This window comes from Pseudomonas sp. ANT_J28, from assembly GCF_008370005.1.
Lineage (GTDB): Bacteria > Pseudomonadota > Gammaproteobacteria > Pseudomonadales > Pseudomonadaceae > Aquipseudomonas > Aquipseudomonas frigoris.
The window spans coordinates 111,226-168,250 of record NZ_VOBM01000008.1 but is presented as its reverse complement, the minus strand read 5'-3'; the positions used below and the strand labels follow the sequence as shown (position 1 = coordinate 168,250).

General features: G+C 59.8%; 53 protein-coding genes (2 of these 53 running past the window's edge). 32 read left to right on the top strand and 21 right to left on the bottom strand.

The genetic code is table 11. From position 1 onward, the window contains the following. A protein-coding gene (locus tag FQ187_RS07980; RefSeq protein WP_046046219.1) for a branched-chain amino acid ABC transporter substrate-binding protein crosses the window boundary here: on the bottom strand, nt 1-106 show its 5' portion. 1,022 nt of this gene lie to the left of the window's left edge; only the first 106 of its 1,128 coding nucleotides appear in the window; it begins with the start codon at nt 104-106; its stop codon lies beyond the left edge, outside the window. 338 nt (nt 107-444) lie between these two features. On the opposite strand from FQ187_RS07980, the gene FQ187_RS07975 reads away from it, so the two are divergent. Continuing rightward, complete coding sequence (locus FQ187_RS07975) at nt 445-750, top strand: DUF2288 domain-containing protein (RefSeq protein WP_149629049.1); 306 nt, start codon at nt 445-447, stop codon at nt 748-750. A gap of 320 nt (nt 751-1,070) precedes the next feature. Here FQ187_RS07975 and FQ187_RS07970 read toward each other — a convergent pair whose 3' ends face one another. Continuing rightward, on the bottom strand, nt 1,071-3,272 hold the full coding sequence (locus FQ187_RS07970) for a hypothetical protein (protein WP_134418812.1): 2,202 nt from the start codon (nt 3,270-3,272) through the stop codon (nt 1,071-1,073). A 197-nt stretch (nt 3,273-3,469) separates the two neighbouring features. On the opposite strand from FQ187_RS07970, the gene FQ187_RS07965 reads away from it, so the two are divergent. Then, nucleotides 3,470-4,366, top strand: a complete 897-nt coding sequence (locus FQ187_RS07965) for an NAD(P)-dependent oxidoreductase (RefSeq protein ID WP_149629048.1) — start codon at nt 3,470-3,472, stop codon at nt 4,364-4,366. On the opposite strand, the gene FQ187_RS07960 is transcribed toward FQ187_RS07965, so the two are convergent. Then, the gene (locus tag FQ187_RS07960) at nt 4,257-6,539 is read right to left on the bottom strand and encodes a bifunctional diguanylate cyclase/phosphodiesterase (RefSeq protein ID WP_149629047.1); all 2,283 of its coding nucleotides are present in this window, start codon (nt 6,537-6,539) and stop codon (nt 4,257-4,259) included. The genes FQ187_RS07965 and FQ187_RS07960 overlap by 110 nt on opposite strands. A gap of 287 nt (nt 6,540-6,826) precedes the next feature. On the opposite strand from FQ187_RS07960, the gene FQ187_RS07955 reads away from it, so the two are divergent. Continuing rightward, entirely contained in the window at nt 6,827-8,176 is a 1,350-nt protein-coding gene (locus tag FQ187_RS07955) for an MFS transporter (RefSeq protein ID WP_149629046.1), read from the top strand. 181 nt (nt 8,177-8,357) lie between these two features. Here the strand turns inward: FQ187_RS07955 and rapA are convergent, their stop codons facing one another. After that, the gene (rapA, locus tag FQ187_RS07945) at nt 8,358-11,204 is read right to left on the bottom strand and encodes an RNA polymerase-associated protein RapA (RefSeq protein ID WP_149629044.1); all 2,847 of its coding nucleotides are present in this window, start codon (nt 11,202-11,204) and stop codon (nt 8,358-8,360) included. 218 nt (nt 11,205-11,422) lie between these two features. Here rapA and FQ187_RS07940 point away from each other — a divergent pair, with 218 nt between their 5' ends. From FQ187_RS07940 to ccoM, 3 genes are all read left to right on the top strand, one after another. After that, nucleotides 11,423-11,764, top strand: a complete 342-nt coding sequence (locus FQ187_RS07940) for an aspartate-semialdehyde dehydrogenase (protein ID WP_149629043.1) — start codon at nt 11,423-11,425, stop codon at nt 11,762-11,764. A gap of 72 nt (nt 11,765-11,836) precedes the next feature. Next, nucleotides 11,837-11,998 (top strand): hypothetical protein, encoded by a 162-nt coding sequence (locus FQ187_RS29915; protein WP_095128014.1) that lies wholly within the window; start codon nt 11,837-11,839, stop codon nt 11,996-11,998. A 144-nt stretch (nt 11,999-12,142) separates the two neighbouring features. Beyond that, nucleotides 12,143-12,256 (top strand): cytochrome c oxidase subunit CcoM, encoded by a 114-nt coding sequence (ccoM, locus tag FQ187_RS30710; RefSeq protein WP_010462558.1) that lies wholly within the window; start codon nt 12,143-12,145, stop codon nt 12,254-12,256. A 145-nt stretch (nt 12,257-12,401) separates the two neighbouring features. Here ccoM and FQ187_RS07935 read toward each other — a convergent pair whose 3' ends face one another. The 3 genes from FQ187_RS07935 to FQ187_RS07925 all read right to left on the bottom strand — a co-directional run bounded on the left by FQ187_RS07935 (nt 12,402) and on the right by FQ187_RS07925 (nt 14,764). Next, nucleotides 12,402-13,877, bottom strand: a complete 1,476-nt coding sequence (locus tag FQ187_RS07935; RefSeq protein ID WP_149629042.1) for an inorganic phosphate transporter — start codon at nt 13,875-13,877, stop codon at nt 12,402-12,404. 375 nt (nt 13,878-14,252) lie between these two features. After that, nucleotides 14,253-14,453, bottom strand: coding sequence for a hypothetical protein (locus tag FQ187_RS07930; RefSeq protein ID WP_149629041.1), 201 nt, complete (start codon nt 14,451-14,453; stop codon nt 14,253-14,255). Between the two features lie 47 nt (nt 14,454-14,500). Next, nucleotides 14,501-14,764 carry a hypothetical protein gene (locus FQ187_RS07925; protein ID WP_149629040.1) on the bottom strand — a complete coding sequence of 88 codons (264 nt, stop codon included), beginning with the start codon at nt 14,762-14,764 and terminating at the stop codon, nt 14,501-14,503. Between the two features lie 355 nt (nt 14,765-15,119). Here FQ187_RS07925 and pcaR point away from each other — a divergent pair, with 355 nt between their 5' ends. The 11 genes from pcaR to pcaC all read left to right on the top strand — a co-directional run bounded on the left by pcaR (nt 15,120) and on the right by pcaC (nt 25,877). Next, nucleotides 15,120-15,962, top strand: coding sequence for a pca regulon transcriptional regulator PcaR (pcaR, locus tag FQ187_RS07920; protein WP_008147316.1), 843 nt, complete (start codon nt 15,120-15,122; stop codon nt 15,960-15,962). Nucleotides 15,963-16,090: 128 nt separating this feature from the next. Beyond that, nucleotides 16,091-17,437 (top strand): MFS transporter, encoded by a 1,347-nt coding sequence (locus FQ187_RS07915; protein ID WP_149629039.1) that lies wholly within the window; start codon nt 16,091-16,093, stop codon nt 17,435-17,437. Nucleotides 17,438-17,610: 173 nt separating this feature from the next. Further along, on the top strand, nt 17,611-18,468 hold the full coding sequence (locus tag FQ187_RS07910; protein ID WP_007947285.1) for a CoA transferase subunit A: 858 nt from the start codon (nt 17,611-17,613) through the stop codon (nt 18,466-18,468). Further along, nucleotides 18,468-19,247: a CoA-transferase subunit beta gene (locus FQ187_RS07905; RefSeq protein ID WP_149629038.1), complete on the top strand. Its 780-nt coding sequence runs from the start codon at nt 18,468-18,470 to the stop codon at nt 19,245-19,247. The genes FQ187_RS07910 and FQ187_RS07905 overlap by 1 nt, the downstream gene beginning before the upstream one ends. Continuing rightward, nucleotides 19,244-20,449: a 3-oxoadipyl-CoA thiolase gene (gene pcaF, locus FQ187_RS07900; RefSeq protein ID WP_178122688.1), complete on the top strand. Its 1,206-nt coding sequence runs from the start codon at nt 19,244-19,246 to the stop codon at nt 20,447-20,449. Before FQ187_RS07905 ends, pcaF begins: the two co-directional genes overlap by 4 nt. A 37-nt stretch (nt 20,450-20,486) precedes the next feature. Beyond that, complete coding sequence (gene pcaH, locus FQ187_RS07895) at nt 20,487-21,191, top strand: protocatechuate 3,4-dioxygenase subunit beta (protein WP_129441815.1); 705 nt, start codon at nt 20,487-20,489, stop codon at nt 21,189-21,191. Between the two features lies 1 nt (nt 21,192). Next, a complete protein-coding gene (gene pcaG, locus FQ187_RS07890) occupies nt 21,193-21,759 on the top strand; it encodes a protocatechuate 3,4-dioxygenase subunit alpha (RefSeq protein WP_149629036.1) in 567 nt (188 codons plus the stop codon). Nucleotides 21,760-21,953: 194 nt separating this feature from the next. Further along, the gene (locus FQ187_RS07885) at nt 21,954-23,261 is read left to right on the top strand and encodes an MFS family transporter (protein WP_149629035.1); all 1,308 of its coding nucleotides are present in this window, start codon (nt 21,954-21,956) and stop codon (nt 23,259-23,261) included. A gap of 45 nt (nt 23,262-23,306) precedes the next feature. Continuing rightward, on the top strand, nt 23,307-24,671 hold the full coding sequence (locus tag FQ187_RS07880) for a 3-carboxy-cis,cis-muconate cycloisomerase (RefSeq protein WP_149629034.1): 1,365 nt from the start codon (nt 23,307-23,309) through the stop codon (nt 24,669-24,671). Between the two features lie 11 nt (nt 24,672-24,682). Next, on the top strand, nt 24,683-25,474 hold the full coding sequence (gene pcaD, locus FQ187_RS07875) for a 3-oxoadipate enol-lactonase (protein ID WP_149629033.1): 792 nt from the start codon (nt 24,683-24,685) through the stop codon (nt 25,472-25,474). Nucleotides 25,475-25,484: 10 nt separating this feature from the next. Then, nucleotides 25,485-25,877 carry a 4-carboxymuconolactone decarboxylase gene (pcaC, locus tag FQ187_RS07870; RefSeq protein ID WP_033060940.1) on the top strand — a complete coding sequence of 131 codons (393 nt, stop codon included), beginning with the start codon at nt 25,485-25,487 and terminating at the stop codon, nt 25,875-25,877. A 69-nt stretch (nt 25,878-25,946) separates the two neighbouring features. Here the strand turns inward: pcaC and FQ187_RS07865 are convergent, their stop codons facing one another. The 4 genes from FQ187_RS07865 to emhA all read right to left on the bottom strand — a co-directional run bounded on the left by FQ187_RS07865 (nt 25,947) and on the right by emhA (nt 33,282). Further along, nucleotides 25,947-27,206, bottom strand: coding sequence for an OprD family porin (locus FQ187_RS07865; protein ID WP_149629032.1), 1,260 nt, complete (start codon nt 27,204-27,206; stop codon nt 25,947-25,949). Nucleotides 27,207-27,499: 293 nt separating this feature from the next. Further along, on the bottom strand, nt 27,500-28,960 hold the full coding sequence (gene emhC / locus FQ187_RS07860; protein ID WP_149629031.1) for an efflux RND transporter outer membrane subunit EmhC: 1,461 nt from the start codon (nt 28,958-28,960) through the stop codon (nt 27,500-27,502). Beyond that, nucleotides 28,957-32,121: an efflux RND transporter permease subunit EmhB gene (gene emhB / locus FQ187_RS07855; protein ID WP_149629030.1), complete on the bottom strand. Its 3,165-nt coding sequence runs from the start codon at nt 32,119-32,121 to the stop codon at nt 28,957-28,959. Before emhB ends, emhC begins: the two co-directional genes overlap by 4 nt. 3 nt (nt 32,122-32,124) lie before the next feature. Next, a complete protein-coding gene (gene emhA, locus FQ187_RS07850; RefSeq protein WP_149629029.1) occupies nt 32,125-33,282 on the bottom strand; it encodes an efflux RND transporter periplasmic adaptor subunit EmhA in 1,158 nt (385 codons plus the stop codon). A 265-nt stretch (nt 33,283-33,547) separates the two neighbouring features. On the opposite strand from emhA, the gene emhR reads away from it, so the two are divergent. Next, nucleotides 33,548-34,180: an efflux system transcriptional repressor EmhR gene (gene emhR / locus FQ187_RS07845; RefSeq protein WP_074874205.1), complete on the top strand. Its 633-nt coding sequence runs from the start codon at nt 33,548-33,550 to the stop codon at nt 34,178-34,180. A 152-nt stretch (nt 34,181-34,332) separates the two neighbouring features. Here emhR and FQ187_RS07840 read toward each other — a convergent pair whose 3' ends face one another. From FQ187_RS07840 to FQ187_RS07830, 3 genes are read right to left on the bottom strand one after another with little or no spacing between them, the layout of a single operon-like run. Next, a complete protein-coding gene (locus tag FQ187_RS07840) occupies nt 34,333-35,382 on the bottom strand; it encodes an alkene reductase (RefSeq protein WP_149629028.1) in 1,050 nt (349 codons plus the stop codon). 21 nt (nt 35,383-35,403) lie between these two features. After that, complete coding sequence (locus FQ187_RS07835; RefSeq protein WP_149629027.1) at nt 35,404-36,570, bottom strand: MFS transporter; 1,167 nt, start codon at nt 36,568-36,570, stop codon at nt 35,404-35,406. Nucleotides 36,571-36,594: 24 nt separating this feature from the next. Next, nucleotides 36,595-36,897 (bottom strand): helix-turn-helix transcriptional regulator, encoded by a 303-nt coding sequence (locus tag FQ187_RS07830; RefSeq protein ID WP_149629026.1) that lies wholly within the window; start codon nt 36,895-36,897, stop codon nt 36,595-36,597. A 155-nt stretch (nt 36,898-37,052) separates the two neighbouring features. Here FQ187_RS07830 and FQ187_RS07825 point away from each other — a divergent pair, with 155 nt between their 5' ends. Beyond that, complete coding sequence (locus tag FQ187_RS07825; RefSeq protein ID WP_149629025.1) at nt 37,053-37,631, top strand: ACP phosphodiesterase; 579 nt, start codon at nt 37,053-37,055, stop codon at nt 37,629-37,631. Between the two features lie 108 nt (nt 37,632-37,739). Here the strand turns inward: FQ187_RS07825 and FQ187_RS07815 are convergent, their stop codons facing one another. Beyond that, nucleotides 37,740-38,531 (bottom strand): 1-acyl-sn-glycerol-3-phosphate acyltransferase, encoded by a 792-nt coding sequence (locus tag FQ187_RS07815; RefSeq protein WP_149629024.1) that lies wholly within the window; start codon nt 38,529-38,531, stop codon nt 37,740-37,742. Continuing rightward, the gene (olsB, locus tag FQ187_RS07810; protein ID WP_149629023.1) at nt 38,531-39,286 is read right to left on the bottom strand and encodes an L-ornithine N(alpha)-acyltransferase; all 756 of its coding nucleotides are present in this window, start codon (nt 39,284-39,286) and stop codon (nt 38,531-38,533) included. The genes FQ187_RS07815 and olsB overlap by 1 nt, the downstream gene beginning before the upstream one ends. 154 nt (nt 39,287-39,440) lie before the next feature. Here olsB and FQ187_RS07805 point away from each other — a divergent pair, with 154 nt between their 5' ends. From FQ187_RS07805 to FQ187_RS07785, 5 genes are all read left to right on the top strand, one after another. Further along, on the top strand, nt 39,441-40,328 hold the full coding sequence (locus FQ187_RS07805; protein ID WP_149629022.1) for an acyl-CoA dehydrogenase family protein: 888 nt from the start codon (nt 39,441-39,443) through the stop codon (nt 40,326-40,328). A gap of 154 nt (nt 40,329-40,482) precedes the next feature. Further along, nucleotides 40,483-41,577, top strand: a complete 1,095-nt coding sequence (locus tag FQ187_RS07800) for a serine hydrolase (RefSeq protein ID WP_149629021.1) — start codon at nt 40,483-40,485, stop codon at nt 41,575-41,577. Then, nucleotides 41,574-41,903, top strand: coding sequence for an amidase (locus tag FQ187_RS07795; RefSeq protein WP_149629020.1), 330 nt, complete (start codon nt 41,574-41,576; stop codon nt 41,901-41,903). Before FQ187_RS07800 ends, FQ187_RS07795 begins: the two co-directional genes overlap by 4 nt. Before the next feature lie 237 nt (nt 41,904-42,140). Then, complete coding sequence (locus FQ187_RS07790; RefSeq protein WP_149629019.1) at nt 42,141-42,731, top strand: YceI family protein; 591 nt, start codon at nt 42,141-42,143, stop codon at nt 42,729-42,731. 1 nt (nt 42,732) lies between these two features. Beyond that, nucleotides 42,733-43,890, top strand: a complete 1,158-nt coding sequence (locus tag FQ187_RS07785) for a phosphatidylserine/phosphatidylglycerophosphate/cardiolipin synthase family protein (protein WP_149629018.1) — start codon at nt 42,733-42,735, stop codon at nt 43,888-43,890. 142 nt (nt 43,891-44,032) lie between these two features. Here FQ187_RS07785 and bglX read toward each other — a convergent pair whose 3' ends face one another. Next, nucleotides 44,033-46,324: a beta-glucosidase BglX gene (gene bglX, locus FQ187_RS07780; protein ID WP_149629017.1), complete on the bottom strand. Its 2,292-nt coding sequence runs from the start codon at nt 46,322-46,324 to the stop codon at nt 44,033-44,035. Between the two features lie 237 nt (nt 46,325-46,561). On the opposite strand from bglX, the gene FQ187_RS07775 reads away from it, so the two are divergent. The 4 genes from FQ187_RS07775 (at nt 46,562) to FQ187_RS07760 (ending at nt 49,944) form a co-directional block, all read left to right on the top strand. Continuing rightward, nucleotides 46,562-47,173, top strand: coding sequence for a LemA family protein (locus FQ187_RS07775; protein ID WP_149629016.1), 612 nt, complete (start codon nt 46,562-46,564; stop codon nt 47,171-47,173). A gap of 43 nt (nt 47,174-47,216) precedes the next feature. After that, a complete protein-coding gene (locus FQ187_RS07770) occupies nt 47,217-47,969 on the top strand; it encodes a YgcG family protein (RefSeq protein ID WP_149629015.1) in 753 nt (250 codons plus the stop codon). Nucleotides 47,970-48,012: 43 nt separating this feature from the next. Then, entirely contained in the window at nt 48,013-48,630 is a 618-nt protein-coding gene (locus FQ187_RS07765; RefSeq protein ID WP_149629014.1) for a TPM domain-containing protein, read from the top strand. A 96-nt stretch (nt 48,631-48,726) separates the two neighbouring features. Next, entirely contained in the window at nt 48,727-49,944 is a 1,218-nt protein-coding gene (locus tag FQ187_RS07760) for an SAM-dependent methyltransferase (RefSeq protein WP_149629013.1), read from the top strand. On the opposite strand, the gene FQ187_RS07755 is transcribed toward FQ187_RS07760, so the two are convergent. Next, the gene (locus FQ187_RS07755) at nt 49,932-50,843 is read right to left on the bottom strand and encodes a DMT family transporter (RefSeq protein WP_149629012.1); all 912 of its coding nucleotides are present in this window, start codon (nt 50,841-50,843) and stop codon (nt 49,932-49,934) included. The genes FQ187_RS07760 and FQ187_RS07755 overlap by 13 nt on opposite strands. Nucleotides 50,844-51,126: 283 nt before the next feature. Here FQ187_RS07755 and FQ187_RS07750 point away from each other — a divergent pair, with 283 nt between their 5' ends. From FQ187_RS07750 to FQ187_RS07740, 3 genes are read left to right on the top strand one after another with little or no spacing between them, the layout of a single operon-like run. Further along, nucleotides 51,127-51,708 carry a DJ-1/PfpI family protein gene (locus FQ187_RS07750; protein ID WP_008152949.1) on the top strand — a complete coding sequence of 194 codons (582 nt, stop codon included), beginning with the start codon at nt 51,127-51,129 and terminating at the stop codon, nt 51,706-51,708. 14 nt (nt 51,709-51,722) lie between these two features. Next, complete coding sequence (locus FQ187_RS07745; RefSeq protein WP_008025707.1) at nt 51,723-52,028, top strand: ribbon-helix-helix domain-containing protein; 306 nt, start codon at nt 51,723-51,725, stop codon at nt 52,026-52,028. 57 nt (nt 52,029-52,085) lie between these two features. Then, nucleotides 52,086-52,430, top strand: a complete 345-nt coding sequence (locus tag FQ187_RS07740) for a YegP family protein (RefSeq protein ID WP_149629011.1) — start codon at nt 52,086-52,088, stop codon at nt 52,428-52,430. Nucleotides 52,431-52,517: 87 nt separating this feature from the next. Here FQ187_RS07740 and FQ187_RS07735 read toward each other — a convergent pair whose 3' ends face one another. After that, entirely contained in the window at nt 52,518-53,537 is a 1,020-nt protein-coding gene (locus FQ187_RS07735) for a DUF4917 family protein (RefSeq protein WP_149629010.1), read from the bottom strand. A 156-nt stretch (nt 53,538-53,693) separates the two neighbouring features. Between FQ187_RS07735 and yiaY the strand changes: the two genes are divergently transcribed. Then, entirely contained in the window at nt 53,694-54,842 is a 1,149-nt protein-coding gene (yiaY, locus tag FQ187_RS07730) for an L-threonine dehydrogenase (protein ID WP_149629009.1), read from the top strand. Here yiaY and FQ187_RS07725 read toward each other — a convergent pair. Then, entirely contained in the window at nt 54,839-56,005 is a 1,167-nt protein-coding gene (locus tag FQ187_RS07725; RefSeq protein ID WP_149629008.1) for an MFS transporter, read from the bottom strand. The two genes, yiaY and FQ187_RS07725, sit on opposite strands and share 4 nt — an antisense overlap. Before the next feature lie 21 nt (nt 56,006-56,026). Continuing rightward, nucleotides 56,027-57,025: the 3' portion of an aminotransferase class I/II-fold pyridoxal phosphate-dependent enzyme gene (locus FQ187_RS07720; protein WP_149629007.1), read on the bottom strand. Its footprint extends 237 nt past the window's final position; 999 of the gene's 1,236 nt are visible here — the last part of the coding sequence; the start codon falls outside the window, past its right edge; its stop codon occupies nt 56,027-56,029.

Here is a 57,025-nt window from a genome sequence, read left to right as displayed (position 1 = left end):
CGGCGATGCCGATCTTGATGGTGTCAGCTGCGAACGAATGGCTGGCAACCCCGGCCAGAACCATAGCGGCAAACAGTTTGGAAATCTGCTTAGTAGCCTTAGTCATAGTGCTCCACTCTTACTGTTGTAGTTTTTATAGTCCTGGCGCCGTAGCAGCAGAACCGGGTCAGATATCTTCGATATCCTCCGGAAAATGCCCCCGGCAACTGTACCGGTACAGTGTAGAGCGCCAATTGTTAGCCTGGGAAGCCGGCGCCAGGGGGCAAAACCTGAGGGTGTCGCTTTTTTGAAAGAAAAAGACAGAATGGCGGCGGGGGTTATAGCTGAAATATCAGCAATCCTTGGCTTTCCTGCTGTTTTCAATCGGTAACTCAATTGCATCCGGGTTTTTCTGCCAGACCACCAACGTTATGATGACGTCGATTTCTTTTCCGGACAGGACCCATGACTCAAGAACCTAGCACCCTCTATGCCAAGCTGCTTGGTGAAACCGCATCTATTACCTGGAAGGAGCTTGAGCCATTCTTCGCCAAGGGTGCCCTATTGTGGGTCGACCCTGGTCTGGATTTGATTGCTGCAGCGCAGGCAGTAGCGACCGACGAAGGCGAGAAAGTGGCTGCCTGGCTGGCCGCCGACAAGGTCGCCAAGCTGTCTGAAACGCGGGCGCTGGATCTTTTCGAACGCGATCCGCAGCTGTGGGCAGTGGTCGTTTCGCCGTGGATTCTGATCCAGGAAAGGGCGACGAGCTGAATGTGTGCACTCTATTGGTGCGCGACTTTTTCGGGCAAAAGTGTGTAGCCGAGTAGCGTGATGGCATGTTGCCGTAGAGAAAGGCCACAGAAGGGTCTTGGCGAGGGTGACGTAAACGTAACGGGAACAGTTTATTGAGCAGCCTGATGGCTGCTTAATTGTTTCTGAATGTTGGGATTGGTGTCGGATGTGAGACCGCTTTCGCGAGCAAGCCCGCTCCCACATTTTGACCGTATTTTTTCAGAAGGAATGCGATCAAATGTGGGAGCGGCGGTGCGACGATTCGACTTGCTCGCGAATGGCCGCGACGCGGTTTTGTGTCAGACCGAGAACGTCTTGCCAGTATGGTTATTCAGCGAAATAACCTTGGTCTTGCCAATCCGGTGACGATAAATCTCGCGCAAGTACTTGATCGCCTTCTTCACGCAATCCCGGGACAGACGAATGTCATTGATCGAGACGAACTTGTCTTTGTCGTTGATCAACTCGCGGTACTTCTTTTCGTACATCGGTTTGATTGCGTACCAGTTGGTGTCGAGGATCTTCGCCGGGTTCTCGAACTCATTCAGCAGCTCGTCGATCCGGTCTTCGTCGAACTCTTCATTAATGATGAAGTCCAGGATCGAGTTATCCAGAGTCTCGTCAAAGCGGTACGGGTTTTTGGCAAAGCAACGCTTGATGAAGGCCACGATCAGCGTCAGGAAATCGTCCGACAGGCACGGGCTCTTGGCGATCAGGGTGGTCAACGACAGGTTGGCCGAGGCGCCGATGACCAGCGCATAACGCTTGAGCGTGGTGTTCGGGAACAGGCTGTTAAGGTGAGTCTTCAACCGGTTCAGGTCCATGTAGGACAGCTTGTAGTCCTTCGGCAACGAAACAATCGAGACCACCGACGAGCAGTTCTTGAAGAAGTGCAGGTCGTGCAAGGCGGCTGCGTCATACCCCGAATTCTTGTACTGCTCCAGCGAGGCGCGATAGCGCTTGGATTCGATCGGCAACAGGCTGATGCCTTCGATCGCCTGGGTCACTTTGTTGAAGTGCGGCAAGTCGATGGAGCGGAAGAACAGATCGTCGATGTTCAGGCGCTGCGGCTCTTTCTCGAACACCTTGAATTTGTCGCTGCTCGGCGGCGGGGTTTCCGGCACCACGGACTCTGCGTAGGCAATCGCTACGGGGCCTGCCAGGCTCATGAACAGGTCGTTGGCGTCGAGGCGAATGGTTTCGCCAATGTCGATGCCGGCGCGGCGGAAATAGTTCTGGTCGTAGTCGGTGGTGACTGCCTGAGCCGTCAGAATGTTAAAGATCTGCTGTGAGATGTACTGGTTGGCGTGCTTTTCCATCGCGTTGACGTCGATGTTCTGGATGTTGCCGTCATCGCTTTCTTCGGCATAACGCATGATGTCGTTGGAGATCAGCATCATGGCGTTCCATGGGCGAATACGGCCCATGACACTGGCTTCGCTGCTGTCTTCGTTGGCGAAGTTGTAAGAGAAGTCCCACTCTTCCGACAGGTATTTACACAGCAGACGACCGGCGTTGATGTGCAGCGCTTCGGACATTTCGCTGCGGTGATCGGAAATATTCGGCAGCACGCAAATGCCGCTGGTGAAGATTGGCTCGAAGACGAAGGAATGACCGCTCTTACCGTCGTGCTCGTCCATCGGCTTGGTGTCGAACGTCTTGTTCATGTACGAGTGCTGCTGGGCCAGGCCGAATTCCGAGGCCATGCCCGAACCGGTACCGCCGCCGGCACTGAAGATCGAGAAATACAGGCGCGACTGGTTGGCCTTGATCCCGCAGCTGTCGATCAGGTACGAGTGAATCATCTTCCAGTCAGGGCTGGAGAAACGCTGGGTGTCCTTATTCAGGATGATCTTGGCCAGGTACTGACCGAGGATCGGCGCGTTACCGGCGCCACCGGCGTGGACTTCCGACAAGTCCATGATCTTCATTTTGCTGTAGTCGCGCAGGAAACCGCTTTTTTCGCCTTTGCGCGAGAAACGGATGCGGCCGGCGATGTCTTTGTCCAGGTCGCCGAGCATGACCAGCGGTTCTACCAGGAACACCGGTTTGGTGGCCTTGTTCGGCCCCAGGCGCAGGTTGTTGCGAATCCACTGTGCCGGGCTGTAGCCCTTTTCGGCGAAACGCTTGTCCGGCGACAGGCGATCTTCGTTGTTGAATTCGTTGAGGTAGAACTTGCGGGCGTTGTACACCAGCTCTGCGACGTCCAGCGCGATGTTCGAGCCGCAGCGGCCCAGGCCGATCAGGCATACGGACGGGAATTCCTGATCGCTGTGCTGTTCGCTGTCACCGTCCAGATGCGGTGGGCGCGGGAACACCATGTCGCGCAGGCCGTCGAGGTTATCGAGGATGCGGTCGGTATTGGTTTCGGTGAAGTACAGGTATTGCTGAGTCGATAACGGGCGCGATGGCGTCAATGGCTTCGACGGTGCAGGGCTGTTCGCCGCGGGGCTCAACGTCAGATCGGATATCGCAGTGGCCGGATTGTTTTTAGAAGTCATTGTGCGCCATGTACCTGGGCTGGTTGGTTGAGCGACACGATGTCGTCGAACCATCACGGATGGGATCTTGCGTCTTTTTTCAGCGCGTATTTGGCCCAAGCGTCAGGGCCTTGGCCTGAGCATCGCTCGGGGGAATCCTTTCCTAAGTCATGATGAATCGGCCAATATTCGATGATCTTTAATCAAAAGGAGGCCAGATGATGGCATCGTTACCTTCGCTCGGGTTTGCCGGGGTCGGCCTGATGGGCTTGCCAATGTGCCGGCGCTTGCTGGCAGCGGGTTATCCGCTGACGGTGTGGAATCGCAATCCAGCCAAGTGCGCGCCGCTGGTCGAGGCCGGTGCTCGACAAGTCGCCACGCCGGCTGAGCTGTGCCAGCACGCCGACGTGGTGATGTTGTGCCTGGCGGACACGTCGGTGGTTCGTGAAGTGGTGTTTGGCCCGGCCGGGGTTGCCGAGGGTGGGAAAAGCGGTCAATTGCTGGTGGATTTTTCCAGCCTGGAACCTACCGCGACGCGGGAAATGGCGACAGCGCTGGTCAGCCAAACCGGCATGAGCTGGCTGGATGCGCCGGTGTCCGGCGGAGTGGTTGGTGCCGAGGCTGGCAGCCTGGCGATCATGGTGGGCGGTGAAACGGCGGATCTTGAGCGCGTCAGGCCTGTGCTGTTGAGTCTCGGCCAGCGCGTGACCCACATGGGCGCCGTCGGAGCGGGGCAGGTGACCAAGGCCTGCAATCAGATGATCGTCGCCTGCAACGCGCTGGTTATCGCTGAAGTCGTGGCGTTGGCCGAGCGTTCCGGGGTCGACGCCCGTCTGATCTCCGAGGCTCTGGCAGGCGGGTTTGCCGATTCAAAGCCGTTGCAGATTCTTGCTCCGCAAATGGCCGAAAGCCATTTCGAACCGGTGAAATGGCATGTGCGCACGCTGCTCAAGGACCTCGACACCGCGGTGAAGTTTTCCCGTGAGCAAGGCTCGGCCACGCCGATCAGTGGACTGGCCGCACAATTGATGCGCCTGCATGGGAGCCAGGGATTCCTGGAAAAAGATCCGTCGACGCTAGTGCAGTTGTACCGCGAGCCAGACTCAAAGGGCTGACACTGTGCGGGTGCTTGCGCTGGTTGATTTCGCTCAGCACGGGACGCAATTCCGCGAGCGGTACTGGACGACTGAGCAAGTAGCCCTGCACGAAGTCGCAGCCGTTACGCTCCAGAAACTCGTATTGCTCAAGGGTTTCGACGCCTTCGGTCACCACCTGCAAATGCAGCGTGTGGGCCATGACGATGATCGCTTGAACGATTTCCATGTCCTGGGTGGCCTTGGGAATGTCCTGAATGAACGAGCGGTCGATCTTCAGCGTATTGAGTGGTAGGCGCTTGAGGTAGGCCAGAGAGGAATAACCGGTGCCGAAGTCGTCAATCGACAGCGAAACGCCGAGGGCGCGAATCTGGCGCAGCAACACCGCCGTGTTGGCGATGTTGCCCATCAACGCGTTCTCGGTCACTTCCAGTTCCAGCCGCTGCGGCGCCACTCCGGCGCGTCGCAGTGCGTGTTCGATTTCATCGGCCAATTCTTCGCGCGCCAGGTTCAGGGGCGAGCAGTTCACGGCGATGTGGAGTTCTTCGCAACCCTGACGCGACAACTCGCCCAGATCCTCACAGGCTTTGCGCAGGACCCAGTGGTCCAGTTCGGCGATCAGGCCGTTGGCCTCGGCGATGGCAATGAACCGGTCCGGTGCCAGCAGTCCGTGAACCGGATGTTGCCAGCGGATCAGCGCTTCAAGCTTGCTGACTTGGCCGGTTTTCAGGTCGTAGATCGGTTGGTAATAGAGCATCAGCCCGGTGTTTTCGCGCAGGGCGTGGCGTAGTTCTTCTTCCAGTTGCAGTTCCAGCGTTGCGCGGGTTTTCAGGTCTTCGCTGAAGAAGTTCAGGCCATTGCGTCCGCTGTCCTTGGACTGATACAGCGCCAGGTCAGCGTTTTTCAGCAACTCTTCACAGGTCTTGCCATCTTGCGGAAACAAGCTGATGCCGATACTGGTGGTCATGACCATGCGCCGCCCGGACAGCTCAATGGGCTCCTGCATTTTCAGCATGATGCGTTGGGCCATGTGCCGCGCTTCTTCACGATCGTGCAGGCCGATGAGGATGCAGAATTCGTCTCCGCCGAAACGCGCAACCACATCTTCGTGGCTGCGCACCGAACCCTTGATGTGGCTGGCCAATACTTTGAGCAATTCGTCGCCGGCATCATGGCCGAGGCTGTCGTTGATCCGCTTGAAATGGTCGATGTCCAGGAACAGCACCGCCAGCATGCCGCCTTCGTTGGTTTTCTCCATGAGCTTCTCGGCGAAGATCTGGTTGAAACCACGGCGGTTGATGAGGTTGGTCAGGGGGTCGTAGTGCGCCACCTGTTGTAACGACATCCTCGCCTGGTCCAGTTGACTGAGCAGGGCGTTGACCCGTTGCAGGTCGCGCTCCTTGTTTTGCAGCTTCTTGTCCGCCAGCGCCGCGCTGACGCTGCTGCCGATGATCAACAGCGTCATGACCGCCACCGTCAGACCCAGTTGCAGATGATTGTTTTCGCCGGGCAGCGGCTGGAGGCTGTCGGCGGGCAGCACCAGATTGAAGGCGGCCATGCCCGTGAAGTGCATGCTGATGATGCCTGCCCCAAGCACCAGACTGGCGCTGTATTTGAACAGTTGATGGAACAGACCGGTGCCGTCGCGCAGATGACTTGATATCAGCAGGGCTGCAAGGCTGGCACCGATGGCGATCACAATGGAGAGGGCGAATAGCGCTGGTTGGTAATAGGCCATCGCACTCGAACGCATGGCGGTCATGCCCACGTAATGCATGGTGGCAATGCCCAGGCCAATGCAGATCGAAGCCTGGAGATATTGCCAAAAACTCAGGCGGGGATGACTGAGAGCATGCATGGCCAGCCACGAGGCGAGCAGGGCGATCAACAGAGAAAGAAGGGTGATGGGCAATTCATATTGAATGTCGATCGGAGCCTGAAACGCTAGCATGCCAATGAAGTGCATGGCCCAGATCCCGCCCGCCAGGCAACCGGCACCGACCCAGCGCCAGAGCCGCTGCGAGGCGGGTTGTTCCGAGTGACCGACCCGTTCGGCCATGTCCAATGTGGCAAAGCTGCCGACACAGGCGACCAAATACGCCAGCAATATCAGAAAAGGGTCATGTGTGCAGTTGAGTATTACCTGGCCGCTCGCCATCGGCTCGGTAATGAAATGCAAACCAAGCCACTCCATAGCATGCCCCATTGTCATCCTGGCTGGCGCCATGAACGCTGGCGAATGCTTTGGAGTATAGAAGGCATGTTTAGAGTGCAAACGATAGTGGCAAGTTGGCCCTAACCATTTTGGAATGAGCGTTAGATCGTTTAGAAATAAATTTGCATCAACTGCGACATCTTCCATGGGCGGATATCAGCTTTACAAATAATGACAGACAGCTTTGGCGGGCCTGACTAGATTGCAGGTTCCGGGCTCGGATGCGCTGGCAGTGAAGCCCCAATAACAATAAAAGAGACGGACCCATGCAGAACTCGACCCAAGCGGCGAATGCCTGGCGCATTCTGTTCCTGCTGTTCCTGGCCAACCTGTTCAACTTCTTCGATCGCACCATTCCGGCCATCATCATCGAACCGATCCGCATGGAATGGCACCTCAGCGACTTTCAGCTGGGGATCATCGGTACCGCATTCACCCTCGTTTATGCCATTGCCGGCCTGCCTCTGGGACGGATGGCCGATACCGGTTCGCGCAGTAAATTGATGGGCTGGGGCCTGGCGGCGTGGAGCGGGCTGACAGCGGTCAACGGACTGGTGGGGAGTTTCTGGGCTTTCCTGATCGTGCGCATGGGCATCGGCATCGGTGAAGCCAGTTACGCACCGGCCGCCAACTCTCTGATCGGCGACCTGTTCCCGGCCCACCGTCGGGCGCGGGCGATGGGCATTTTCATGCTCGGCTTGCCACTGGGGTTGCTGTTGGCGTTCTTCACCATCGGCGCCATGGTCAAGGCGTTCGACAGCTGGCGCGCGCCGTTCTTTATCGCGGCAGTGCCGGGGCTGATCCTGGCGGTCTTCATGTTCTACATCAAAGAACCGAAACGCGGCGCCGCAGAGAGTGTGCAAGTCTCGCAGGAGCGCGTAGACCGGCCGATCCGTCGGGTGCTGGCGGTGCCGACTTTCCTGTGGCTGGTGATGGCGGGGCTGTGCTTCAACTTCGCCACGTATGCCTGCAACTCGTTTCTGGTGCCGATGCTGCAGCGCTATTTCCTGATGCCGTTACAGGAAGCGGCGGTGGCGACCGGGGTGATCGTCGGCGTGACCGGGTTGTTCGGCCTGACAGTGGGCGGTTGGGTCGCGGACAAGATTCACCAGCGGGTGGCCAATGGGCGACTGCTGTTTGCCGCGTTCAGCTTGATCATCTCGACGGTGTGCACGGCTTGGGCGCTGCATTCCGGGCGGATCGAGATCGGGGTATTTGTGGCGGTGTTCAGTGTGGGCTGGCTGTTTGCTTACAACTTCTACACCTGCGTTTACACCGCCATTCAGGACGTCGTCGAGCCGCGCTTGCGGGCTACGGCCATGGCGCTGTTCTTTGCCGGGTTGTATTTGCTGGGTGGTGGTTTGGGACCTGTGGTGGTGGGCGCATTGTCCGACCACTTTGCGCATACGGCGATGCTCTCGGCCGGTGCCGAGCAGATGACCGAGGCGTTCAAGGCTGTCGGCTTGCATGACGCGATGTATTTGATCCCGGTGGCGCTGTTTTTCACCATGGTGTTTCTGTTCCTGGCTTCGCGGTGTTTTGTGCGCGATGCCAAGCGGATGAAGGAAGGGTTGGTGGCGGTGGTTGAGCCTGTGGGGGCTGCGGTGACTGCATGATAGCCTTCGCGAGCAAGCCCGCTCCCACAGTTGACCGAGTTCTTTCAGGAGAAATGCGGTCGAATGTGGGAGCGGGCTTGCTCGCGAAGAGGCCATCAGCAGCACAGCAACAATCAAGCAGACAAAAAAAGGCCCGCATCACTGCGGGCCTTCTTTGTTTTAGCGGGGCAGAGCAGGGGACTTAGCCCGCCACCAACACCCGAATCGCTTCCAGTCGCAGCGCAGCCTTGTCGAGCATGGCAAGGCCTTGCTCGCGTTGTTTGCGCAGGGCAATCAGTTCGCTGTCGCGCACCGTCGGGTTGACCGCTTGCAACGCGGTCAGGCGCGCCAGTTCTTCGTCGGTGTCGGCGGCCAGACGACGTTGCGCCTCAGCCACACGCTCGGCGTGACGCGGGAAGATCTTCTCTTCGCCGGCGTTGATCCGTGGCGTCAGCTGATCGCGCTGGGCCTGGATGAACTTGTTGGCGCTGGCACGCGGCACGCTTTCCAGCTGATCGTTAAGGGTTTCGAACGACACACGGGCCGACAGGTCGTTGCCATTAGCATCGAGCAGGCAGCGCAGGGCGGCCGGTGGCAGGTAACGGCCCAGTTGCAGCGAGCGCGGGGCAACCACTTCGCTGACGTAGAGCAGTTCGAGCAACACGGTGCCAGGTTTCAGCGCCTTGTTCTTGATCAGCGCCACGGCGGTGTTGCCCATGGAACCGGACAAGACCAGGTCCATGCCGCCCTGAACCATCGGGTGTTCCCAGGTAATGAACTGCATGTCTTCGCGAGACAGCGCCTGATTGCGGTCGTAAGTGATGGTCACGCCTTCGTCGTCGCCCAGCGGGAAGCTGGCGTCGAGCATTTTTTCGCTCGGCTTGAGGATCAGCGCGTTTTCCGAGTGGTCTTCGCTGTCGATGCCGAACGCGTCGAACAAGGTTTCCATGTAGATCGGCAGGGCGAACTGATCGTCTTGCTCAAGGATGTCCTCGACCAGTGCATCACCTTCGCCAGCGCCGCCGGAATTGAGTTCCAGCAAGCGGTCGCGGCCGGTGTGCAGCTCGGCTTCCAGGCGTTCGCGCTCGGCGCGGGCTTCGTCGATCAGTGCTTGCCACTCGCCGTCGTCGGCATTTTCCAGCAGCGGCAGCAGGCGCGGGCCGAACTGATGCTGCAGGGCGTTGCCGGTCGGGCAGGTGTTGAGGAACGCGTTCAGCGCTTCGTGGTACCACTGGAACAGACGCTCTTGCGGGCTGGTTTCCAGGTACGGCACGTGCAGTTCGATGATGTGCTTCTGGCCGATCCGGTCCAGACGACCGATACGCTGCTCCAGCAGGTCCGGGTGCGAGGGCAGATCGAACAGCACCAGGTGGTGCGAGAACTGGAAGTTACGACCTTCACTGCCGATTTCCGAGCAGATCAGCACTTGCGCGCCAAATTCTTCGTCGGCGAAGTAGGCGGCGGCGCGGTCACGCTCGAGGATGTTCATGCCTTCGTGGAACACCGTGGCCGGGATGCCGGAACGCACGCGCAGGGCGTCTTCCAGGTCCATGGCGGTTTCGGCGTGGGCGCAGATCACCAGTACTTTGGTGCGCTTGAGCATCTTCAGCGTGTCGATCAGCCACTCGACGCGCGGGTCGAATTTCCACCAGCGTTCTTCTTCGTTGGCGTCCGGCTGAGCCTGGAAGCTGACTTCCGGGTACAGCTCGGCGTGATCACCCAATGGCAATTCGAGGTATTCGTCCGGGCACGGCAGCGGGTACGGATGCAGCTTGCGCTCCGGGAAGCCCTGAACGGCGGCGCGGGTGTTGCGGAACAGCACGCGGCCGGTGCCGTGGCGGTCGAGCAGTTCGCGGACCAGACGGGCGCTGGCCTCGATGTCGCCATCGTTGACAGCGGCCAGCAGCGCCTCGCCTTCGTTGCCGAGGAAACCGTGAATGGTCTTGTGCGCTTCAGGCGACAGGCGCCCCTTGTCCAGCAGCTCCTGAACGGCTTCGGCCACCGGGCGATAGTTTTCGCTCTCGGCGCGGAAGGCGTGCAGGTCATGGAAACGGTTCGGGTCGAGCAGGCGCAGACGCGCAAAGTGGCTGTCCTGACCCAGTTGCTCCGGGGTCGCTGTCAGCAGCAAAACGCCGGGAATGACTTCGGCCAGTTGTTCTACCAGCGAGTATTCCGGGCTGGCCTTGTCCTCATGCCACACCAGGTGGTGGGCTTCGTCGACAACCATCAGGTCCCAACCGGCGGCGAACAGTGCGTCCTGGGCCTTCTCGTCTTCCACCAGCCACTCGAGTGCAACCAGCGCGAGCTGGGTGTCTTCGAACGGGTTGGCGGCATCGCTTTCGATGAAGCGTTCTTCGTCGAACAGCGCGACTTGCAGGTTGAAGCGGCGGCGCATCTCCACCAGCCACTGGTGCTGCAGGTTCTCCGGAACCAGGATCAGCACGCGGTTGGCGCGGCCCGAGAGCAGTTGGCGATGGATCACCAGACCGGCTTCGATGGTTTTGCCCAGGCCCACTTCGTCTGCCAGCAAAACCCTCGGCGCAATGCGGTCGGCGACTTCACGGGCGATGTGCAACTGGTGCGCGATCGGTTGCGCACGCACGCCACCGAGGCCCCAAAGCGCGGACTGCAACTGGCGACTAGTGTGTTCCAGGGTGTTGTATCGCAGTGAGAACCAGGCCAGCGGGTCGATCTGCCCAGCGAACAAACGATCGCTGGCCAGACGGAACTGAATGAAGTTCGACAGTTGGGTTTCCGGCAGGGTAACCACTTCGTTATGCCCGTTGAGGCCGTGGTAAACCAGCAGGCCGTCGACGTCGTCGACTTCTTGTACGGTCAGTTTCCAGCCTTCGAAGTGAGTGATCGAGTCACCCGGCGAAAACCGCACGCGGGTAAGGGGCGCATTCCGTAGCGCGTACTGGCGAGTCTCGCCAGTGGCCGGGTAGAGCACGGTCAACAAGCGGCCGTCCTGTGCCAGAACGGTGCCTAAACCCAGCTCGGCTTCGCTGTCACTGATCCAGCGTTGCCCCGGTTGATACTGCTGCGCCATGCTGCCTGACTCCCACCTTGAAAAAGCGGGCTATCTTAACGGAATGAGGGCTTCAGGGCCAAAGGACTCTCATAAAAACTCGCAGTCTTACGTTAGTCCAACGATGCAGCGCTTGCAGGTCGGGGCACCTATTCGTGCCAAACGGGTCACAGTTTGCGACCGATGGCTCAAGTCGGCATCCCCGCAGCCGACAGCCTGCTGACAGGAGACTAATAATTATGCTGCCACCGATGCTCCCCTTGAGTGCCGTGCCAATCACCTCACAGCAGGATCCGATTCGTCAGCGGCCGGATATTCCCCCCGTGGTGCCGGTGCAGGAAAGTTCCAGCGAAAGCACCATCGACCTGCAACAGCGCGATCCGGAAGAGGCGGCGTTTCAGCTGCGCGAGGAACAGCGCCGCAAGCAAGAGCGGGAGCGACGCCGCCGTGAGGCGGATGAAGATCCCGAGGAACATCTGGCGGTGCCCGGTGACGAGCTTAATGCCGACAACACCGTGCCGGTCGCGCCGTTGATGGAAGATCAGCCGCGCCAAGGGTTGTGGGTCGATATCCAGATTTGAGGTTGCGGCTGGTCAGCGCTGCTGCCAGACCTCATTATTGCGACAAACCTGCCAAACGATGTACTGAGCACCATGAGCCAAGACGACAAACTGATCGACCTCAATGCCGAACGCGCCAAGCGGGTTCATGACCTTAATGAAAAGCGCCTGAACGAAGTGCGCCAAGCGTTCGAGCACGCCATGCCGTTGGGTAAAGCGAAGAAAAAACCGAAGAACAAACCGAAAAAGCGTTGAAACACCCTGCATCGGTTGATGCAGGTCAGTTATTTCCCCTCCTTTACGCCCAGTCTCGGGCGACATTGATCCCGGTCAATTTCTTCTCCTGTCTGATTGGTTAACTTAGCCTCATCGCAACAAGGCAAGTGCAGGAGGCCAGTCATGTTTTTCGACAACGTGGTGATCGCCGGAGTGCTGACAGTCGGCCTCATGGTTCTGTTTTTTGCAGGGTTTGGATTTTTTATCTGGAAGGATTCGCATAAGCGCAAACCGTAGGTCTTTCTGGAAGCAATGAGCACGCAAGGCATTTTGGGCAACTTCGGTTGCCCTTTTTTTTGTGTCTGAAAATCTATCTATACCGAAATGCCGGCAATAAAAAGGCGCGAACCTCACGGAACGCGCCTTTTTTAGCCGCGATACATCAGCTGCCCAGTGCCTTCGACGCCAGCCAGAACAGGCCGGCCGATAGGGCCACTGTGGCTGGAAGGGTCAGGACCCAGGCCAGCAGGATGGTTTTGACGGTGCCACCTTGCAGGCCGCTTTTATTGGCGACCATGGTGCCGGCCACGCCCGACGACAGGACGTGGGTGGTGGAAACCGGCAGGCTGAAGATGTTGGCCAGGCCGATCATGCATGCGGTGGTGATCTGTGCAGACATGCCTTGAGCGTAGGTCATGCCTTGCTTGCCGATCTTCTCGCCGATGGTCAGAACCACGCGTTTCCAGCCGACCATGGTGCCCAGGCCGAGTGCCAGAGCGACCGCCAGAATCACCCAGAACGGGGCATATTCTGTGGTGGTTGTCAGGTCTTTGCGCAGCTTGTCCAGGTCAGCCTTTTCACGGGCGTTGAGGCCAGGCAGCTTGCCGACTTTCTTCGCCGTGTCGTCCAGGCAGAGTAGATAACGACGCACTTCGATGCGGCTTTCAGACGGCAGCGAGTGGTAGTCGGCTACACCTTTAAGGGTGCCGAGCAGGGCGGTGATGGTCGGCTCGGTCTGTTGCGGGTTGCAACGGAACTTCTCCGGCAGATCGCCTTCCACGCTTTTGCCCAGGGCCAGGTACTCACCCAGCGTTTCGGCATTGCGCTTGTAGAACTGACTCAGGTGCAGGGTCGCATCGCGGGTCCGCTCGATCTGGTAAGTCGTGCTGCTCAGGTCGAGTACGAACTGCGCCGGCACTATACCGATCAGCACCAGCATGATCAGGCCGATGCCTTTCTGGCCATCGTTGGAGCCGTGCACGAAGCTCACGGCCATGGCCGAAATGACCAGCACCAGGCGGTTCCAGAACGGCGGGTGTTTCTTGTCGTCGATCTTGCGGCGCTGTTCCGGCGTCTTGTGCATCTTCGACAGTGGACGCCACCATTTAAGGCCGATCAATATCAGTGCGGCGACCAGGAAGCCCGCCATCGGCGAGAACACCAGGGAGGCACCGATATCGATCGCCTTCTGCCAGTTCACGCCATCGGCCAACGGAATGTCGTTGATCAGGGCGTTGGCCAGGCCGACACCGAGGATCGAACCGATCAGCGTGTGGGAGCTGGAGGCGGGGATACCGAAGTACCAGGTGCCCAGGTTCCAGGTAATGGCGGCGGCAAGCAACGAGAACACCATGGCCAGCCCGTGACCGGTGTTCACATTGATCAGCAGCTCTACCGGCAGCAGGTGGACGATGGCATACGCCACGCCCACACCGCCCAGCAGCACGCCGAGAAAGTTGAACACACCGGAAAAGAACACCGCCAGATGAGGCGGCATGGCTTTGGTGTAGATAACAGTGGCCACCGCGTTAGCGGTGTCATGAAAGCCGTTGATGAACTCGAAGGCGAGGACAAAGGCCAGGGCGAGCAAGAGGCTCACAAGCACCCAAGCATCTAGTCCGCTGAATAAATCGATCATGAAGGTTTTCTGACCCGGTCGTAAGGGGGCGCGATTATGCCAGAAAAGACTGCTAATCGATGCACTAGGTGCTCATCGGTAACATTCTTCAATGAATTAATTTGTGGCAGCACCCCAAGCCCCAGGTTTTTACTGGGTTTTGCAAGTCATTGAGTTTCTTTGAAAAGGCCGCAGCCACAAGGCGTCCTCTCGTAGGAGCAAGAGGTTTTAACGCTTGTGTGAAATATCTGAAAAGAGGGCCAGACATGCGCCATTTGCCTCATCCGGTGGGTGAGGTGGCCGCTGCCCGCTCGTAGCGGGCGCGAAAGGCATCATCGATACATCCCGTTTTTACCGGGTGCAGACGCAGACCCTTGAAAGGATTCAGGCGACGGCTTATGGCTCTTCGGCTTTGAGTTCCTTTTCCATTTTCTGCAATTCTTGAGTGAAAGCCTGATCCTGAACGGTGGCGCGTTTACGCCAGGGTTTGCGTTCCGGTTCGGGCTGAGCGGCGTAGGTGGTGACTTCCCCGCCGTAAACTTCCTTGTAACGTTGTTCCTTGCGCTCAAGTTCCGCGCGCAGTTCGTCTTTCGTCACAGTGCTACCTGATTGAGTTGAGATAAATTCTGGTGAAACGCGCTGCATCAAATGTATTTGACCACGCTCGCCGAAAGGACAAGACCCGCAAAGGGATCATTTTTCACGGCATTGCGATCAATTACTTCCATGTTGCAGGCGGCCACGGCACCAGAGATAAACAGCTGACGTAGCATCAGTTCCTGTTCCAGCGAACGCCTTGGCCAAGCATATGAAATAATGTCAGGCGCTTGCTGCGGGTAACGGCGATGGAACATCGCGCTACCGGTGGCGGAATCGGCAATTAAAAACCGGACACCACTGAATTGCATTATAGCGGTCGATTCGAAGAACACTATCGCCAAAGAGTTAAAAGTGGGTCTTGATGTGTGATTGTTTTGTTACTCGCAACTTGATACGGCTAACTAGGTCGTACGGCGGAACGACGTTACAGTGATGCCTTTCTGACGCCATTAAGTCGAACAAGTTAGGACAATTACATCGACCCTTCTAGTCTGCGTCAGAGCCAGTGTAAAAACAGGTGAAAGCCCGTTGAATAATCGGCTGGTCCGATTGCGATTATCGGTCGACGGTTCGATAATCGAACAGTCTTGGCTGTCCGGGGTTGTGTGAGGGACCGGCTGACGCTTGTAATAGCCGCTGAACCGTGTGGGAAAAGGACCTTATATGAACGATCAAATGCGCAATTCCTTCGCTTCAGTGGCGCCGCCGATCGTTGCCTCGCCCGCCAAGCGGATCCAGGCACTGACCGGTGACCCGGATTTCATGACATCCCTGGCCCGTGGCCTGGCCGTGGTGCAAGCGTTCCAGGAGCGCAAACGTCATCTCACCATCGCACAGATCAGTCACCGCACGGAAATTCCCCGCGCCGCTGTGCGACGTTGCCTGCACACGCTGATCAAACTCGGCTACGCCACCACCGACGGCCGCACGTATTCGCTGCTGCCAAAAGTACTTACGCTTGGCCATGCCTATGTGTCCTCGACGCCGCTGGCGGTTTCCGCTCAGCCCTACCTGGACCGCATGAGTGAGCAACTTCATGAAGCCTGCAACATGGCCACTCTGGAGGGCGATGACATCTTGTACATCGCTCGTTCGGCCACCACCCAGCGACTGATTTCCGTTGACCTGTCGGTGGGTGGACGTCTGCCGGCCTATTGCACCTCGATGGGGCGGATTCTTCTCGCGGCGCTGGACGATACGTCACTGCGCGAGTACCTCGACCATGCAGAGCTGCAAGCCAAGACCAGCCGAACCCTGCACACCCCCGAGGCGTTACTCGAATGCCTGCAAGAGGTGCGGCAGCAAGGCTGGTGCATCGTCGATCAGGAGCTGGAACAAGGCCTGCGCTCGATTGCCGTTCCGGTGTACGACGCTTCCGGCCAAGTGGTCGCGGCGCTAAATGTCAGTACCCACGCCGGCCGAGTCAGCCGCAACGAGCTGGAACAACGTTTCCTGCCCGGCCTTCTGAGCGCGAGTCGCGACCTCAGCGCGCAACTCTTCGCCTAAGCTGTTCGATAAACGCACAGAGTCGCGTTTATCGAATTGACGCTCTTTCCCCAAGATCACTAATGTCGCGGCAGCGCCAGCCTTGGCTGGCTCCCGTCCGACTGCGTTCTTTGCGTGGAATAAAAATAATGAACCAGCCCCAGTCTGCTGTAGGAAACTGCCTCGACGTGCAGTCCTTCATCAATGCTCAACCCATTTCGCGCTACCAATGGCGAGTGGTGATCCTGTGTTTCCTGATTGTTTTCCTCGATGGCCTCGACACGGCGGCCATGGGCTTCATCGCGCCCGCCCTGTCTCAGGATTGGGGCATCGACCGCGCCAGTCTCGGCCCGGTGATGAGCGCGGCGTTGATCGGCATGGTCTTCGGCGCACTGGGTTCTGGCCCATTGGCCGACCGCTTCGGGCGAAAAGTCGTACTGGTAGGCGCGGTGCTGTTGTTCGGCGCGTTCAGCCTGGCTTCGGCTTACAGCACCAACGTCGATCAGCTGCTGGTACTGCGTTTCCTCACCGGCCTGGGCCTTGGCGCCGGCATGCCGAACGCCACGACGCTGTTGTCCGAATACACCCCGGAGCGCAAAAAATCCCTGCTGGTGACCAGCATGTTCTGCGGTTTCAACCTCGGCATGGCCGGTGGCGGTTTCATCTCCGCCAAACTGATTCCAGCCTTTGGTTGGCACAGTCTGCTGCTGATCGGCGGGATTTTGCCGCTGATCCTCGCCGTCGTATTGCTGTTCTGGCTGCCGGAATCGGCGCGTTACCTCGTCGTCCGCAATCGCGGGACTGACAAAGTGCGCAAGACCCTGGCGCCCATCGATCCAATCGTCGTCGCCCAGGCTTCCAGCTTCAGCGTGCCGGAACAGAAAAACGTGAAGGCCCGCAACGTGTTCGCAGTGATCTTCTCCGGCACTTACAGCACCGGCACCTTGTTGCTGTGGCTGACCTACTTCATGGGGCTGGTGATCGTTTATCTGCTGACCAGTTGGCTGCCGACGCTGATGCGTGACAGCGGCGCGAGCATGGAGCAGGCGGCATTCATTGGTGCGTTGTTCCAGTTTGGCGGGGTATTGAGTGCGGTGGGCGTGGGCTGGGCGATGGACCGGTTCAATCCGCACAAGGTTATCGGCATTTTCTATCTATTCGCCGGGGTATTTGCCTACGCGGTAGGGCACAGCCTGGGCAACATCACGCTATTGGCGACGTTGGTGCTGGTGGCCGGGATGTGCGTCAACGGCGCGCAATCGGCGATGCCTTCACTGGCGGCGCGGTTTTATCCGACGCAGGGGCGGGCGACCGGGGTGTCGTGGATGCTCGGGATTGGCCGCTTTGGCGCGATCCTTGGTGCTTGGATGGGCGCAACCCTACTGGGCCTGGGCTGGAACTTCGAGCAGGTGCTGACCGCGCTGGTGATTCCAGCGGCATTGGCGACCACGGCAGTGGTGATCAAGGGCATGGTCAGCCATGCGGATGCGACTTGAGTCCAGGGTTCTGGTGATCGGTAGCCAGACAACAATCTGTTCGATAAACGAACACTCAGTCGATTATCGGATTGTTTGGCGTTTTTCAGGGGCTTACTCTTCATTCATTCCGGCGCTGCGCATCGCGCCTTTTTCTTCCACTGTCGGTTCATAACAAAACGGGAGCCTGCCCCATGGCTGAAATCCTTTCGCTGCACGACGCGGTGAAGCAATTCGTTAACGACGGCGATACGGTCGCGCTCGAAGGCTTCACACACCTGATCCCTACGGCGGCGGGTCACGAAATCATTCGCCAGGGCAAGAAAGACCTGACCCTGGTGCGGATGACGCCTGACCTGATCTACGACCAGTTGATCGGCGCCGGTTGTGCTCGCAAGCTGATTTTCTCCTGGGGCGGTAACCCGGGTGTCGGTTCGCTGCATCGCCTGCGTGACGCCGTCGAGAAGCAGTGGCCGCACGCGCTGGAAATCGAAGAGCACAGCCACGCCGACCTGGCCAATGCCTACGTCGCTGGCGCTTCCGGCCTACCGTTCGCGGTGCTGCGTGCCTACGCCGGCTCCGACCTGCCAAAGGTCAACCCGCTGATCAAGACGGTCACCTGCCCATTCACTGGCGAAGTGCTCGCGGCCGTGCCTTCGGTGCGCCCGGACATCACCGTGATTCACGCGCAGAAAGCTGACCGCAAAGGCAACGTTTTGCTCTGGGGCATTCTCGGCGTGCAGAAAGAAGCCGCACTGGCCGCCAAGCGCTGCATCGTTACCGTCGAGGAAATCGTCGACGACCTCAATGCACCGATGAACTCCTGCGTTCTGCCGACCTGGGCGTTAAGCGCGGTCTGCCACGTTCCCGGCGGTGCGCATCCGTCTTACGCTCACGGCTACAACGAACGTGATAACCGTTTCTACCAGGCTTGGGACCCGATTGCCCGCGACCGTGAAACCTTCACCGCGTGGATCAACGAGTACATCCACGGCTGCGCTGACTTCAGCGAGTTCCAGGCCAAACTGGCCGCTGCTTCGGAGGCCAAGTAATGACTTACACCACCAATGAAATGATGACCGTCGCCGCTGCCCGCCGTCTGAAAAACGGTTCGGTGTGCTTCGTGGGCATCGGCCTGCCGTCGAAAGCCGCCAACCTGGCGCGTCTGACTTCCTCGCCGGATGTAGTCCTTATCTATGAATCGGGTCCGATCGGTGCCAAGCCGAGCGTACTGCCGCTGTCGATCGGTGACGGTGAGCTGGCGGAAACCGCTGACACCGTCGTCCCGACCGGTGAGATTTTTCGCTATTGGTTGCAAGGCGGGCGCATCGACGTCGGTTTCCTCGGCGCCGCGCAAGTCGACCGCTTCGGCAATATCAACACCACCGTGGTGGGCGACTACCATCAGCCGAAAGTTCGCCTGCCGGGTGCTGGCGGTGCGCCGGAGATCGCTGGCTCGGCGAAAAGCGTGCTGATCATCCTCAAGCAGTCGGCGCGTTCCTTTGTCGACAAACTCGACTTCATTACCTCGGTCGGCCATGGCGAGGGCGGTGATTCGCGCAAGCGTCTCGGCCTGCCGGGCGCCGGTCCGGTCGGCATCATCACTGACTTGTGCATCATGGAGCCGGAAGCGGATACCCATGAATTCGTGGTCACCGCGCTGCACCCAGGGGTGACCCGTGAACAAGTGGTCGCCGCAACCGGTTGGGCGATTCGCTTCGCCGAGCATGTTGAAAACACTGCTGAGCCGACCGAGGTTGAACTGAAGGCGCTCAGGGATCTGGAAGCCCGCACCGCAGCCGCCCACGGCCAAGCACCCGGAGAAGCCTGATGCGTGACGTTTATATCTGCGATGCAATTCGCACCCCCATCGGCCGTTTCGGCGGTGGCCTGTCGGCGGTTCGCGCCGACGACCTGGCCGCCGTACCGATCAAGGCACTGATGGAGCGCAACCCTTCGGTGGACTGGAACGCAGTGGACGAGGTGTTCCTCGGCTGCGCCAACCAGGCCGGAGAAGACAACCGCAACGTGGCGCGCATGGCGCTGTTGCTGGCGGGCCTGCCGGAAACCATTCCGGGCGTGACCCTCAATCGCCTCTGCGCCTCGGGTATGGATGCCATCGGCACTGCATTTCGGGCGATCGCCAGTGGCGAGATGGAGCTGGCGATTGCCGGCGGCGTCGAGTCAATGTCCCGCGCACCGTTCGTGATGGGCAAGGCTGATGCGGCGTTTTCGCGCAACATGAAGCTGGAAGACACCACCATCGGCTGGCGTTTCATCAACCCGCTGATGAAAGCCCAATACGGCGTGGATGCGATGCCGCAGACCGCCGACAACGTGGCTGATGATTACGAAATTTCCCGCGAGGATCAGGACGCTTTCGCACTGCGCAGCCAGCAACGGACAGCCGCCGCGCAGGCCGCAGGATTTTTCGCCGAAGAAATCGTTGAAGTGCGCATTGCCCATAAGAAGGGTGAAAGTGTCGTCAGCCAGGATGAGCATCCTCGCGCCGACACCACGCTGGAAACCCTGGCCAAACTCAAACCGGTCAACGGTCCTGACAAAACCGTCACCGCCGGGAATGCCTCGGGCGTGAACGACGGTGCGGCGGCGTTGATTTTGGCGTCCGCCGAAGCGGTGAAGAAACACGGCTTGACCGCCCGCGCCAAAGTGCTGGGCATGTCGAGTGCCGGTGTTGCTCCTCGGGTGATGGGCATCGGCCCGGTGCCTGCGGTGCGCAAACTGACCGAACGTCTCGGCCTGGCCGTCAGCGATTTCGACGTGATCGAACTCAACGAAGCGTTCGCCAGCCAGGGTTTGGCGGTGCTGCGGGAGCTGGGGCTGGCGGACGACGCGGCCCAGGTCAATCCGAACGGTGGCGCCATTGCCTTGGGCCATCCGTTGGGCATGAGCGGCGCCCGCCTGGTACTGACCGCGCTGCATCAGCTGGAAAAGACCGGTGGCAAGAAAGGTCTGGCAACCATGTGCGTCGGCGTGGGCCAGGGTCTGGCCTTGGCGATCGAACGGGTCTGACGCGCAGCGTTGATGAATAAGAACTGAGGAATGCTTCATGACTGACAAGCCTGGTTACCGCCGCCCGCAAGAGGGCACCCAGCCGGACTACCTGCACCCGGCCTATCAATCCACCAACCGTCGCTCGCCGTCCAAGCCGTTGGTGTTTTTGCCCCATTCGTTGTCGGAAATTACCGGTCCGACCATCGGTGCTGAGCGCATTCAGGCGCAGGACAACGACCTGACCGCCCAGCACAAGGGCGAACCACTGGGCGAGCGCATCATCATTCACGGCCGCGTGCTGGATGAAGATGGTTTGCCGGTGCCGGGCATTCTGGTGGAGATCTGGCAGGCCAACGCCGCCGGTCGCTACAACCATGATCGTGACTTGCACGACGCGCCGCTGGACCCGAATTTCACTGGCACCGGCCGCACCGTGACCGACGCCGATGGCGGGTACCAGTTCCAGACCATCAAGCCCGGCGCCTACCCATGGGGCAACCACCACAACGCGTGGCGCCCGGCGCACATCCATTTCTCACTGTTCGGGCCGAGCATTCTGACGCGCCTGGTCACGCAGATGTATTTCCCGGGCGATCCGCTGCTGGCGTATGACCCGATCTACAACTGCGTACCGGATACCAGCGCCAAAGAGCGTTTGATCGCCAGTTTCGACCTGGAAAAAACCATCCCTTCCTATGCCCTCGGTTATCGCTGGGACATCGTCTTGCGTGGCCGCGAAGCCACGCCGATGGAGAAATAAGATGACGCTGAATGCGACCACATCCCACACCGTCGGGCCGTATTACCACATCGGCCTGACCTGGCTGAACCGCGAAACCCTGACCGTCGAACACACCCTGGGAGAGCGCGTGGCGATCACCGGGCAAGTCATCGATGGCAACGGCGACGTCGTCAACGACGCAATGCTGGAAGTCTGGCAAGCCAACGCCGCTGGCAAGTATGACCATCCCGAAGACGATCAGGACAAACCCCTGGACCCGAACTTCGAAGGGTTTGGCCGGGTGCCGGTGGATGCGCAAGGGCGCTTTCGTTTCACCACGATCAAGCCGGGCACGGTGGAAGGCTTGAACGGCACGACTCAGGCGCCGCATCTGGTGGTGCTGGTGTTTGCTCGTGGGCTGGTGAAACACTTGCTGACGCGGATTTACTTTGATGGCGAACCGGCCAACGTGGCGGATCCGCTGCTGGAATGTGTGCCGGCAGAACGTCGCAGCACCTTGTTGGCGAAGAAGGATGCGTCCGGTGTGTACCAGTGGAATGTGATCTTGCAGGGCACCGATGCCGAGACGGTGTTCTTCGACTATTGAGTAAACACCACAACCCCTGTGGGAGCGGGCTTGCTCGCGAAGGCGTCGTGTCAGTCGATATCAATGTTGCCTGACACACCGCTTTCGCGAGCAAGCCCGCTCCCACAGGGGGATCTGTGTTGCTAATGCTTCTGTGGAACGGGACTGTTGCAAAGTGTGTCTAGACTCTCACAGTCCCCATTGAGCAAAAAACAATGACAACTGACACCACTACTACTACAGCGCACTACACCGGAGAAGAGCGCAGCAAAAGGATCTTCGCGATTGTCGGCGCCTCGTCCGGCAACCTCGTCGAATGGTTCGACTTCTACGTCTACGCCTTCTGCGCGATTTATTTCGCCCCTGCCTTTTTTCCGTCCGATAACCCGACTGTGCAGCTTGTGAATACGGCTGGCGTATTCGCCGCCGGGTTCCTGATGCGGCCTATCGGCGGCTGGATCTTCGGCCGGCTGGCGGACAAGCACGGGCGCAAGAATTCGATGTTGATCTCGATTCTGATGATGTGCTTCGGTTCGTTGCTCATCGCTTGCCTGCCGACCTACAAGGACATCGGCGTCTGGGCGCCGATCATGCTGCTGTTCGCCCGCTTGATCCAGGGCCTGTCGGTGGGCGGTGAGTACGGCACCACCGCGACCTATATGAGTGAAGTGGCCCTCAAGGGCCAGCGCGGTTTCTTCGCCTCGTTCCAGTACGTGACGCTGATCGGTGGGCAACTGCTGGCGGTGTCGCTGGTGGTAATCCTGCAACAGTTCCTCACTGAGGATGATTTGCGCGCCTATGGCTGGCGGATCCCGTTTGTCGTCGGTGCGTTGGCGGCGTTGATTTCGCTGTTCCTGCGCCGTTCGCTCAAGGAAACCACCAGCAAGGAAATGCGCGAAAACAAGGACGCCGGCAGCATCCGTGCGCTGTTTCGCGACCACAAGGCGGCGTTCATTACCGTGCTCGGTTACACCGCCGGTGGCTCGCTGATTTTCTACACCTTCACCACGTACATGCAGAAGTACCTGGTGAACACCGCCGGCATGCAGGCCAAGACCGCCAGCTACATCATGACCGGCGCGCTGTTCCTTTATATGTGCATGCAGCCGTTGTTCGGCATGCTCGCGGACAAGATCGGCCGACGTAATTCGATGCTGTGGTTCGGCGCTCTGGGGACGTTGTTCACCGTGCCGATCCTGCTGAGCCTGAAAAGCGTCAGCAGTCCGTTTCTGGCGTTTGTGCTGATTACTGTAGCGCTGGCGATCGTCAGTTTTTACACCTCCATCAGTGGCCTGGTAAAAGCCGAAATGTTCCCGCCGGAAGTGCGCGCCTTGGGCGTCGGCCTGGCGTATGCGGTGGCGAATGCAATCTTCGGCGGTTCGGCGGAATACGTGGCCCTGAGCCTCAAAGCCGGGGGCATTGAAAACTCCTTCTACTGGTACGTGACGGTGATGATGGCGGTGGCGTTCCTGTTCAGCCTGCGCTTGCCGAAACAGGCGAAGTATTTGGAAAACGACCTTTGATCTTCACCCGTGGGCCTGACCGGCCCACGCCTCCAGGGACTGTTTATGAACGAGCGACCGGGCAATCAATTGTTCGATGCCTATTTCACTGCCCGCGACATGCGTGAGGTGTTCTGCGATCAGGGTCGGGTTCAAGCGATGCTTGATTTTGAAGCGGCGCTGGCCTGGGCCGAGGCGCGGGTCGGGCTGATTCCGCAAACGGCTGTCGCGTCGATTGAAGCGGCCTGTCAGGCCGGGCATTACGACTTCGCCGCTCTTGGCGAGGCGATTGCCACGGCCGGCAATTCGGCGATTCCGTTGGTTAAGGCGCTGGGTAAACAGATTGCGGCCAGCAACGCCGAAGCCGAGCGCTATGTGCATCTGGGCGCGACCAGCCAGGACGTGATGGACACCGGTCTGGTGTTGCAACTGCGTGGCGCGCTGGAGCTGATCGAAAGCGATCTGGCTCAACTGGGCGAAATCCTCTCGACCCAATCCCAGCGCTATGTCGCCACACCACTGGCCGGACGCACCTGGTTGCAGCACGCGACGCCCGTCACCCTCGGTATGAAAATCGCCGGTTGGCTGGGCGCTGTCACTCGCAGTCGTCAGCGCCTGCGGGAACTCAAGCCGCGACTGCTGGTGCTGCAATTCGGCGGCGCCTCTGGAACCCTCGCGGCCCTCGGCGAGCAGGCAATGCCGATTGCCCAAGCGCTGGCTGAAGAATTGAAACTGACACTGCCGGATCAACCTTGGCACACCCAGCGAGACCGCTTGGTGGAGTTCGGCTCGGTACTGGGATTGATCGCTGGCAGTCTCGGCAAACTGGGCCGTGACATCAGCCTGTTGATGCAGTCCGAAGCCGCTGAAGTGTTCGAACCCTCGGCGCCGGGCAAGGGTGGTTCTTCGACCATGCCGCACAAACGCAACCCGGTGGGCGCGGCGGTGTTGATCGGTGCTGCGACGCGCGTTCCGGGTTTGCTCTCGACGCTGTTCAGCGCCATGCCTCAAGAACACGAGCGCAGCCTGGGCCTGTGGCATGCCGAGTGGGAAACCCTGCCGGAGATTTGCTGCCTGGTGTCCGGCAGCCTGAAACAAGCGTTGCTGGTGGCGGATGGACTGGAAGTGGACGCCGAGCGCATGGCCCGCAACCTTGATCTGACCCAAGGGCTGGTGCTCGCCGAAGCGGTGAGCATCGTCCTCGCTCAACGAGTGGGGCGCGACACTGCGCACCATTTGCTGGAGCAATGCTGCAAGCGAGCAGTGGCTGAACAACGTCATCTGCGAGCGGTGCTCGGCGACGAGCCGCAAGTAACCGCCGAACTGTCGAATGCTGAACTCGATCATCTGCTGGACCCCGCCCATTACCTCGGTCAGGCCCATACCTGGGTCGAGCGAGCGGTGGCTGAACATTCTGCGTTGACTGCCTGAAGGAGATTGCTGTGGCTTTCGTACAACTCGCCGAGGGCGAACTGCATTACCAACTCGATGGACCGGCTGATGCGCCGGTGCTGGTGCTGTCCAACTCGCTGGGTACCGACCTGCACATGTGGGAGGCGCAAGTTGCGGCGTTCACCGAGCATTTGCGCGTGCTGCGTTTCGACACCCGCGGGCATGGCAAATCGCTGGTCACGCCGGGGCCGTACAGCATCGAGCAACTGGGCCATGACGTGCTGGCGCTGCTGGATGCCTTGCACATCGAGCGCGCGCATTTCTGCGGTCTGTCCATGGGCGGGCTGATTGGTCAGTGGCTGGGGATCAACGCTGGCGATCGGCTGAACAAACTGGTGGTGTGCAACACCGCGGCAAAAATCGGCGATCCGTCGGTGTGGAACCCGCGCATTGAAACCGTGCTGCGTGACGGCCCGGCCGCCATGGTCGCCTTGCGTGATGCGTCGATTGCACGCTGGTTCACTGCGGTTTTTGCTGAAGCCAATCCTGCTGCCACGAAGAAGATTACTGACATGCTCGCCGCCACCTCGCCTGAAGGTTATGCCGCGAATTGTGCCGCCGTGCGCGATGCCGATTTCCGCGATCAGTTGTCCTCGATCCAGGTGCCGCTGCTGGTCATCGCCGGCACCGAAGACGCGGTCACGCCGCCGTCCGGCGGGCACTTCATTCAGGAACACGTACAGGGCGCCCAGTACGCCGAGTTCTACGCCGCGCACCTGTCCAACGTTCAGGCCGGTGCTGCGTTCAGCGACCGGGTGCTGGAATTTCTGTCAGACCATTGAGGGGCTTTTTGTGGACGAGAAACAACGTTACGACGAAGGCCTGAAAGTCCGCCGTGCCGTACTCGGCGACGCCCATGTCGACCGCAGCCTGAACGCGCTGACCGAGTTCAACTCGGAGTTTCAGGAAATGATCACCCGTCACGCCTGGGGCGACATCTGGACCCGTCCGGGACTGCCGCGCCATACCCGCAGCCTGATCACCATGGCCATGCTGATCGGCATGAACCGCAACGAAGAACTCAAACTGCACCTGCGTGCCGCCGCCAACAACGGCGTGACCCGCGGCGAGATCAAGGAAGTGATCATGCAGAGCGCGATCTACTGCGGCATTCCGGCGGCGAATGCGACGTTTCATTTGGCGGAGTCGGTGTGGGATGAGTTGGGGGTTGAATCGCGGGAGTGATCTTCTGGATTTATGTTGTCTGAGCTGACGCCATCGCGAGCAAGCTCGCTCCCACATTTAGTCCTGTGTTTACAGCAGGCTGATCGGATAGCTGACGATTAACCGGTTCTCATCGAACTCGTTGTTGCTGTAGTCGCGGCGAATGGTCGAGTTGCGCCATTTGACGTTCAGGTCTTTGAGCGCTCCGCTCTGCACGGTGTAACCCAGTTCGCTTTCGCGACCCCATTCCTTGCCGTCGGTGATGGTACCGGTGTGGACGTTGTCGCCGCTGATGTAGCGGTTCATCAGGGTCAGGCCGGGAATGCCGAGGGCGACGAAGTTGTAGTCATGCCGTACCTGCCAGGATTTTTCTTTCGCATTGTCATAACTGGCGTTGTAACTGTCGTTGGCCAGGGTGCCGCCGCTGGTGCCGTTGACCCGCATCCAGGCGTTGTCGCCGGTGAGTTTTTGCAGGCCGACATAGAAGGTGTTGCCGCCGTATTTGGCCGAGAACAGGCCCGACCACGTCTTGTTGTCCAGCTCGCCGGCCCGTGCGCTGCCGTCATCCTTGCCGTAGAAAAAATCGAGGTTGGCGCCCAGGGTCCAGTCGCCGATGGGCTGGCTGTGGATCAGATTCACGTACTGCTGGCTGTAGATGTCCTTGAGTTCGGCGTTCCACAAACCGATCTGGGTGCGCTTCTCGTTGAAGACGTATTCGCCGCCCTGAAAGTTGAAGCGGTCGGAGGTGAACGCTGGTTTTCCGGTCATCGACATGTCGCTCATGCTGCTGTCATTGCGCGGGCTGTTGGCGCGGAATTGGCCGCCATAGAGCGTCAGGCCGTTGATTTCCTTCGAGGTGATCTGGCCGCCGCGGAAGGTTTGCGGCAGGGAACGACCGTCGTCCGAACGCAGGATCGGCAGCACCGGCATCCATTCGCCCACCTTCACTTCGGTCTGCGACAGCTTGGCCTTCAACGCCACGTTGGTGCGCCCGAAGTTATCCGCCGGGCGACCGTCGTGATCCAGCGGCAGCAACTGCGTACCGCCGGTGCCTTTACCGCCGTCGAGTTTCACCGAGTACAGCCCCAGCACGTCCATGCCGAACCCAACGGTGCCCTGAGTGAACCCGGACTTGGCGTCGAGAATGAAACTTTGTGTCCACTCTTCTGCCTTGCCCTGAGCTTTGGTCGGGTTGGTGAAGTTGCGGTTGATGTAGAAGTTGCGCAGGTTCAGGTTGACCTTGGCACCTTCGACAAAGCCTGACTCCTCGGCCATGGCGGGCAGAGCCGTACTGGCCAGTGCAACGGCGATGAGGCTGGGGAACCAGTATTGAGTATTGGAAGGTGTCATGTGTTGGGGTCTCTCTAGTTTTTAGGCGTGAAACGGGGCGCTGCCGCAACCTGGGGTCGCAGGCGAAAATTTGAATTCGGGATAAAAACGAACGGGATCAGCCGGACAGGGCAGGGCGCGGGGGCATGGTGTCGAACCTGTTGTTATTGGTCTTGTGCGACGAATGGTGCGGGGGATGAGCGGGATGCTTCAATTGGTTAAAGAGGGTTTTGGGCGATTATCGAACAACAAAAGAGTTTTTCCGGCGCATAAAAAAGCCCACCAATCGGTGGGCTCCTTGTTTTACAGCGCTATCAGAACAACTTCAGCTTCGGCGCTTCTTCTTTCAACGGCTCGTTCTTCGCCGTCTGCTCGTTCCAGCCACCGCCCAGTGCCTTGTACAGATTGACGGCACTGACCAGCTGCGCCAGACGGTCGGTGATCAGCACCTGTTGGGCACTGAACAGCTGGCGCTGGGCATCGAGGAAGGTCAGGTTGCTGTCGACACCAATGCGATAACGACGCTCGGCCAGACGGTAGTAGTCCTGGTTCGCGGTGACGAAATCACGCTGGGCCTGCAACTGATCGGTGTAGGTCTGGCGGGCGGCCAGGCCATCGGCGACTTCCTGGAAGGCCGTTTGAATGGACTTCTCGTAGTTCGCCACGCCGATGTCTTTCTGGATTTTTGAATAATCCAGGCTGGCGCGCAGGCTGCCGGCGTTGAAGATCGGCAGGTTGATCTGCGGCTGGAACAACCAGGTGCCCGAACCGCCCTTGAACAGACCGGACAGGTCCGGGCTCAGGCTGCCGGCGTTGGCCGTCAGGCTGATGCTCGGGAAAAACGCCGCCCGTGCAGCGCCGATGTTGGCGTTGGCGGCTTTCAGGTTGTATTCGGCCTGGAGGATGTCCGGACGACGTTGCAGCAAGTCCGATGGCAGACCGGCCGGCACGTCGCTCAGCAGGTCGTCAGCCAATGGTTTGGCCGCTTGCAGATTGGCCGGGACGCCAGTGCCGAGCAGCAACACCAGGCTGTTTTCATCCTGGGCGACTTGACGGGTGTACTTGGCCCGTTGCGCGCGGGCGTTTTCCACCGAGGTACGCGACTGGGCCAGGTCCAGGGCCGAGGCGACACCCACTTCGTTGCTGCGGGCGGTGAGCTTGTAGCTCTCCTCGAACGCACCCAGGGTGTCCTGGGTCAGTTTCAGCAGTTCCTTGTCGGCCTGCCAGGTCAGATAGGCGTTGGCCACACTGGCCACCAGGCTGATCTGGGTACTGCGTCGTGCTTCTTCGGTGGCGAAGTACTTCTGCAGGGCTTCTTCGCTCAGGCTGCGAATCCGACCGAACAGGTCGAGTTCATAGGCGCTGATGCCGACCGTGGCCGAGTAGGAACTGGTGATACCCGCTTCGCCGGTTTGCGAGGCCCGAGCCGGAACGCGCTGACGGCTGCCGGTGCCGTTGGCCGACACGGCCGGGAACAGATCGGCACGCTGGATGCGGTATTGAGCCGCAAAGGCGTCGATGTTCAGCGCCGCGACACGCAGGTCACGGTTGGTTTCCAGGGCGACCTGGATCAGCTGTTGCAGCGCCGGGTCATGGAAAAACTGCTTCCAGCCCTGTTCGGCGGCAGTCTGGGCAGGCGCCTGGGCCGACGAATACGCCGGACCTTGCGGGTACTGGCCCGCCACCGGTGCTTCAGGCTGCTGATAATCGGGAATCAGCGAGCAGCCGCCGAGCACGAAAGCGGCAACAGCCAGGGAAAGTAGCGACTTGCTCATAAGCCAGCCTCTTTAGAAGGTTCAAGAGCGTCGTCCTGGTCAACAGTTTTGCGCTGTCCCATGGCCGACACGGTGACGAAAAACAGTGGGACCCAGAAGATCGCCAATACGGTGGCGGTGATCATACCGCCAATTACCACCGTACCGATGGCGTGTTGGCTACCCGAGCCGGCCCCAGTGGAAATGGCCAGAGGCACGACGCCGAGGACAAACGCCAGGGAGGTCATGATGATCGGACGCAAACGCATGCGGCAAGCCTCGATGGCGGCCTCCTGCAAGCTCTTGCCCTGTTCATGCAGATCCTTGGCGAACTCGACGATCAGAATGGCGTTTTTCGCTGCCAGACCGATGGTGGTCAACAGGCCCACCAGGAAGTACACGTCGTTGGACAGGCCGCGCAGGCTGGTGGCCATCAGCGCACCGATAATCCCCAGCGGTACCACGAGCACGACGGCTATCGGAATCGACCAGCTTTCATACAGCGCCGCCAGACACAAGAACACCATCAGGATCGACAGCGCGAACAGCGCCGGCGCCTGGGAGCCTGCCAGTCGTTCTTCATAAGACAGACCGGTCCAGGAAATACCGACACCCGCCGGCAGTTTCAGTGCCAGGGCTTCGACTTCGGCCATGGCTTCACCGGTGGAATAACCCGGCGCTGGAGAGCCGAGGATTTCCATTGCTTCTACGCCGTTGTAACGGGCCAGTTTTGGCGAACCGTAGATCCACTCACCCTTGGCAAACGCGGTGAACGGAACCATGGTCCCGGCGCTGTTGCGCACATACCACTTCTTCAGGTCTTCAGGGCTCATGCGCGCGCCCGGCTGGCCTTGTACGTAAACCTTCTTCACCCGACCGCGGTCGATGAAGTCGTTGACGTAGCTACTGCCCAGCGCAATCGACAGGGTGCTGTTGATGTCGGCGATGGTAATGCCCAGGGCACTGGCCTTCTCGTCATCGATTTCCAGCTGGTATTGCGGTTCGTCGTTCAGACCGTTCGGACGCACTTGCGACAGCACTTTGCTCTGCGCCGCCATGCCGAGGAACTGGTTACGGGCAGCCATCAGCTTTTCATGACCGATACCGGCGCGGTCTTGCAGGAACACGTCGAAACCGGTGGCGTTACCCAGTTCGAGTACCGCCGGTGGCGCGAATGCGAACACCATGGCGTCACGGAAGGTGAAGAAATGCTGTTGGGCACGGGCCGCGACTTTGAACACGTTGTTGTCGGCGTTACGTTCATGCCACGGTTTCATCATGATGAACGCCATACCTGAACTCTGGCCACGGCCGGCGAAGTTGAAACCGGTCACGGTAAACACCGAGTTCACCGCATCGCCTTCACCGCCATCCTTGCCGGGCCGCAGCAAGTATTCACGCATCTGGTCCACGACCACCTGGGTGCGCTGGGCCGTCGAACCGGCCGGGGTCTGCACTTGAGCGAACAGTACGCCCTGGTCTTCCTCAGGGAGGAACGAGGATGGAATACGCATGAACAACCAGATCATGCCGACGACGATGATCACGTAGGCCAGCAGGTACGGTGCCTTGTTGCGCAGAATGTTGCCGACACCACGCTCGTAGCTTTTCACGCTACGGTCGAAGTTACGGTTGAACCAGCCGAAGAATCCGCGTTTCGGAACGCCGTGCTCACCCTTGGGAATGGCTTTGAGCATGGTGGCGCAGAGCGCCGGGGTGAAGATCAGCGCGACCAGTACCGACAGGGCCATGGCCGAGACGATCGTAATGGAAAACTGCTTGTAGATCACACCGGTGGAACCACCGAAGAACGCCATCGGCAGCAGTACCGCCGACAGCACCAGGGCGATACCGACCAGAGCACCCTGGATCTGCCCCATGGATTTCTTGGTGGCCTCCTTGGGTGACAGGCCTTCTTCGCTCATGACCCGTTCGACGTTTTCCACCACCACGATGGCATCGTCCACCAGCAAGCCGATGGCCAGCACCATACCGAACATGGTCAGGGTGTTGATGCTGAAACCGAATGCCGCGAGGATCCCGAACGTACCGAGCAATACCACCGGCACGGTCATCGTGGTGATGACCGTGGCGCGGAAGTTTTGCAGGAACAGGAACATCACCAGGAACACCAGCACGATCGCTTCGACCAGGGTTTCAACCACACCCTTGATCGACTCGGTCACCACGGGCGTGGTGTCGTACGGGAACACCACTTCCATCCCTTGCGGGAAGAACGGCTTGAGGCTGTCGATGGTCTTGCGCAGGGCTTTTGCAGTGTCGAGGGCGTTGGCACCGTTGGCCAGTTTCACCGCCAGGCCGGAAGCCGGGGCGCCGTTGAACTGGGCGTTGATGCTGTAGTTCTCACCACCCAAACCGACGTCGGCGACATCTTTCAAGCGAACCTGGGAGCCGTCCTTGTTGACTTTGAGCAGGATTTTGTTGAATTGCTCAGCGGTCTGCAGGCGGGTCTTACCGATGATCGTAGCGTTCAGCTGTGTGCCGGGCATGGCAGGCAGGCCGCCGAGCTGGCCGGACGATATCTGGACGTTTTGCGCGGCGATGGCGGTCTTGACGTCTATCGGGGTCAGGTTGAAGTTGTTCAACTTGGCCGGATCGAGCCAGATACGCATGGCGTACTGGGAGCCGAACACCTGGAAGTCGCCTACGCCGGCTGTCCGCGAGATCGGATCCTGCATGTTGGACACGATGTAGTTGGACAGGTCGTCCTTGGTCATGCTGCCGTCACGCGATACCACGCCGATCACCATCAGGAAGTTTTTCACTGCCTTGGTCACGCGGATACCTTGCTGCTGCACTTCTTGCGGCAGCAGCGGAGTGGCCAGGTTCAGCTTGTTCTGGACCTGAACCTGCGCGGTATCGGAGTTGGTGCCTTGCTCGAAGGTCGCAGTGATCGTCATGGTGCCGTCGGAGTTACTTTCCGAGGACACATAACGCAAGTTGTCGATACCGTTGAGCTGCTGTTCGATCACCTGAACCACGGTGTCCTGCACGGTTTGCGCGGAAGCGCCCGGGTAGGCCACGGAGATGGCGATCGCCGGAGGCGCAATGCTCGGGTATTGGTTGATCGGGAGTTTGAGGATCGATAGTGCTCCGACCAGCATGATTACCAGGGCAATTACCCAGGCGAAAATCGGACGGTCGATAAAAAATCTGGACATGGTTTACTCCCCTTTGCCGCTGGAAGCCTTGTCAGCTACTTTTGCGGGGGCCGGGTTCTTTGCGCCAACATTAGTCGCTTCACTGGCTTTGACTTCAATGCCAGGTTTGACGAATTGCAGTCCTTCGGTGATCAGACGATCACCGGCCTTCAGACCGTCTTCGATCAACCATTGGCTGCCGACAGTGCGGCTGGCCTTGAGCTGACGCAGTTCGACCTTGTTGTCCGGACCGATGACCAGCGCGGTCGGGGTGCCTTTGAGATCACGGGTCACGCCTTGTTGCGGAGCGAGGATCGCCGCGCTGTTCACACCGGCCTGCAACTGGGCGTGTACAAACATGCCTGGCAGCAGGGTGTGGTCAGGGTTCGGGAATACCGCACGCAAGGTCACGGAACCGGTGGTCTGGTCCACCGAGACTTCCGAGAACTCGAGCTTGCCTTCCTGTTTGTACTGACTGCCGTCTTCGAGGGTCAGCTTGACCTTGGCCGCATTGTCGCCAGATTTTTGCAGCCGACCGCTTTCCAGTTCGCGGCGCAGCTCCAGCAGCTCTACCGAAGACTGGGTTACGTCGACGTAGATGGGGTCCAGTTGCTGAATCACCGCCATCGCGTCGACCTGGCCGCTGGTGACCAGCGCGCCTTCAGTCACGGTCGAGCGGCCGATGCGGCCGGAGAGTGGCGCGTAAACCTTGGTGTAGCGCACATTGATCTGGGCGCTTTGCAGGGCGGCTTCCGATTGCAACCGGTTGGCCAGGGCCGTGTCGTATTCCTGACGGCTGACGGCCTGTTCGTTCACCAACTGCTTGTAGCGGTCGGAGATCGACTTGGACTGCTGCAGATTGGCTTCGGCGCTTTTCAGGGTGGCGTCATAAACGGCCGGATCGATCTGATACAACTGCTGGCCGGCCTTGACCTCGCCGCCTTCCTTGAACAGGCGCTTGAGAATGATGCCGTTGACCTGAGGGCGAACTTCGGCGATGCGGTACGCGCTGGTACGGCCCGGAAGCTCGGAGGTCAGGGTGAAGGCTTGAGGTTGCAGAGTAACGACGCCGACCTGAGGGGGTGGTGCGGCAGGTGCCGCCTCTTCCTTTTTGCATCCGCTGAGCAGCGATGCCAAGGCGAGGGCGGTGACCAGAGCGGTAACAGCTGGCTTGAATTGCATGAAAATCCTCGGGTCAGGCGCGCAAATTGCGCACTAGAAATGTGGAAAGGTAAAAAATGTGCGCTGAGTGGATAAGTAGCTTGCTAAGGAATATACTTACGTTCATGGTTGTTTGTAAATACCTTGGCCGCGTATCCACACCGTTACAAATGCCGTTCAAGGGTTCGAATTGTAGGCCGGGGACGACGCCCAAGAACGCTCGCCCCTCTTTTATTCAGCGGATGTTCAGGCATCGCTGAAGCATCCTGATTGAGGTTGTACTGCTATGGTCCGTCGTACCAAAGAGGAAGCTCAAGAAACCCGCAGCCAGATACTGGAAGCGGCAGAAAAAGCCTTTTACGAAAGGGGCGTGGCGCGCACGACACTGGCGGATATCGCTACCCTGGCCGGGGTCACGCGCGGGGCCATCTACTGGCATTTCAGCAACAAGGCGGATCTGGTGCAGGCCATGCTTGATACCTTGCATGAACCGCTGGATGAAATGGCCAAGGCCAGTGAGAGCGAAGATGAACTCGACCCCTTGGGCTGCATGCGCAAACTGCTGATTCATTTGTTTCATCAAGTTGCCCTGGACCCGAAAACCCGACGCATCAATGAGATTCTGTTTCACAAATGCGAATTCACCGATGAAATGTGCGACCTGCGCCAGCAGCGCCGAGAGGTCAGCCTTGATTGCAATGTGCGGATCGCCTTGGCCCTGAGTAATGCGGTCAATCGGGGGCAATTGCCGGAAGACCTCGACACTGCGCGAGCGGCCATCAGCATTCATGCTTATATCGATGGCATCCTGTATCAGTGGCTGTTGGCGCCCGACAGCTTTCAACTGCATATCGACGCCGAGCGGTTGGTTGATACAGGATTGGACATGCTGCGCTTGAGTCCCAGCCTGCGCAAATGAAACAAAATACGTAATGGGGTGCTTTTATATACGTACGCTCCCCAGGTTGGTAGGTAGTGAGCTACCTGATTTGTAGGCATTTTGTGAGTAACCCGGTTGCAAAAAAGCCCCGGCTCTTTCGAGTCGGGGCTTTTTCGTTCAAGGGGGGACGCTTACAACACCGGGTAGTCGATGTAGCCGACCGCGCCCTTGGAGTAAAACAGCTCAGGACGTGGCTCATTCAACGGCGCATCGGCCTTCAAACGTGCTGGCAGGTCCGGGTTGGCAATGAACGGCACGCCGAAGGCCACCGCATCGGCCTTGCCGCTGGCCAACCAGGCGTTGGCGCTGTCTTTGGTGAAGCGTTCGTTGACGATGTACGGGCCGCCGAATGCTTCTTTCAATTGTGGACCCAGGCTGTCGCCATCTTCTTTCTCGCGGGAGCAGATGAAGGCGATGCCACGTTTGCCCAGTTCGCGAGCGACGTAAGTGAAGGTCTCGGACAGGTTGTCGTCGCCCATGTCATGGAGATCGGCACGGGGTGACAGGTGCACACCCACGCGGCCCGCGCCCCAGACTTCAATCGCGGCATCGGTCACTTCCAGCAACAGGCGCGCACGATTTTCCAGGGAGCCGCCATAGTTGTCGGTGCGCTGGTTGGTGCTGCTTTGCAGGAACTGGTCGAGCAGGTAACCATTGGCACCGTGGATTTCCACACCGTCGAAACCGGCAGCCTTGGCGTTCTCGGCACCCACGCGGTAGGCGTCGACGACGTCAGCGATTTCAGCGATTTCCAGAGCACGCGGGGTTGGGTAGTCGGCCAGTGGACGAACCAGGCTGACGTGACCTTTTTGCTGGATGGCGCTCGGTGCAACCGGCGTTTCCCCGTTGAGGTACGACTCGTGGGAAACCCGGCCGACGTGCCACAGTTGCAGGAAGATTTTGCCGCCTGCGCCGTGGATCGCTTTGGTTACGTTGCTCCAGCCGCGTACTTGGTCGTTGGACCAGATGCCCGGGGTGTCCGGGTAGCCGACGCCCATCGGCGTGACCGAAGTGGCCTCGCTGAGGATCAGGCCGGCCGAGGCGCGCTGCACGTAGTACTCGGCCATCAGCGCGTTTGGCACGCGGCCTTCGTCGGCGCGGCAGCGGGTCAGCGGCGCCATGATGATGCGGTTGGCCAACTCGAGGTCGCCCAGTTTGATCGGATCGAAAATAGTCGTCATAAAATAGCTCTCTTGTAGAGATCAGTTGGTAGCAGGGGCCAGTTCGGGATTGCCGCTCTGGCGGAAAGTAATCAGGGTCACCAGCAGGGCGAGTACCGCCAGTGCGGCTGCCGCGAGAGGTACGCTGGTCAAGCCGAAACCGTGGGCGATGACGCTGCCACCGACCCAGGCACCCAGTGCGTTGCCGATATTGAAAGCGCCGATGTTCAGGGTCGACACCAGGTTCGGTGCTGCCTTGCCGTAGGTCACCACGTTCACTTGCAGGGCGGGCACGGCGGCAAAGCACGCGGTGGCCCAGAGGAACAGGGTGATTTCGGTCGGAATCAGCGCAACGCTGGTCCAGGTCAGTACGGTCGAGATCACGGCCATCGAGATAAAGACGCCGATCAACGTTGCGGCCATGCCTTTGTCAGCCAGCTTGCCGCCGATGATGTTGCCGACCGTCAGGCCCAGGCCGATGAGCATCAGGGTCCAGGTCACGCCTTTGGGCGAGACGCCAGTGACATCACCGAGCAGCGGGGCGACATAGGTGAACAGGGTGAATACGGAAGCTGCGAACAACGCCGTCATGCTCAACGACAGCCAGATCCCGACGCCTTTGAGGGCGCGCAATTCGGCGCGCATGTCGAGTTTCTCTTCATCGCGCTTGGCCGGCAGGAAGCGGATCAGGCCGATCAACGCGATCACACCAATCACGGTCACCGCCCAGAAGGTCGAACGCCAGCCGGCTTGCTGACCGAGCGCGGTGCCCAGCGGAACGCCGAGCACGTTGGCCAGGGTCAGGCCGGTGAACATCAATGCCACGGCCGAAGCACGCTTGTTCGCCGGAACCAGACCCGCTGCCACCACTGAGCCAATGCCGAAGAACGCACCGTGGCAGAGGGCGGTCACCACACGGGCAAACATCAGCACGTTGTAGTCGGTCGCCATTGCACAGAGCAGGTTGCCGACGATGAAGATGCCCATCAACGCTACCAGCGCGGCCTTGCGCGGCAGTCTGGCGGTGGCCAGTGCCATGAATGGCGCACCGATGGCCACGCCCAGGGCGTAACCGGTCACCAGCCAGCCGGCGCCGGGAATCGACACACCGAGGTCCGCCGCCACATCGGGCAACAAGCCCATGATGACGAACTCGGTGGTGCCGATGGCGAAGGCGCTCAAGGCCAGAATGAGTAGCGAGAGGGGCATTGTTGATTCCTTGTCCGTAAAGGGTCAGAGCTCTTTGCTGAAGGTTCTGAGGAATTCCTGGATGGTTTCCTCATTACGTTTGAAAAAATGCCATTGACCGACTTTGCGGCTGCTGATCAGGCCGGCGCGTTGCAGGGTTGCCAGGTGCGCAGACACCGTGGACTGCGACAAACCGCAACGTTGATCGATCTGCCCGGCGCAGACGCCGTGCTCGTTGCTGTGGGACTGGTCGGGGAATTCGACGGTCGGGTCTTTGAGCCAGTGCAGGATTTCTCGCCGTACTGGGTGTGCCAGGGCTTTTATTATTTCGTCGAGGTCGATGGTCATGGTTTGGGCTCGTGATGAGTAAAACGCTATATCGCGATGGGGCGAACTTTAAATCGGTATTTCGCGATATACAAATATGATTTTGGTCTGACGACCGAGTAATTCGGTATATCGGGTTATAACGATATTTAGGCCGTAGTGCTAAGCTGCGCGGCATGAACTATCTCGCACATCTGCACCTCGGTGGCCAGCGCCCCGGTCAATTGCTCGGCAGTCTGTATGGCGATTTCGTCAAAGGGCGGCTGCAAGGGCAGTTCGATCCGGAGATCGAAGCCGCCATCCAGCTGCATCGCAGCATCGATGTCTTTACCGACCGCCATCCGTTGGTGGACGTTTCGTTGTCACGGTTTTCCCTGACCCGCCGGCGTTACGCCGGGATCGTGCTCGACGTGTTTTTCGACCATTGCCTGGCCCGGGACTGGACGCTTTACTCGGATCAGCCACTGGAGCAATTCACCTCGGATGTATACCGGGTGCTGTCTTCGGAGCCGCAACTTCCGGAACGCTTGGCGAGGATTGCACCGCACATGGTCGCGAATGACTGGTTGGGTTCCTATCGGGAATTTGCGGTGCTTGAGCAGGTGCTGCGAGGGATTTCACGGAGGCTGACGCGGCCGGCGGAACTGGCCGCAGCGATGCAGGAATTGCGGGTGTTGTATGAGCCGTTGAGCGATGATTTCAGATTGTTCTATCCGCAGCTTCAGGACTTTGCGCAGAACTACCCAGCAACATAAACCCCTTGTGGGAGCGGGCTTGCTCGCGAAGGCGGTGTATCAGTCAACATCAGTGTTGGATGACAGACCGCCTTCGCGAGCAAGCCCGCTCCCACAGGGGATGTGTGTTTAAGCCGCGATCGCGGGGCGCAGCGGTTCCGGTTGTGCCTGCGGAATCGCCCCAAACAACACCTTCTGCACCGCCTGCTGCGCCTCGAACGCCAGTGCCGCACGTTCGCGACCTTCACACGCGATCGGCTTGAGCAAATGAATCTCCACCTCACCCTGATCATTGGCAAACAAGCGCATCAAGTGCGAGAGCAAATCATCATCGCCAATGAACGGCGCCAGCGAATCGAGCGCTCCGTCACGCAGGTAACGAATCGCCACCGGCTGCAACTTCACTTCGGAGTCGATTGCCGCAGACAGCAATCGACCGTGGAAAGTACGTAACGAACGGCCATCGGTGGTGGTGCCTTCCGGGAACATCAGCAGCGGATGTTCCTGCTCCAGATGACGGGTCATCTGTTTGCGAATCAACTGGCTGTCGCCCGACCCCCGGCGAATGAACAAACTGCCGGCCTTGGCCGCCAACCAGCCCGCCACCGGCCAGGTGCGGACTTCGGCCTTGGACAGGAACGACAGCGGCGTGAGCATGCCCAGCAGTGGAATGTCGGTCCAGGACACGTGGTTGCTGACCCAGAGCATCGGCGCCTTCGGCAATTCACCGTGTACTGTCACGCGAAAGGGCAAGGCATTGCTCAGGCGCGCCATGAAAAATCGCGACCAGCGCTGGCGACGCACCATCGAATGAGCAATCCCCAAACGTTCGAACAGCCCGAACAAACTGGCCATGCTCAAACCCAGCGTCACCACCACCAACACTCGCGCAATCCGCGCGTACACCCGTAACCGACTCATCACACGGCCGCCTTGAAGTGTTTGGCATAACGCGGGCAGAGTTCGTCGCGCTTGAGCAGAATGAACACGTCGGCGACCTGGAAGTCTTCGTCCCAGCACGGCTCGCCGCAGATCTTCGCGCCAAGACGCATGTAGGCCTTGAGCAGCGGAGGCATCTCGGCGATGACGTTGGACGGGATGTCGAGGCTCGGCAGCGGTTTTTTTGGTTCGGCCCGCAGGTGTTCAGTGCACAGGTAGCGCTCGCGCAAGCGCTGCATGATCGCGTGGGCCTGAATGCCGCCGTCCTGCATCGGGATGCTCGCGCAACCCATTAAATAGCTGTAGCCGCCCTGGTTCAGCACTTCGGCCAGTTCGCCCCAGAGTACGGCGATGGTGCCGCCGTTGCGGTAGGCGGGGTCGACGCAGGTGCGACCGATTTCCAGAATCGGGCCTTTGAGATGGAGCAGGCCGTGCAGGCTGAATTCTTCTTCGCTGTAGAACTTGCCCAGGCTGCTGGCGGCCGTGTGGTCGAGCAAACGGGTGGTCGCTACCAGACGCCCGGTGTTCAAGTCACGCACGCCGATGTGGGCGCAGTGAACATCATAGTCATCCATGTCCAGACCCAGCTCCGCGCCTTTCAGTTTGGCGTTGAATTCGCCGCTGAACACGTTGAAGCGCAAGGCCTGGGCTTCCTGCAAGGCCTCGGCGCCCACCAGGCGTTCGGCTTGCAGGCGGCGTTCATTGCCGGTGTCGCTGATGCGGGCGATCTGAGTCATTGCGAATCTCCGTACGGGCCGGTCACCCGTCTTGGGTTGCAGCCGATCGACTTTCTTTATGCTGCCGTGTTGTGCAAAGTCAGGCTATGTAGCCCCGGTGTCATCGCCATGAAGCTTTGGTGATGCTTATATGACAGCCCACGAGGAGCCTCTTATGCCCTGGCAAAACCTGCTGCGCCGCCGCGATCGTCTGCCCGCCAACTCGGACCTGGGCGAGGGGTTTGCGACCTTGTTGCACCAGTTGAGCAACGTCACGCCGTTCGAACTGGCGGTGGCCGGCGGGCGTTTGATGTCGACGCCGGGGCTGGCGTTTCTGGTGGGCTATCAGGCGGCGTTGCGCATGCTCTGGCCGAGCGCGCCGCTGAGCCTCGGCGCCTTGTGCGCGACCGAACAGCGCAGCCTGCGGGTGGCGGACATGCAGACCCGTCTGCACGATTTGCGTCTGAGCGGGCGCAAGGATTTTGTCACCGCAGGCGATGCCGCTGATTGGCTGCTGATCGCTGCTCGCAGCGAAGCCCCCGACGAAAAACCGCGCCTGAGTCTGGCGGTGGTCTATCCCGATGAACCGGGTGTGCGTCTGGAGAAGCTACCGGCGATCCCGTTGATGCCAGACATCAGCCATGGTCGGCTGTTTCTCGATAACGCTCAGTGCGAACTGTTGGCGGGGGATGGCTGGGATGCTTACATCAAACCGTTTCGCACCCTTGAAGACATTTACGTTCTGAGCGCCATGACCGCCTGGCTGTACGGCATCGGTCAGGACAGCGACTGGCCGCAAGCCTTGCAACTGCGTTTGCTGGCGCTGCTGGCCGGGTGTGCGGAAGTCAGCCGGCAGGCACCGAATAATCCGTCCGGGCATGTGTTGCTCGCAGGCTTGTTTGCGCAGTTCGATGGGCTCAAGGCCGAGGTGGCTCAGGCACTGGCCGATGGCCCGCAGCATTGGGCGGCGATGTGGCTACGCGATCAGGCCGTGATGGATTTGGCGGCGGGTGCGCGGGGGAAGCGGTTGGCCAAGGCCCTCGCCGGATCTTCGCTGGATTGACTGGCCCCTTCGCGAGCAAGCTCGCTCACATTTGAAATGCATTCCCCTGTGGGAGCGAGCTTGCTCGCGATGGCGGCCTCATGGGCGCCGCAAATGTCAAAACTGTCATCAAGCTCGTTTAGGCTCAGCCAGTCCATCCCTCCGAGCACCCACCATGTTCAAAGGCTTGTCCCTGATTTTGGGGCTGCTGCTCAGCCTCACGGCCCACGCCGAATACTGGCCTGCCGAGCAATGGTCAACCGGACCGACCGCCAACGGCCCGGCACTTCAAGCGCTGGAAACCTACGCCTTCCCACCCCGTGATGACAGCACCCGAAAAGGCATCCGCACCGACGCCTTGTTGGTGATCCGCGACGGCCAGCTGCTCTACGAACGCTACGCCGGCCCGACCACCGCTGACACCCCGCACCTGACCTGGTCCATCAGCAAAAGCCTGATGGCCACGGTCCTCGGCGTGGCCTATGGCGAAGGTCTGTTCAAGCTCCGGGACCCGGTGCAGAAATTTTATCCGCCGCTGGAAAAACACCCGACGATGACCATGGCCGACCTGCTGCATTGGGCCTCGGGCCTGGACTGGCAGGAAGACTATGAATACGCGCCGTTGAAATCCTCGGTGGTCGCGATGCTCTACACCCGTGGCCACCCGGACATGGCCGCGTTCACCGCCGATCACGGTGAATACGCCAAACCCGGTCAGGCATTCCGTTACTCCAGCGGTGACAGCAATTTGTTATCCGCTACGCTGAAAACCATCGTCGGCCCGAACCGCTATCCGGACTATCCATGGACTGCTTTGTTCGAGCCTTTGGGCATTCATCACGCCGTCTGGGAAACCGACGCCACGGGGACGTTCGTTGCTTCGTCCTATGCCTACCTCACCGCCAGGGATCTGGCTCGAGTCGGGCTGTTGATGGCCCGCGATGGCCGTTGGGGCGAGCGACAATTGCTGCCCCAGGACTGGGTCACTTTCAGCCGCGAACCGTTCGCCCGCTATCAACCCCATCAGGACGACGCTGTGCCCGGCGGCCATTGGTGGCTCAATCGAGCAGCGGATGGCGCGGTAAAACCCTGGCCCGATGCCCCCGACGATACTTTCGCCGCGCTGGGTCATTGGGGTCAGGCGATGTACGTGATTCCCGGCGAAAACCTGGTGATCGTGCGCTACGGCGATGACCGTGACGGCAGCTATCAGCACAACGATTTGCTCAAACTCGCGCTCAAGGCATTTGCCGCGAAGGTGCAGCCATGAACCGTCGCAGCTTTGTTCGTCGCCGACCGTTCAGCACGCTGTTGTTGATCCTGTTGATCGCCTTGCTCAGCTGGATCTGGCAGGAGCGCGTGGCGCTGTGGGCATTCCCGGACATCATCAGCGGCTATACCGCCAAGGAATATTGTTCGTGCCGTTACGTGATGAACAACCCGGCCGAGTACTGCCAAAGCTATGTGAAGCAGTGGCTGCCGACCAGTGGATTTACTGATGACACCGCCAGAAAGCGCGTTACCGTCAGCGGTATGGGCCGCAGCAACAACGCGCAATGGATCGGCGAGCGCCGAGGCTGCCTTCTGAATCCCTGAATGCCGCGACCCTGTAGCAGCTGGCGAAGCCTGCGTTCGGCTCGGGCCGCGTTCGGACGCAGCAGTCGCCAATCCAGCCACCTCGGTCTCCCTGTAAAACCGCAGCGCCTGATTTCACGACTGCTGCGTCCGAACGCGGCCCGAGCCGAACGCAGCCTTCGGCAGCTGCTACACAAGTTTGCAATTGGCTCACGGACGGTTAAGGTTCGTGCAGGTTTATCTGCCCCACGAGTCTCTATGTTCAACCGCTTCCACTGCAAAACCCTCGCCTTCCTGCTGCTGGCCGGTGCCACCCTGTCGGCACACGCCGATTGGTATCTGGATGGCGAGTCCTCGCGGCTGTCGTTCATCAGCACCAAAAACACCAATATCTCCGAAGTGCAGCGCTTTCTGGTGCTGCACGGCAAGGTCGATCCCAAAGGCCTGGCCGAGGTGGAAGTCGAGATGGACTCGGTCAACAGTGGCATCCCGTTGCGCGATGAACGCATGCGCAAGGACCTGTTTGAAATCCAGACTTTCCCCGAAGCACTGATCACCGCGCAGATTGATCTACGCCCGATCAACGATCTGGCGCCCGGTGCGCAACTTGAATTGCGCCTGCCGCTGACCGTCAACCTCCATGGTAAACAACACGAATACAACGCCGAACTGCTGGCAACCCGTCTGGATGACCGACGCTTCCAGGTGGTGACCCTCGAACCGCTGATCATCAATGCCGCGGATTTCGACCTGGCCCCCGGCCTGGAAAGTTTGCGCAAGGTCGCCGGTTTGTCGGCCATCAGTCTGTCGGTGCCGGTGAGTGCGGTACTGATTTTCACGGCGCGCTGACATGGCCGGCGCGATTTTCCCCTGGCGTGAAGGCAACCGTTTTGAACTGCTGATCGACGGTCCGCAGTTTTTCCCTCGGATGTTGGTCGCGATTGCCCGCGCCGAAGAACAGGTCGAGCTGGAGTTGTACCTGGTGGAGGCGGGCGCCTGTGCCGAGGCGATGGTTCAGGCGTTGGTCCAGGCCGCCGAACGTGGTGTGCGCGTGCGCTGCCTGTTCGATGATTACGGCAGCCTCGCGTTCACCCTGACCTTGCGCCAGCGATTGATGGCAGCAGGTGTGGAGTTGCGTTTCTACAATCGCCTGAGCTGGCGGCGCTGGGTCGGCAACTTCTACCGCGATCACCGCAAGCTGTTGCTGGTCGATCAGAGCATGGCCGTGGTGGGCGGCACCGGGGCGACCGATGAGTTCTGGACGCCGGGCGAAGACACCAGCGAATGGCACGAAGTGATGGTGGAAATCACCGGTCCCTTGGTCATCGACTGGCAGTTGCTGTTCGACCGCCAATGGATCGCCAACCGGTATCGGCGCGCCTGGAAACCCGCTTCGCATTTCGGCCTGCCGCGTCTGCCACGCGTGCCGTCCATGGGCGAGGGCATGGGCCGGGTCGCCTATGCCGACGCCCGCCAGCACCGGGACATCCTGCAATCGTTGATTCGCGCGCTGAACAGCGGCCAGCGGCGGATCTGGCTGGCGACGCCGTATTTCCTGCCGACCTGGAAAGTCCGCCGCTCACTGCGCCGGGCTGCCGCCCGAGGCGTCGACGTGCGCCTGCTGCTGACCGGGCCGCGCACCGATCACCCGTCGGTGCGCTACGCCGGGCATCGCTACTACCCGCGATTGCTCAAGGCCGGGGTGACGATCTTCGAATACCAGCCGTGTTTCCTGCACCTGAAAATGGTCTTGATCGACGATTGGGTGAGCATCGGCTCGTGCAATTTCGATCACTGGAATTTGCGCTTCAACCTGGAAGCCAACCTTGAAGCGCTGGACCCAGGGCTGACGCGGGCGGTGGCGGCAAGTTTCGAGAGGGACTTTGCGCAGAGCCAGGAAGTCAGCCTGGAGGCATGGCAACGCCGGCCGCTGTGGCGGCGGGTGAAGCAAAGGATTTGGGGATGGGTGGATCGGCTGGTGGTGAATCTGCTGGATCGACGGGGTTGACCCTGTCTCAGCAACACCCCAAAACCACTGTGGGAGCGGGCTTGCTCGCGAAGGCGGAATAACATTCAACGAAGATGCTGAATGTCAGACCGCTTTCGCGAGCAAGCCCGCTCCCACATTTTTGATTGCGGTGTGTCAGGGATTACAGCAACTCGAAACTCTGCTGCGTCACGTCCTGTGAATCCAGGCCGATCTCCACGTTGAACTTGCCCGGTTCTGCCGCGTACTTGAGCTGGGCGTTGAAGAACTTCAGGTCATCCTCGGTGATGGTGAAGTGCACGACTTTCTGTTCGCCGGCCTTGAGCATGATTTTCTGGAAGTTCTTCAGTTCCTTGAGCGGGCGTATCATCGAGCCGGTCACGTCCTGGATGTACAACTGCACCACGGTTTCGCCGTCACGCTTGCCGGTGTTTTTCACCATGACGCTGGCGTCGAGCTTGCCGGTTTTGTTCAGCGTGGTCGACGACAGCGCCATGTCGCTCAGGCTGAAATCGGTGTAGCTCAGGCCGAAGCCGAACGGGAACAGGGGCCCGGTGGTGTCATCGAAATACTGCGAGGTGTAGTTGCCCGGTTTGCCCGGCGTGAACGGCCGGCCAATGCTCAGGTGGTTGTAGTAGGTCGGAATCTGACCCACCGAACGCGGGAAGGTGATCGGCAATTTACCCGACGGGTTGTAGTCGCCAAACAGCACATCGGCGATGGCGTTACCGCCTTCGGTGCCGGTGAACCAGGTTTCCAGGATCGCGTCGGCCTGTTCCTTCTCTTCGAGAATCGACAGCGGACGGCCGTTCATCAACACCAGCACCAGCGGTTTGCCGGTGGCTTTCAGCGCCTTGATCAAGTCGCGCTGGTTGGCCGGGATGTTCAGGTCGGTGCGGCTCGACGATTCGTGGGACATGCCACGGGACTCGCCCACCGCTGCCACCACCACATCAGCATCCTTGGCGGCTTTCACCGCTTCTTCGATCAGCACTTGGGCCGAACGCGGATCGTCCACCACTTCCGGTGCGTCGAAGTTGAGGAAGTTGAGGTAATCGAGCACCTTCTTGTCGCTGGTGATGTTCGCGCCACGGGCGTAGATCAGCGTCGATTGCGCGCCCAGTGCGTTGGTCATGCCATCGAGCAGCGTCACCGATTGCGCGGGTTTGCCGGCGGCGGCCCAGCTGCCCATCATGTCGATCGGTGCCTTGGCCAGCGGGCCGACCAGGGCAATTTTTGCAGTCTTTTTCAACGGCAGGGTTTCGCCCTGGTTTTTCAGCAACACCATGCTTCGGCGGGCAACATCACGGGCCTCGGCGCGGTGCAGACGGCTTTCGGCGTAAGTGTCGGCGGGATCATCCTCAGCCTTGCCGATCCGCAGGTACGGGTCCTTGAACAGACCCATGTCGTACTTGGCGGCGAGCACTTCACGTACGGCGTTATCGATGTCGCTCTGTTCGATCTCACCCGCCTTCAACAGTCCCGGCAGCTCTTTGCCGTAAAGGGTGTCGTTCATGCTCATGTCGATGCCGGCCTTGATCGCCAGCTTCGCCGCTTCGCGACCGTCGCGGGCAACGCCGTGTTTGATCAGCTCGAAAATCGCCCCGTGGTCGCTGACGGCCAGGCCTTTGAAGCCCCATTGCTTGCGCAACAGGTCGTTCATCAGCCAGGTGTTGGCGGTGGCCGGCACGCCGTTGATCGAGTTCAGCGCGACCATCACCCCGCCAGCACCGGCGTCGATAGCCGCACGGTACGGTGGCAGGTAGTCCTGGAACATCTTGACCGGGCTCATGTCGACGACGTTGTAGTCGCGACCGCCCTCGACCGCGCCGTACAGGGCAAAGTGCTTGACGCTGGCCATGATGCTGTCGGCCGCGTTAGCGCCTGTGCCCTGGAAGGCTTTGACCATCACGCCGGCAATGCGCGAAACCAGATACGTGTCTTCGCCGAAGCCTTCGGAAGTCCGGCCCCAGCGCGGGTCGCGGGAGATGTCGACCATCGGCGCGAAAGTGATGTCGAGGCTGTCCGCCGCGGCTTCCTTGGCGGCGATGCGCCCGGACAGGCCGATGGCGTCCATGTCCCAACTCGAGGCCAGGGCTATCGGGATCGGGAAAATGGTGCGGTGGCCGTGGATCACGTCATAGGCGAAGAACATCGGGATCTTCAGCCGGCTGCGCATGGCCGCATCCTGCATCGGACGGTTTTCCGGGCGGGTGATCGAGTTGAACGTGCCACCGATGTTGCCGGCTGCGATTTCCTTGCGGATCAGCTCCCGAGGCATTTCCGGGCCGATGCTGATCAGGCGCAACTGGCCGATTTTTTCATCGAGGGTCATCTGCTTCATCAGGTTGCTGATGAACGCGTTCTTGTTTTCCAGAGGTGCGGGCGTCGTGGCGGCCAATACGTTATGACTGGCCAGACTGACGAACAGGCCCAGCAAACACAGCTTCTTCATGAATAGTTTTCTCAAAAGCCTAAACGGCAGTGAATACGCGCCGGTCAGCCAAAATTTAGGGAGCGACTATTGTTGTTCAGGTAAATGCAGCACACTTCTGCGTGTTTATTGCGCTGGGGCATCTTTTAGCCCATTGGCTCGATGCAATCCAGTGGCGGCGGCAGATTATGCCCCAAGAGCCGGGTTCAAAGTTCGCAGGTTGTTTTTCAACGGAATGTGCAAGGGAGCGTCAACCAGATGAATGTACGACACCACTATCGGTCGAACCTGCAGGTTGCAGCCTTGATGTTGCTGACCACACTGCTGGCCGGCTGCGGCATCAACACGATCCCGACCCTCGACGAACAGGCCAAGGCCGCCTGGGGTCAGGTTCAGAATCAGTACCAGCGCCGCGCCGATCTGATTCCCAACCTGGTGGAAACCGTCAAGGGCTACGCCAAGCACGAAGAAGAAACCCTGACCGCCGTGATTGAAGCCCGGGCCAAGGCCACTTCGATCCAGGTCGATGCCAAGACCCTGGATAACCCGGAAAAACTCAAACAGTTCCAGCAGGCCCAGGATCAACTGACCGGCGCCTTGAGCCGTTTGATGGTGGTGTCCGAGCGTTATCCGGACCTCAAGGCCAACCAGAATTTCCTGGCCCTGCAATCGCAACTTGAAGGCACCGAGAACCGCATTGCCGTGGCGCGTCGGGACTTCATCCTCGCCGTGCAGAAATACAACACGGAAATCCGTACCTTCCCCGGTCGCCTGTGGCACACCGTGATGTACAGCGATTTGCCGATCCGCGAAACTTTCGAGGCTACCAGCCCCGATGCGGAAAAAGCGCCGCAAGTGAAGTTCCAGTAAGCGCCGGGACGGGTTTAAAGCGTCACCACGGATGAGGTTGCCCATGCGCGTGTTGAAAGTTGGCCTGATGCTGTTGCTCTGGGTGTTTGCCCTCACGGCCCAGGCTGCGTTGAAGTTTCCGGAACTGACCGGGCGGGTGGTCGATAACGCCCAGATGATCGAGCCTGCGGTGCGTGAGCAGCTGACGCAACAGCTTCAGGCCCATGAAAAAGCCACCGGCGAGCAGTTGGTGGTGGTCACGTTGCCGGATTTGCAGGGCACCGACATTGCGGACTTCGGTTATCAACTGGGGCGCTACTGGGGCATCGGCCAGAAGGACAAGAACACTGGCGCGCTGCTGATCGTTGCGCGTGACGATCGCAAGCTGCGGATTGAAGTCGGTTATGGCCTGGAAGACCGGCTGACCGATGCGCAGAGTTCGGTGATCATCAATCAGGTGATTACCCCGGCGTTCAAGACCGGCAACTTCAGCAAGGGCATTAGCGACGGGGTCGCGGCAATGCTCGTGGTGTTGGGTGGCAATCCGCTGGATGAGCCGTCCACGGTGTATGACTCCGGCGGCAATCAGGAAAGCGACTTCGTCTCACGGCATCCGGGGATCTTCGTGTTTCTGGTGATGCTGTTCATCCTGACGATGTTTGTCTGCCAGATGCTCGGGATCCTGCCTAGCGGCGGCGGCCGAGGCGGTTCGAGCGGCGGTTTCGGCGGTGGAGGTTTTGGTGGCGGCGGTGGAGGCGGTGGCTTCAGCGGCGGTGGGGGCAGTTTCGGGGGCGGAGGTTCCTCGGGCGGCTGGTGATAACACTGCAGTTAATAACAATAGCGAACGGGCATTGGTGAACATGGCTTTATTGACTGAACACGAACAACGCAAAGTTGCCGAGGCGATTGCCCGGGTCGAGCGCGACACCGACGCCGAACTGGTGACCGTGCTCGCGGCCCGCGCCGACGACTACGCGTACATCCCGCTGCTCTGGGCCAGCCTGCTGGCGCTGGTGGTGCCGGGTATCGTGCATTACCTCACGGGCTGGCTGACCCTGCACAGTTTGCTGCTGGTGCAATGGATTACGTTCATCGTGCTGTGCCTGGTGTTCCGCATTCCGAAAGTCACCACGCACCTGATTCCGCGCTCGGTGCGTCATTGGCGCGCCTCGAACCTGGCGCGCCGGCAGTTTCTGGAGCAAAACCTGCACCACACCGTGGGCAGCACCGGCATGCTGATCTTTGTCTGCGAAGCCGAGCGCTATGTGGAAATCCTGGTGGATGAAGGGATTTCCAAACGGCTGGACAACAAGAGCTGGGATGGGATTGTTGCGGCGTTTACTCAGCAGGTGAAGCAAGGGCAGACGTTGCAGGGGTTTGTCACCTGCGTCGAGGCGTGTGGCGAGTTGCTCAAGGTGCATGTGCCAGTGACGCATGTGAGGAATGAGTTGCCGAATCGGTTGGTGGTTTTGGGCTGATCGCACCGTTCGGTAAATAACTGCGTGTCCCGAGCGGCCATCCCCCCTAAAATACCCACCATTCCCCGATCCGCACCGCCCGAGGCCGTTTTTCCCATGTCTGTCACCGCCACTCCCGCCAGCCTCGTGCCGGATCATCACGCCCAGTTCATTGACCTGCTGCAATCCAGCCTTGACCAGAACGCCTTCATCAAACTGGTGCTGGCCAAGTACGTCGGCACTGAAGTGGACTTGCAGCGGCTGACCATCAAGCAGCTGACGGTCAAGGATCAGCCCTGCCTGTCCTTCGTCTACCGCTACAAAACCCGCGACATCACCAAGAATTTGCCGATTGCCGAGGGTGTAGCGACCATCGCCGCACTCTTGCCGGCATCGTTCAAAAATGCGCATTTGCTGTCGCTGACGGATGAAGCCCAGCTGGAATACAGCAAAAAGGGCAAGTCTTCGCTGTTCAAGAGCAAACCTCAGCAATTGCGTGAAGTGCCATCCTCTGAGCATAACCGCGAGAAGAACCGCTTTCTCGACCTGAGCCGGCCGTTCCTCGCCGACCTTGGTGTGACGAACAGCAAGCACGAGCTGATCCCGGCGATGTCGCGCAAGTGGAAGCAGATCAACAAGTTCATCGAAGTCTTCAGCCACGCGCTGACCACGTCACCGCTGGCGTTGGACAAACCGGTTCAGGTGGCGGACTTCGGCTCGGGCAAGGGTTACCTGACGTTCGCGATCCATGACTATCTGCGCAACACCTTGAAGGCCGAAGGCGTGGTGACCGGCGTCGAGTTGCGCGAAGAAATGGTCACTCTGTGCAACGCCGCGGCTGCCAAGCTCGAGCATCCGGGGCTGGTGTTCAAGTGCGGTGATGTGCGCAGTGTGGCGCCGAGTGAGCTGGACGTGATGATCGCGCTGCATGCCTGCGACATCGCCACCGACTATGCGATTCACACCGGCATCCGTTCCGGCGCCTCGATCATCATGTGCTCGCCGTGCTGCCACAAGCAGATCCGCCTGCAAATCCAGAGCCCGGCGCTGCTCAAGCCGATGCTGCAATACGGTCTGCATTTGGGCCAGCAAGCGGAAATGGTCACCGACAGTTTGCGTGCGTTGTTCCTGGAAGCCTGCGGTTACGAGACCAAGGTGTTCGAGTTCATCTCACTGGACCACACCAACAAGAACAAGATGATCCTGGCGGTCAAACGTGCCGAGCCGGTTGATCCGGCCCAGCTGTTGGTGAAGATTCAGGAACTGAAGGATTTCTACCACATCAGCGAGCATTGCCTTGAAACCCTGCTGCGGGCTGACGGTTATTTAGCCTGAATTCCCGGTGGTAACGTGCCCGGTTGCGCCGGGCGCACGCTGGTCTTGCGTCCCAACATCACCGTCACGATTACCCCGGCGGCAAACAGCCAGGTGATCGGCTCGATGTGTTCGCCGAAGAACAGCGCCGAAAAGGCGATGGTGAAGAAGATCTGTAGCAACTGGATCTGACTGACCCGGGCAATGCCGCCCATCGCCAGCCCGGCGTACCAGGCGAAGAAGCCGATGAACTGCGAAAACAGCGAGACGTAACCGAAGGCCCACCAGGTCTTGGCCGAAATCTCGCCCTGATGTTGCAGCGCCAGGTACACCACCGGCCCGATCAGCAACGGCGTCGACAACACCAACGCCCAGCAGATCACTTGCCAACCGCCCATCTCCTTGGCCAATCGGCCGCCCTCGGCGTATCCCAAACCGCCCACGGCAATCGCACCGAGCATCAGCAAATCACCGGCCTGAATGCTGCCGGCCCCGCTGATCAGCGCATAACCCAGCACCAGCGCACTGCCCAGCGCAGCGCAGGCCCAGAAGGCTTTCGACGGTCGTTCGTGGGACAACCACGCGGCGTACAGCGCCACGCACAACGGCTGTAAGCCGTTGACCAGCGCGCCGTGGGACGCCGGCAAGGTTTGCATGGCCCAGGCCGACAACACCGGGAAACCGAGGATCACCCCGGCAATCACCAGGGTCAGGCCTTTGACCTGTTTCCAGGTCGGCCATTTTTCCCGGCCCCAGAGCAACAGCAACGCCGCAGGAACCGCCGCGAACAGCGCACGGCCCAGGCCGTTGAGCAGCGGATGGAGTTCCTGCACGACGATCCGTGTGAAGGGCAGGGTGAGGCTGAAGATCACAACGCCGAGCAGGCCGAGGGCCATGCCGGTGTTTTCGCGCGAGGACATGATGGCAACCAGAGTCGAGGGTGGCGGGAAGAGACTTTATCTAGCCATAAACTCGGCGTCTGCTGCTGTTACAGATAGGCGCAGAGTTATCCGTACAGTTTGAGGGCCTCTTCGCGAGCAAGCCCGCTCCCACATTGAATCGCGGTTGAATGTGGGAGCGGGCTTGCTCGCGAAGAATGATAACGCGGTCCTCAGGTAGTAACCGGTTATTACCCGACCCTGCGGATAAGGACTACCTTGAATACTCCTGCAGGCCCACGTATTTCCCAGAGGAGCCCTCCCCATGGCGGCTAAAAAAATTCTGATGCTGGTCGGCGATTACGTCGAAGACTACGAAGTGATGGTGCCGTTTCAGGCGCTGTTGATGGTCGGCCACACGGTGCATGCCGTTTGCCCGGACAAAACCGCCGGTCAGACCGTACGCACGGCGATCCATGACTTCGAAGGCGACCAGACTTACAGCGAAAAACCCGGTCACCTGTTTGCCCTGAACTTCGACTTCGCCAAGGTCAAGTCCGAGGACTACGACGCCCTGCTGGTGCCGGGTGGTCGTGCGCCGGAATACCTGCGCCTGAACGAAAAAGTCCTGGAACTGGTGCGCGCGTTCGACAAGGCCGGCAAACCGATCGCCGCGGTGTGTCACGGTGCTCAATTGCTGGCGGCCGCGGGGATTCTCGAAGGTCGCGAGTGCAGCGCCTACCCGGCCTGCGCCCCGGAAGTGCGCTTGGCGGGCGGTACGTTCATCGATATTCCGGTGACGGAAGGCCACGTACAAGGCAATCTGGCCACTGCGCCAGCCTGGCCGGCGCACCCGAGCTGGCTTGCCGGTTTCCTCGGGTTGCTGGGCACCAAAATCACGCTGTAACGAGGGACCTTTCCATGTGCGAGCTCTACGTCAAAGCCGATCCGATTCTCTACGAATCGCGCTCCCGCTCGCTGCGCATCTGCGGGGTGGTCACCACCCTGCGGCTGGAGAATCAGTTCTGGGACATCCTCAGCGAAATCGCCGAGGTCGACGGCATGACCACCAACCAGTTGATCGCCAAGCTGTATGAAGAGGTGATGGACTACCGCGGCGAGGTGGTGAATTTCGCCTCGTTTTTGCGGGTCAGCTGTACACGGTATCTGAGTCAGCGACGGGTGCAGGCGCCGGAGTTATCGGTGGTGCGCGCGGTGGTGAAGTAGGGCAGGTTGGTCTTTACTCTGAAGCGCGAAACCACTCAATTGCCAAGGAGAAAGAGCATGTCTGGATGGTATGAAGTGAGCAAAAGCAGCAATGGTCAGTTCAAGTTTGTACTGAAGGCCGCCAACGCGGAAACCATTCTGACCAGCGAGCTATACACCACCCGCGCTGCCGCCGACAAAGGCATCGTGTCGGTTCAGACCAACAGTCCGCTGGACGAACGCTATGAGAAGAAAGCCACCAAGGATGGCCATCCTTACTTCAACCTCAAGGCTGGTAACCACGAGATCATCGGTAGCAGCGAGGCTTACACCTCCGCTGCCGCGATGGATAAAGGCATCGCCAGCGTAAAAGCCAACGGGCCGACCACGGTGATCAAGGACAAGACCTTGCCAGTGCTCTAGATCCACCATTCAAGTCCAATACAAATCCCCTGTGGGAGCGAGCTTGCTCCGGGCGGCGTTCCGACGAAGGCGTCAGCCGCGTCGCCGCTAAACCTCGACTGGAACTGTGAGCTTCGGGCTGCCGAGCGAATGCGTCTTCGAATCAAAAAACCGCAACTCACTCCCGGTTCCTTCAAAGACCTTCGCGTAGTGCCGCTTCTGGTGCTGAATGAACGCCTTGCTACGCGGATAAATCGAGATCGCCACCACCTGCGGCTTCGCCTGGCGCAAGGCGTGGATGATGTGGCTGTCCTGCTCACCCAGGGCATGGCCAAACAGGCACAACCCGTCGCCATGACCGAGTAGCTGGTTGTAGCAGAACGACAGATAGTCCGAGCTGCGAATGGTTTTGAGCTTGTCCTGCGCCGGACCTTCATTGACGAACAGCGGCACGTCGTCGAGGGTCTTGATCGTGTTGTTGATCGCGAAGCTGCCGAGCAGCGTGCCCTCGGTCGACATCAGTTTGCGCGCCGTGCCGTCCTGATTCCGTACCAGATGCAGCCCGCCATGCAGGTAAAGCAACCGGGTTTTATCGGTCGCCGTGGCGCTTAAATCGAAGCTCGGCTCTGCACCCTGAAACAGGTCGCTGATCGCATCAGGCTGGTGCTGGATCGCCCAGTAGCTGAGCAGATCGTAGTTGGTTGTGAACACAGTCCGGTAACGGCCCAATTCCTGATTGATCGCCGCCAGCGTCGAAGGCACCACCAGCCGCCACGGGATGTGCACCGCGTGCACGGTGTTGATCAGCGCTTCCTTGATCGCGTAGTAACGATTGCGCGGTGCGGCGGAACTCACGGCCAGGGCCTTGTTGACCCGGCTGGTGGTTTTCAGCGCGCTGAGCACCTGCTCGAAGCTGCGCGTCTGCAGGGCGTCGAACACGCTCAGCTCGGACTGGCTCAGGGGTTTTTCTTCGACGGTGCGGGCGTTTTCGAACAGCGAGTCGTAGCCGAAGTCGTCCCATACGGCGCGGCTGGCGCCGTTGCCCACCAGCAGGCCGCTGAACGAGGCGGTGGCGCGCAAGGCGTTCCAGTCTTCAAGTTGGGCATCAACATCCTGGAAATCGGTCATTGCGTTCAAAGTCTCAAAACAGAGGGTCTGATGGGGCGGCGACTTTATCACGACCAAGACTTGAGCCAGATCAAGTTACTTCATGACCGATAGGTCGATTCTGTGAGCCCCGCCAGATCGGCGCTGCCGATTCGGCTTCAATCAGGAGACTCGCTCATGAGCAGCACGTTTTTCATCCCCGCCGTAAACATCATGGGCATCGGTTGCCTCGACGAAGCCATGGACGCCATTGGCAAGTACGGTTTTCGCAAGGCGCTGATCGTCACCGACGCCGGGCTGGCCAAGGCGGGCGTAGCGAAGATGATCGCCGAGAAACTGGCGATGCAGGACATCGATTCGGTGATTTTCGACGGCGCCAAGCCTAACCCGAGCATCGCCAACGTCGAGAGCGGTCTGGGTCTGCTGAAAGAAACCAGCTGTGATTTCGTGGTGTCCCTGGGCGGTGGTTCGCCCCATGACTGCGCCAAAGGCATCGCGTTATGCGCGACCAACGGTGGGCAGATTCGTGATTACGAAGGCGTCGATCAATCCACCCGGCCGCAACTGCCGTTGATCGCCATCAACACCACCGCCGGCACTGCCAGCGAGATGACCCGTTTCTGCATCATCACCGACGAATCCCGTCACGTGAAAATGGCCATTGTCGATCGCAACGTCACGCCGCTGCTGTCGGTCAACGACCCGGTGCTGATGGTCGCCATGCCCAAGGGCCTGACGGCTGCCACTGGCATGGACGCACTGACCCACGCCATCGAAGCCTACGTTTCCACGGCGGCCAATCCGATCACCGATGCCTGCGCACTGAAGGCGATCACGTTGATCAGCAACAACCTGCGCCTGGCCGTCCGCGACGGCAGTGACATGGCCGCGCGGGAAAACATGGCGTACGCGCAGTTCCTCGCCGGCATGGCGTTCAATAACGCATCCCTGGGTTTTGTCCACGCCATGGCTCACCAATTGGGCGGGTTCTACGACTTGCCTCATGGTGTGTGCAACGCGGTCCTGCTGCCCCACGTACAAAGCTTCAACGCTCTGGTTTGCGCCGATCGCCTTACCGATGTCGCCCTTGCGATGGGCGCCGATGTTCACGGTCTCACCCCGGAAGCGGGCGCCCAGGCGGCCATCGTGGCGATCCGCAGCCTGTCCAAAGACGTGGAAATTCCCGCCGGTTTGCGTGAGCTCGGCGCCAAGCTCAACGACATCCCGATCCTCGCCACCAATGCCTTGAAAGATGCGTGCGGCCTGACCAATCCTCGCGTGGCGGATCAGCGCCAGATCGAGGAGATTTTCCGCAGCGCGTTTTAGGAGGTTTTGCGACCGGGCGCGAGCATCAAGCAAAGCATCGCGCCCAACGCCAGCAAGGTACACAACAGCGACAACGGCCATGCTTGCGGGCTCGCGATCAAACTGGCGATCCCGCCGATAACCGCGGCCATCAGTTGATGAATGAAACCGCTCAACGCCATCGCATACGCACCGCCGACCGGCGAACCGTCATTGGCCAGGGACAGGCTGACCGGATAAGTCAACGACTGGCCGAACACCGCAACGCAATAGGGCAACCAGAACAGCAGCGCCACTGAAGTGCCCGCCAAACTCCCCAGCAACATCACCGCGCTGCCGGCCAGCACCAGCTCCACACCCGCCGTCATCAACCCGCGTTGACCGGTGCGAAGTACAAAGCTATTGACCGCCAAAGCCCCCAGAAAATAGGCCGCGCTGATCGGCCAGCCCAACACCCCGTATTCCACGGCCGACCAGTTGAACGGTCCTTGCAGAATCAGCGGCGCTGCGGTGTTGAACGCGACAATCACCCCGTACCCAAGGCCGCCGGTGAGGGCCGGCAACAGAAAGGCGCGATGACGCAAAATGCGCCAGTAACTCGGCCAGGCGGCTGACGGGGCATTCTCCTCGGCCAGCACCGGGAACGTAACCCGAGCCACGACCAGCCCCATCATCAGACTCACAGCACCCAACAGGTAGAAAATCGCTGGCCAGCCCAGCGCCACCTGGATGATCGACCCCAGGTATTGGCCGATCCCCAGCGCCACCACAAAGGAAATCGAAATCCAGGACAACGCCTTGGCCAGCAGCTCGCCGCGGAAACTGTCGCGGATCAGCACCCGGGCCATAACCGAAACGCCGCTGGCGCCAATGCCCTGAACCAGTCGAAACGCCAGGAACGATTCAAGCGTCTGGCTCAGGGGCAGGGCCAGATTGCCCAACCCGTAGATGCCCAGCGCGGCGAGCAGCACCGGTTTGCGGCCGATGCGCTGGCCAAGGCTGCCCCAAAACAACATCGGCAATGCCATGCCGATCAGATACACCGCCAGCCCCCAGGAAACCTGCGAGGCGTCGGCGGACAGATCCCGGGCCATGTCCGGCAGCGCCGGCAGGTAAATGCTCATGCCCAATTGGGCGAGGAAAACTGTGCAGCAGGTGACGAGGAGGGTGGTGCTGCTCTTCATTGAATCTTCCCTGGTTTCAGTTCAACAGCCGATGTCCCGGCCTCGAGTGCGTAAAAACCCGGTGATGAGTTCACAAAAGTGGCGGATCAGCGTCGGCTCCATGTCGGCGCGCAGGGTGATTCTGATGGCTGCCTTGCCTTGTGCGACCACCGGAAAAAACACGGCCGAGGTGAAGAAACCGTGATTGGCCAGTTCCATGGCGATGCTGTTGGCCAGCGCTGCTTCGCCGCATTTGACCAGTCGAATCGCCATGTTGCTGTTGTGTTGATCGGTTCGTATGAGGCTGTCAAAGAGCTGGATATTAGCCTGAAGTTTTTCCTGCAACGCGGCAAATTCCGGCGTGCGATGAAGCTGGATGGATGCTCTGCCTGCGCCAATGGCTGCACTGATCAGGCTTTGCGACCAATTGCTGGGGCCGCCGTAACGAGCAATGAGCCTCTTCTGCCGTTCATTGCCCAGCATCACCAGACCACCGCTGGCGCCAAACGACTTGGCCAGCGAGGCGACGATCAGGCAGTCATCCTCCAGGGCATGCAACCTGGGGCGCACGAGGCCTGCGCCCGATGTTCCGACGGCGGACAGCGCGTGGGAATCGTCCAGGTAGAGAAACAACCCATAGCGGTCCTTCAGATACAAAAGACTGTCCAGGTCTGCGACCCCGCCCATGCTGTAGGCGCCGTCGGCGACATACGCGACGGTGCGGTGTTGCTGACACTGCTTCTCGAGAAAATCCATGTCGTTGTGAGGGCAGGTCACGACCGTGGTTTCATCGGCGCAGGCGGCTTTGAGGTGATTCATCGAATAGTGCGCCAACCGGTCGAAGACCATCACGGGAGGGCGGTTTTCCGTGAACACGCCGCTGGCCAGCAACGGCAGGATTCCGGCACTCGCCGCACTGCACGACAAGGTGCTCAGGCAACTGGCGCCGAACAACTCGGACAGTTCGGTTTCGTACTGTTCCAGAATTGCCAGCTTGCAGCGGTTCTTTGAGTTGGCGACGCGAAGGGTGCCTGTTTCCCA

Coding starts and splice junctions, on each gene's coding strand:
- FQ187_RS07885 (WP_149629035.1), top strand. CDS start 21,954: ATGACAACTGACACCACTACTACTACAGCGCACTACACCGGAGAAGAG.
- FQ187_RS07865 (WP_149629032.1), bottom strand. CDS start 27,206: ATGACACCTTCCAATACTCAATACTGGTTCCCCAGCCTCATCGCCGTT.
- rapA (WP_149629044.1), bottom strand. CDS start 11,204: ATGGCGCAGCAGTATCAACCGGGGCAACGCTGGATCAGTGACAGCGAA.
- emhR (WP_074874205.1), top strand. CDS start 33,548: ATGGTCCGTCGTACCAAAGAGGAAGCTCAAGAAACCCGCAGCCAGATA.
- FQ187_RS07815 (WP_149629024.1), bottom strand. CDS start 38,531: ATGAGTCGGTTACGGGTGTACGCGCGGATTGCGCGAGTGTTGGTGGTG.
- FQ187_RS07755 (WP_149629012.1), bottom strand. CDS start 50,843: ATGTCCTCGCGCGAAAACACCGGCATGGCCCTCGGCCTGCTCGGCGTT.
- FQ187_RS07750 (WP_008152949.1), top strand. CDS start 51,127: ATGGCGGCTAAAAAAATTCTGATGCTGGTCGGCGATTACGTCGAAGAC.
- FQ187_RS07770 (WP_149629015.1), top strand. CDS start 47,217: ATGCGCGTGTTGAAAGTTGGCCTGATGCTGTTGCTCTGGGTGTTTGCC.
- olsB (WP_149629023.1), bottom strand. CDS start 39,286: ATGACTCAGATCGCCCGCATCAGCGACACCGGCAATGAACGCCGCCTG.
- FQ187_RS07905 (WP_149629038.1), top strand. CDS start 18,468: ATGACTTACACCACCAATGAAATGATGACCGTCGCCGCTGCCCGCCGT.
- FQ187_RS07975 (WP_149629049.1), top strand. CDS start 445: ATGACTCAAGAACCTAGCACCCTCTATGCCAAGCTGCTTGGTGAAACC.
- FQ187_RS07960 (WP_149629047.1), bottom strand. CDS start 6,539: ATGGAGTGGCTTGGTTTGCATTTCATTACCGAGCCGATGGCGAGCGGC.
- FQ187_RS07765 (WP_149629014.1), top strand. CDS start 48,013: ATGGCTTTATTGACTGAACACGAACAACGCAAAGTTGCCGAGGCGATT.
- FQ187_RS07725 (WP_149629008.1), bottom strand. CDS start 56,005: ATGAAGAGCAGCACCACCCTCCTCGTCACCTGCTGCACAGTTTTCCTC.
- FQ187_RS07735 (WP_149629010.1), bottom strand. CDS start 53,537: ATGACCGATTTCCAGGATGTTGATGCCCAACTTGAAGACTGGAACGCC.
- FQ187_RS07830 (WP_149629026.1), bottom strand. CDS start 36,897: ATGACCATCGACCTCGACGAAATAATAAAAGCCCTGGCACACCCAGTA.
- FQ187_RS07785 (WP_149629018.1), top strand. CDS start 42,733: ATGGCCGGCGCGATTTTCCCCTGGCGTGAAGGCAACCGTTTTGAACTG.
- yiaY (WP_149629009.1), top strand. CDS start 53,694: ATGAGCAGCACGTTTTTCATCCCCGCCGTAAACATCATGGGCATCGGT.
- FQ187_RS07840 (WP_149629028.1), bottom strand. CDS start 35,382: ATGACGACTATTTTCGATCCGATCAAACTGGGCGACCTCGAGTTGGCC.
- FQ187_RS07880 (WP_149629034.1), top strand. CDS start 23,307: ATGAACGAGCGACCGGGCAATCAATTGTTCGATGCCTATTTCACTGCC.
- FQ187_RS07915 (WP_149629039.1), top strand. CDS start 16,091: ATGAACCAGCCCCAGTCTGCTGTAGGAAACTGCCTCGACGTGCAGTCC.
- FQ187_RS07940 (WP_149629043.1), top strand. CDS start 11,423: ATGCTGCCACCGATGCTCCCCTTGAGTGCCGTGCCAATCACCTCACAG.
- bglX (WP_149629017.1), bottom strand. CDS start 46,324: ATGAAGAAGCTGTGTTTGCTGGGCCTGTTCGTCAGTCTGGCCAGTCAT.
- FQ187_RS07955 (WP_149629046.1), top strand. CDS start 6,827: ATGCAGAACTCGACCCAAGCGGCGAATGCCTGGCGCATTCTGTTCCTG.
- FQ187_RS07805 (WP_149629022.1), top strand. CDS start 39,441: ATGCCCTGGCAAAACCTGCTGCGCCGCCGCGATCGTCTGCCCGCCAAC.
- emhC (WP_149629031.1), bottom strand. CDS start 28,960: ATGAGCAAGTCGCTACTTTCCCTGGCTGTTGCCGCTTTCGTGCTCGGC.
- FQ187_RS07800 (WP_149629021.1), top strand. CDS start 40,483: ATGTTCAAAGGCTTGTCCCTGATTTTGGGGCTGCTGCTCAGCCTCACG.
- FQ187_RS07970 (WP_134418812.1), bottom strand. CDS start 3,272: ATGACTTCTAAAAACAATCCGGCCACTGCGATATCCGATCTGACGTTG.
- FQ187_RS07775 (WP_149629016.1), top strand. CDS start 46,562: ATGAATGTACGACACCACTATCGGTCGAACCTGCAGGTTGCAGCCTTG.
- FQ187_RS07910 (WP_007947285.1), top strand. CDS start 17,611: ATGGCTGAAATCCTTTCGCTGCACGACGCGGTGAAGCAATTCGTTAAC.
- FQ187_RS07795 (WP_149629020.1), top strand. CDS start 41,574: ATGAACCGTCGCAGCTTTGTTCGTCGCCGACCGTTCAGCACGCTGTTG.
- pcaG (WP_149629036.1), top strand. CDS start 21,193: ATGACGCTGAATGCGACCACATCCCACACCGTCGGGCCGTATTACCAC.
- FQ187_RS07790 (WP_149629019.1), top strand. CDS start 42,141: ATGTTCAACCGCTTCCACTGCAAAACCCTCGCCTTCCTGCTGCTGGCC.
- FQ187_RS07760 (WP_149629013.1), top strand. CDS start 48,727: ATGTCTGTCACCGCCACTCCCGCCAGCCTCGTGCCGGATCATCACGCC.
- FQ187_RS29915 (WP_095128014.1), top strand. CDS start 11,837: ATGAGCCAAGACGACAAACTGATCGACCTCAATGCCGAACGCGCCAAG.
- emhB (WP_149629030.1), bottom strand. CDS start 32,121: ATGTCCAGATTTTTTATCGACCGTCCGATTTTCGCCTGGGTAATTGCC.
- FQ187_RS07925 (WP_149629040.1), bottom strand. CDS start 14,764: ATGCAATTCAGTGGTGTCCGGTTTTTAATTGCCGATTCCGCCACCGGT.
- pcaR (WP_008147316.1), top strand. CDS start 15,120: ATGAACGATCAAATGCGCAATTCCTTCGCTTCAGTGGCGCCGCCGATC.
- pcaH (WP_129441815.1), top strand. CDS start 20,487: ATGACTGACAAGCCTGGTTACCGCCGCCCGCAAGAGGGCACCCAGCCG.
- FQ187_RS07965 (WP_149629048.1), top strand. CDS start 3,470: ATGATGGCATCGTTACCTTCGCTCGGGTTTGCCGGGGTCGGCCTGATG.
- FQ187_RS07935 (WP_149629042.1), bottom strand. CDS start 13,877: ATGATCGATTTATTCAGCGGACTAGATGCTTGGGTGCTTGTGAGCCTC.
- ccoM (WP_010462558.1), top strand. CDS start 12,143: ATGTTTTTCGACAACGTGGTGATCGCCGGAGTGCTGACAGTCGGCCTC.
- FQ187_RS07745 (WP_008025707.1), top strand. CDS start 51,723: ATGTGCGAGCTCTACGTCAAAGCCGATCCGATTCTCTACGAATCGCGC.
- FQ187_RS07825 (WP_149629025.1), top strand. CDS start 37,053: ATGAACTATCTCGCACATCTGCACCTCGGTGGCCAGCGCCCCGGTCAA.
- FQ187_RS07740 (WP_149629011.1), top strand. CDS start 52,086: ATGTCTGGATGGTATGAAGTGAGCAAAAGCAGCAATGGTCAGTTCAAG.
- FQ187_RS07835 (WP_149629027.1), bottom strand. CDS start 36,570: ATGCCCCTCTCGCTACTCATTCTGGCCTTGAGCGCCTTCGCCATCGGC.
- emhA (WP_149629029.1), bottom strand. CDS start 33,282: ATGCAATTCAAGCCAGCTGTTACCGCTCTGGTCACCGCCCTCGCCTTG.